The following is a 57671-nucleotide window of genomic DNA, read 5'->3' as shown; positions in this document are numbered from 1 at the left end:
CAGAATTTCGTCGTCGGCCTGCTTCCAGCCCACCATCGTGGCCAGCAGCCGGCCCTTGGCGGTGCAGAAACCGGCCAGCCGGGCGTGGCTGGCGTCCAGCAGCGAAAAGTCCTGGGTCAGCTGGCCATGCAGGAAGCTGGCGGCGTCGGCGCCTTGGGCGCTGATGACGCCCCAGTCGGCCAGGCGAAGTTGTGCGGTGGGTTGGGGGGCTTGCGACATGGCGGAATTATCATCGCCACCCCTTAAATGGAACCTGATCAGGGGCATGAAGTGGCTGTGGCGGGCGTTGCTCGCGTTGTTGTTGATCGCGGCCCTTGCCGCGGGTGCGGCGTGGCAGTGGCTGCGCAGCCCGTTGAGCCTGGCGGCACCGTCCGTCGAGCTGTCCGTCGAACCCGGCACCAACCCGGCCGATGTCGCGCGGCAATGGGTGGGCGCGGGCGTGCAGACCGATGCGCGCTTGCTTTACCAGTGGTTCAAGTGGTCCGGCCAGGCCAAGCAGATCCGCGCCGGCAGCTATGAAGTGCATGCCGGCGTCACGCCGCGCGAGCTGCTCGACAAGATGGTGCGCGGCGACCAGGTGCTGGAGCAGCTGCGCCTCATCGAAGGTTGGAACTGGCGGCAGGTCAGGGCGGCGCTGGCCGCCGCGCCGGCTTTGAAGGTAAAGACCGCAGCGATGAGCGATGCCGAAATCATGGCGGCGCTCGGCGCCCCGGGCGTGGCGCCGGAGGGACGTTTCTTCCCCGACACCTATGCGTACAGCCGAGGTGTCAGCGACCTGACCGTGCTCAAGCGCGCGCACGAGGCAATGATCAAGCGGCTGGCTGCTGCCTGGGCCAAGCGGGCTGCCGACCTGCCGCTGAAGTCGCCCGACGAGGCGCTGATCCTGGCCTCGATCGTCGAGAAGGAGACCGGCACGCCGGCCGACCGCAGCCGCGTCGCGGCCGTGTTCGTCAACCGGCTGCGCGTGGGCATGCCGTTGCAGACCGACCCGACCGTCATCTACGGTCTCGGCGAGTCGTTCGACGGCAACCTGCGCAAGCGCGACTTGCTGGCCGACACGCCGTTCAACTCCTACACCCGCGGCGGCCTGCCGCCGACGCCGATCGCGATGCCGGGCGCCGCGTCGCTGCAGGCGGCGTTGAACCCGGCGCCGGTCAAGTCGCTGTACTTCGTGTCGCGCGGCGATGGCAGCAGCGAATTCAGCGACGACCTCACCGCGCACAATCGCGCGGTCAACAAATACCAGCGCGGCGGCAAGTGACGGGGCGATTCATTTCATTCGAGGGCATCGATGGTGCCGGCAAGTCCACGCACATCCAGGCGGTGGCCGACTGGTTCCGCGCGCGCGGGGACGACGTTCAGCTCAGCCGCGAGCCGGGCGGCACGCCGCTCGCTGAATCGTTGCGCAGCCTGGTGTTGAACGAGCCCATGGGCTCGCTGACGGAGCTGCTGCTGATGTTCGCCGGCCGGCGCGACCACGTGGAGACTGTCATCCGTCCGGCTCTGGCCGCCGGCCGGACGCTGCTGTGCGATCGTTTCACCGATGCCAGCTTCGCCTACCAGGGCGGCGGCCGCGGCCTGCCGCTGCCGGTGCTGGAGACGCTGGCTGACTGGGTGCAGGAAGACACCGAGCCGGAGCTGACGCTGTGGTTCGACCTGCCGTCCGCACAGGCCGCCGCGCGCCGCGCCGGTGCCCGCGAAGCGGACCGCATCGAGCAGCAGGACCTGGACTTCTTCGACCGCGTGCGCGGCGCCTATGCCGCCCGCGCCGCGCAGGCGCCGCAGCGCATCGTGCGCATCGATGCCAGCGGCTCCGTGGACGAGGTGGGCGCGCAGGTGCTGGCCGTGCTGCGCCAGCGTTACTCGTCATGAACGCCGACCTGCCCTGGCTGCAACAGCCGCTGGCCGACGCGCTGGTCCGCGCCCGCTCCCATGCACTGCTGGTGCAGGGGCCGGCCGGCGTCGGCCAGCTGGAGCTGGCCGTCAAGCTCGCGCAAAGCTGGCTGTGCGAGGACCGCGCCGAGGGGCAGCCCGCCTGTGGTCACTGCGCCAGCTGCAAGCTCTTCGCCAGCGGCACGCACCCTGACTTCCAGCTGCTGCTGCCAGAGGCGCTCGACGCGGCGGCGCGCGAGTCGCTTGGCCTGCCGTTCGAGGAGCCCGACGCGCCCAAGGCCGGCAAGGCCAAGCCAAGCCGGGAGATCAAGGTCGAGGCCGTGCGCAACCTGCTGGCCTTCGCCCAGGCCACGTCGGCCCGCGGCCGGGCCAAGGTCGTCGTCATCTTCCCGGCCGAGGCGCTCAACGGCGTGGCGGCTAATGCGCTGCTGAAGACGCTGGAGGAGCCGTCCGGCCTCTTGCGTTTCGTGCTGGCCAGTCACGACGGGGCGAGCCTGCTGCCGACCATCCGCAGCCGCTGCCAGCCGCTGCCGCTGGCGCTGCCCGAGCGCGAGGCTGCGCTGCAGTGGCTCGCGACCCAGGGCGTCAAGGAGCCCGAAGGCCTGCTGGACGCCACCGGCGGCCGGCCGCAGCAGGCGCTTTCCTGGGCCGAGGCCGGGTTGACCGATGCGGCCTGGCAGGCGCTGCCCAAGCGCGTCGCCCGCGGCGAGGTGCAGGCGCTGGCCGACTGGGCGCCGCCGCGCGCCATTGATGCGCTGCAGCGCCTGTGCCACGATCTCGTCCGTCGCGCGCATGGCCAGCCAGGGCAGTTCTTCGCGACCGCCTCCCTGCCTTCGCCCAAGCGGCCCGCGCCGCTGCTGGCCTGGGACGCCGAGCTGCGCCGGGCGGCCCGGCACGCGGACCATCCGCTGAACGCCAGCTTATGGATCGAGTCGCTGGTGGCGCAGGCGCAGGCAGCCGTCACGGCCTCGCTGCGCGCCGCGTGAACGACAGGCCGCCGGGCTGACTACACTTGGCTCTATGAGCGACGCCAACTCCAAGCAGGGCCCGGCTTCCCTGCAGTTCCAGCCCAGCCAACTCGGCGGCTCCTTGCCGCTGCCCACGGTGGGCGGGCAGGGCGCCAGTTCGAGCGCCCGGCCCAGCGTCATCCAGCTCGTGTTCCGCGAGAAGTCGGCGCTCTATGCTGCCTACATTCCGGCCTTCACGGACGGCGGCCTGTTCGTGCCGACCACGCGCGATTACAAGCTCGGCGAGGACATCTACCTGCTGTTGGCGTTGCCCGAGGACAACCAGCGCTATCCCGTGGCCGGCAAGGTGGCCTGGCTGACACCGGCCAACGCGTCTGGCGGCCGCACGCAGGGCGTGGGCGTGCGCTTCCCGGGTGACGAGAAGACGCGCCTGATCCGCCTGCGCATCGAGGAAATCCTCGGCACCGCGATCTCGTCCAGCAAGCCGACGCAGACGCTCTGACCTGCAGCCGGCAGCCGCGCCGGTGCCTTCCGACCGATGTTCATCGATTCCCATTGCCACCTCAGCTTCCCTGAGCTGAAGGCTCGCCTTCCCGACATCCTGTCCGACATGCGTCACGCGCAGGTGGTGCAGGCCATCTGCATCTGCACACAGATGGAGGAGTTCGACGCCGTGCATGCGTTGGCGCTCGAGCATCCGCAGCTGTGGGCCACCGTTGGCGTGCATCCCGACACCGAGGACATGCGCGAGCCCGATGTGGCCGAGCTGGTGCGTCTGGCGGCCCAGCCCCGGGTCGTGGCCATCGGCGAGACCGGGTTGGACTACTACCGCCTCAATGGCCGCAGCATCGACGACATGGAGTGGCAGCGCGAGCGCTTCCGCACGCACATCCGCGCAGCTCGGCAGGCCGGCAAGCCGCTCGTCGTGCACACCCGGTCCAGCGCGGCGGACACGCTGCGGGTGCTGGACGAGGAGGGCGGCGAGCAGGCCGGCGGCGTGTTCCACTGCTTCACCGAGAAGGCGGAAGTCGCGCTCGCCGCCGTCGAACGTGGCTACTACATCTCGTTTTCTGGCATTGTCAGCTTCAAGAACGCGCAGGATCTGCGTGACCTGGCCAAGCTGCTGCCGCTGGACCGCGTGCTCATCGAGACCGACAGCCCCTATTTGGCGCCCGTGCCGTTCCGCGGCAAGACCAACACGCCGGCCTATGTGCCGCATGTCGCACAGGCCGTGGCCGATGCGGTGGGCGTGCCGGTGGCCGAGCTGGCTGCCGTGACCAGTGCCAACACGCGGCGGCTGTTCCGGCTGCCCGAGGCCCCATGAAGGCCGGGCTGGCTGCCCTGGGGCTGGCTCTGGCGACGGCCGTTGCTGGCGCGTCGCCCATCGACGACCTGACGTTCGCTGCGGAGATGAACGATCCACGTGGCGTGCAGGCGCTGCTGGCGCAGGGCGTGGACCCCAACCTAGCGGATTCGCGCGGGCGGACGCCGCTGTTCACGGCCGTCCGGGAGAACTCGCTGAAGGCGCTCGCTCCGCTGCTGGCCTCGCCGCGGCTGCAGGTCGACAACGCGAATGCGTCGGGCGAGACGCCGCTGATGATCGCCGCGGTGCGCGGCTCGCTGCCGGCCGTGAAGGCGTTGGTGGCGCGCGGCGCGGCTGTCAACCGCACCGGCTGGACGCCGCTGCACTACGCCTGTAGCGGCCCCGACAACGGCGTGGCCGCCTACCTCCTCGCCCAAGGGGCCGAGTTGAATGCGAGGTCCGAGAATGGCACGACACCGCTGATGATGGCCGCCCGGTATGGCAACAGTGAGCTTGTGCCGCTGCTGCTGAAGGCGGGAGCCGAGCCGCGCGCGGCCAACGAGCAGGAGCTCACGGCCGCCGATTTCGCGCAGCGTGGCGGCCGCGAGGGCGTCGCCGCGGAGCTGCGCCGGGCGATGGCCGAACGGCAGGGCGCAGGGACTGCCAAGTAGTGCACGCCGCGCGGGGCATGTAGGGCAAAGTCTTACAAGGCCTACCGCGCTGAGCCGACTGGCCCGGACCGGCTTGGCTGCCTACAGTGGACTCACCGTCAAACACGAGGTCCACCATGCTGCCCACCACCGCCCACCTGGCCGATCCCTTCGCGATGCTGCTGGCGCCCGATGAGGTGATGAGCGCCATCGAGCGTTCAGACCGCCTGGCGCGGCTGCAGCGGCGCGTGTACCGTCCGCTGGACCGCCCCTGGATCCCGCTGAAGGCCAGCGCTGATTTCGATAGCGAGATCGACGCCGAGCCGGACCTCGACATTCCCGACCTCGCCGACGACGCCGCCTGAAGCGAAAAAGCCCGCTCCTTTCGAAGCGGGCTTTTTGTTTCGAGGCTCGCAGGCGTCTTAGACGCGCTTGCGGTACTCGTGAGTGCGGGTGTCGATTTCGATCTTGTCGCCGTTCTCGACGAACAGCGGCACCGAGATCTCGAAGCCGGTGCCCTTCAGGCGGGCGGGCTTCAGGACCTTGCCCGAGGTGTCGCCCTTGACGGCCGGCTCGGTCTCGATCTCGCGGACGACGCTGGTGGGCAGTTCCACGGAGATGGCCTTGCCGTCGTAGAAGGTCACTTCCACGGCCATGCCGTCTTCGAGATAGGAGATGGCGTCGCCCATGTTCTCTGCCTCGACCTCGTACTGGTTGTACTCGGTGTCCATGAACACGTACATCGGGTCGGCGAAGTAGGAGTAGGTGCACTCCTTCTTGTCGAGGATGATCTGGTCCATCTTGTCGTCGGCCTTGAAGACCAGCTCGGCGCCCGCGCCGTTCAGCAGGTTCTTCATCTTGATGCGCACGGTCGCAGCACCACGGCCACCACGGCTGTATTCGGTCTTCAGAACGACCATCGGGTCCTTGCCCTGCATGATCACGTTGCCGGCGCGGATTTCTTGAGCGAGTTTCATGGGGAGTCTCTCGGGATTGGGTCAGGCGCTGCGCACCAGACTCCAGAGGATGGCATCCCGGTTGGCGCGGCAAAGCCCGACATTCTAGCTGGAAAGCCCTAAGAAGCCTTGCAATTGCGTCAGCAAGTCCGGCTGCGCCACCAACTGCTCACGCCATTTCCGCGCGTGGGATGAGGCGTCCTCAAGGCCCGTCAGCGAATGGGGCAGCGCGCCCAGTCCGTTCCAGCCGCGCCAGACATGCCGCCAAGCCGTGGGGAGCGCCGCGCGGTCCATGAAGGCTTCCAGCTTGACGTGGTGGGCGTTGTCCTCGGGCTGCGGGTAGATGTGCCACACGAACGGCTTGCCGGCCCACTGTGCGCGGACGAACGAGTCCTCGCCGCGGACGAAGTTCAGGTCGCAGGCCCATAGCAGCCGGTCGTAGTCGTCCTGCGTGAGATAGGGCAGGGCGATGCAGCGCAGCTGCGGTCGATCCGTGACGAGTGCCTGCAGCGGCCCTGGGCACGCCAGCACCAGTGTCGGGCGTTCGGCCAGCGCCGCGAGCAACGCGGGCAGCGCCGGGTTGGCGTAGGCGAACAGGCTCACGACGCGCTCGCCGTCGCGCGGCGCCCAGTCGTGGCCGGTGAGCCAGGCGCGGCCGTCGAAGGCGGCAATGCGCGCCGGCAGGCCCGGCTCGCGCAGCAGCCCGCCGGTGCGCGGCGTGAAGCCCGGGTAGAAGAAATGCTTGGACAGCCCGACGCCGGGCCCGCTGAATTGCGGCGAGGCCAGACCGTGGCTGCGCTCGACGTAGTCCTCGGCGCTCAGGTATTCGAGGTTGATCCATCGCGGCGCCGGCTGTCTAGCCGCCATGCGGGCGATGAAGGCGGGCGGCAGCTCGCAGCCGAAAGCTTCGATGACAACGTCGCCCGGCCGGGTGTCGACGTCGCCTGCCGGCCAGCCGCGCAGGTCGATGCCCGGATGCGGCCCGGCCGCCATCCACGCGAGTGCGGTGGCATCGTCCACCCACAGCCTTACCTGCTCGCCACGCGCGGCCAGATCTCGCGCCAGGCGCCAGCAGACGCCCAGGTCGCCATGGTTGTCGATGACGCGGCAGAAGAGGTCCCAGAGCATCGCGCCATTGTCCCCGGCACTCCCGGGCCAAAATCCGGTGGATGCCCACCGCCTCTCCTTCTGACACGGCCGTCACCGAACGCGAACTGCGCGACAAGCTGCTCGGCGAAGTCAACGCACTGCCGGCGCTGCCGGGCGTCTACCGCTACTTCGACGCCAAGGGCGAGGTGCTCTACGTCGGAAAGGCCAAGGACCTCAAGAGGCGCGTCAGCAGCTACTTCCAAAAGAGCCACAGCGACCCGCGCATCGGCGTCATGGTGTCGCGCATCGCGCGGCTGGAGACGACCGTCGTGCGCACCGAGGCCGAGGCGCTGCTGTTGGAGAACAACCTCATCAAGGCGCTCAACCCGCGGTTCAACATCCTGTTCCGCGACGACAAGAGCTACCCCTACCTGAAGATCACGTCGCACGCCTGGCCGCGCATGGCTTACTACCGCGGCGCGGTGGACAAGCGGCATCAGTACTTCGGACCGTTCCCGAGCGCCTGGGCGGTCAAGGAGTCCATCCAGCTGATGCAGAAAGTCTTCAAGCTGCGCACCTGCGAGGACAGCGTCTTCAACAACCGCAGCCGGCCCTGCCTGCTGCACCAGATCAAGCGCTGCTCCGCACCCTGCGTGCCGCTGGGCCAGACGCCCGAGTACGCGCGCGACGTGCACAGCGCCGAGCGCTTTCTGCGCGGCGAGACCGACGAGGTGATGGCGTCGTTGCAGACCCAGATGATGGCCTTCGCCGAGGCCCAGCGCTACGAGCTGGCCGCCGAGGTGCGCAACCAGATCCAGGCGCTGTCCAAGGTGCTGCAGCAGCAGGTCATCGAGGAAAGCAGCGCGACCGGCCGAGACCGTGACGTGGACATCCTGGCCGTGAAGGTGCAGGGCGGCAAGGCCTGCGTGAACCTCGCCATGGTCCGTGGCGGGCGGCACCTCGGCGACCGCGCGTTCTTCCCTAAGCATGTCGACGACGCAACGGCGCTGCAGCTCGACGACGAGGAGCGCCTGTCGCCCGAGCGCCAGGTGCTGGAGGCCTTCATCGCGCAGCATTACCTCGCGTCGCCGGTGCCGGGGCTCATCGTCGTCAGCGATGCGGTGGATCCGGAGCTCGCCGAGGCGCTGGGCGCGCAGGCCGGCAGCCGCGTGACGGTGCAGGCACAGCCGCGCGGCCAGCGGCGCGTGTGGCAGGAGATGTGTGTCAAGGGGGCCGAGCTGGCACTGGCGCGGCTGCTGGCCGAGGAGGGCTCGCAGCAGGCGCGTACAAGAGCGCTGGTCGATGCGCTGGACCTTTCCGTCGCCGAGATCGACAACTTCCGCGTCGAGTGCTTCGACATCAGCCACACCGCCGGCGAGGCGACGATGGCCAGTTGCGTCGTCTTCGAGAACCACCAGATGCAGAGTAGCCAGTACCGGCGCTACAACATCGAGGGCGTCATCGGCGGCGACGATTACGCGGCCATGCGTCAGGTGCTGACCCGCCGCTATAGCAAACTCGCCGAGGCGGCGCAGCTCGGCACCGGCCGCCTGCCCGATCTCGTGCTGGTGGACGGCGGGCGAGGCCAGGTCAGCATGGCGCGTGAGGTGTTCGAGGAGCTGGGGCTCGACCTCAGTCTCATTGCCGGCGTGGAAAAAGGCGAGGGCCGCAAGGTCGGGCTGGAAGAGCTGGTGTTTGCCGACGGCCGCGAGAAGGTCTACCTGGGCCGCGACTCGGCTGCGCTGATGCTGGTCGCCCAGATCCGCGACGAGGCCCACCGCTTCGCCATCACTGGCATGCGCGCCAAACGTGCGGCGACGCGCACGGGCGGTTCGCGGCTGGAGGACGTGCCGGGCGTGGGTCCCAAGAAACGCTCGCAGCTGCTGCAGCGCTTTGGCGGCGTGCGCGGCGTGGCCGGTGCAAGCGTTGACGAATTGGCGAGCGTCAAAGGCATTTCGCGCGAACTCGCCGAGGATATCTATCGCGCGCTGCACTGAAGTGCAGAACGCGCGAACTCGCCGAAGATCGCGCCCTGCGCAGAGCAACGACGAACCCCAAGGAGCCGCATGTCCCTCATCGACCGCGCCAAGCGTGCCGCTCACTGGCTGATCGGACCCGTGCTCGCCGCTTGCGGCGGGCCACGGGCGCCGGCGCCGGTGCCAGCTCCCGCACCGCCACAGTCGCCCGTGGTGGCGGCCGCACCCGCGCCAGCTGCCGCTGCGATGGCGCCCAAGCCGGCCGGCATGCCTTCGCCCAAGGCAGTGCGCACGCATGACGAGCTGCGCCGTCAGGCGGCCGAGCGCCTTGTGCAGGCCAACCCGGAGCGCAGCTACACCACGCCCGCGCCACCGCACCTGCTGACCGTCATCGTCGTGGACGTAGAGGTGAAGGCTGACGGCAGCGTGCGCAAGATCAACGTCATCCGGCCGCCGAAGTACGGCCCCGAGACGCTACAGATGGCCATCGACGCCATCCACCGCGCTGCGCCCTTCGGCGACGTGCGCCGCATGCCCGAGCCGTGGAAGTTCACGGAGACCTTCCTGTTCGACGAGAACCGCCGCTTCAAGCCGCGCAGCCTCGACTGACTGCCGCCCCGGCACAATGCCCCTATGTTCCTGACGCTCCCGACTCTGCTGACCTGGGCCCGCATCGTGGCCATCCCGCTGATCGTCGGGGTGTTCTACTTGGATCTGACCCGCGCGCACCAGAACCTGTTCGCGACGACGCTGTTCATCGTCGTCGCGTTGACCGACTGGCTGGACGGCTACCTGGCGCGTCGCCTGAACCAGACGTCGTCGTTCGGCGCCTTCCTCGATCCGGTCGCCGACAAGTTCCTGGTGTGCTCGTCGCTCCTCGTGCTGCTGAAGCTGGGCCGCGTCGAGGACTTCGTGGCGCTGGTCATCATCGGCCGCGAGATCGCGATTTCTGCGCTGCGCGAGTGGATGGCGCAGATCGGGGCGTCGCGCAGCGTCGCGGTGCACATGGTCGGCAAGCTCAAGACCACCGTGCAGATGATCGCCATTCCGTTCCTGCTCTACGACGGTCGTTTGTTCGACGTCGTCCCGACCCGCGTCTGCGGCACGTGGCTGATCTATGCGGCCGTCGTGCTGACCATCTGGTCCATGGTCTATTACCTCCAGAAGGCCTTGCCGGAGATCCGCGCCAAGGCCCGATGACCGCGTTCGAGGGGGCCGAGTTGTATCGGGACTTTTCCCGGCCCGCCGGCTGACGAACGCGCGTCTAGAATCCGCTTCCCCGCGCGAGCCCTGGCCGTTCAACTGGCCCCATACAAGCTCCTGCCATACGCGGGAGTCCGCTGAATTCGTCCAACCTGGGGGCACGAGTGAACAAGTCTGAACTGATCGAGCACATCGCCAAGCAGGCCGACATTTCGAAGGCCGCTGCCGGCCGCGCGCTCGAAGCCGTCATCGGCGGCGTCAAGACGACGCTGAAGAAGAATGGCACCGTTTCCCTGGTAGGCTTCGGTACGTTCAGCGTGACGAAGCGGGCCGCTCGGACGGGTCGCAACCCGCGCACGAACGAAGCGATCAAGATCAAGTCCGCAAAGGTGCCGAAGTTCAAGCCCGGCAAAGCCCTCAAGGACGCCGTGAACTGATTTCTTCCCCGGTCACCGGGCGCTTAGCTCAGTTGGTAGAGCACCTCCCTTACACGGAGATTGTCGGCGGTTCGAGCCCGTCAGCGCCCACCACCCGACCCCTGCATGGCAGGCCGTCGAGCCGCATCTAGAATGCGGCTCCCCTCGAAGGCGAACCACGGTTCGCCTTCGTTGCGTTTGATCCTTCAAGGTTCTCCGAGATGTTCGATTTCGTCCGCCAGCACAACCGCCTGTTCCAGTTCATCCTGCTGCTGCTGATCCTGCCGTCCTTCGCCTTTGTCGGCATGCAGGGCTACACGAGCATGATGGGCGGCGCCAATGCCGGCGTGGCCAGCGTCGATGGCCGAAAGATCACCCAGGCGGAATGGGACGTCGCCCAGCGCGAGCAGGCGGACAACATCCGCCGCCAGAGCCCCGGCATCGACGCCAAGCTGCTGGACACGCCCGAGGTCAAGCACCGCGCGCTGGAGACGCTGGTGACGCAGCGAACGCTGCAGGCCGCCGCGGACCACCAGCACTTCACGCCCAGCGTCGAGGCGACGAGCGCCCGGTTCTGGGCTGACCCGCAGTTCGCCTTCCTGCGCAACCCGGACGGCACCGTCAACAAGGGCCTGCTGGCCGCGCAGGGCCTGACGCCGTCGGGTTTCCTGGAGCGGCTGCGTCAGGACTACGGCCTGCGCCAGGTCGTCTCACCGGTTGAGACCTCCACCGTCGCCGGTGCGGCCAACGCCAAGTTGGCCTTTGACTCGCTGCTGCAGCAGCGCGAGGTGCAGTTCCAGCGCTTCGACGTGAAGGACTTCGCCGCCAAGCTCAATCCCGGCGACGCCGACATCGAGGCCTTCTACAAGGAGCCCGCCAACGCGGCGAAGTTCCAGTTGCCCGAGTCTGCGCAGATCCAGTACCTCGTGCTCGACGTCGAGGCGTTGAAGAAGGACGTGACCTTCACCGACAAGGACCTGCACGACTACTACGAGCAGAACGCGTCGCGCTACGGCGTGCCGGAAGAGCGCCGCGCCAGTCACATCCTCATCAAGGTGGACCGTAGCGCGCCGGCCGAGGAGCGCGCCAAGGCGAAAGCCAAGGCCGAAGACCTGCTGGCCCAGGTGCGCAAGAACCCTGCTTCCTTTGCCGAGCTGGCAAAGAAGAACTCGCAGGACGAGGGCTCGGCGGCCAATGGCGGCGACCTTGACTTCTTCGGCCGCGGCGCCATGGTCAAGGAGTTCGATGCGGCCGTCTATGCGATGAAGCAGGGCGAGATCAGCAACCTTGTGGAGACGGACTATGGCTACCACATCATCCAGCTGACCGGCGCCCGCGGCGGCGAGAAGAAGCCCTTCGACGCCGTGCGCGCCGAGGTCGAGAACGAGGTGCGCAAGCAGCTCGCGCAGCGTCGCTATACCGAAGCTGCCGAGCAGTTCGGTAACCTCGTCTACGAGCAGTCTGACAGCCTCCAGCCGGCTGCAGACAAGCTCAAGCTGCAGGTTCAGACTGCGACCGTCACCCGTCAGGCCCAGCCTGGTGCCGTGGGTCCGCTGGCTTCCGCCAAGCTGCTGGATGCCGTTTTCGGCGCCGAGGTGCTGCGCAACAAGCGCAACACTGAAGCCGTCGAGACCGGCCCCAGCCAGCTCGTGTCGGCGCGTGTCGTCCAGTACAACCCGGCACGCGTGCCGCCGCTGGCCGACGTGAAGGACAAGGTGCGCGAGCAACTCGTCCGCAAGCTCGCGACGGCGGAAACCAAGAAGGCCGGCGAGGCCCGCCTGGCCACGCTGAAGGCCAACGCGGCCGACACGGCCGGCCTGGACGCCGCCGTCACGGTGTCTCGCGCCAAGCCGGCCAACCTGACCCGTGCCCAGTTGGAGGCCGTGCTGGGTGCCGACGCCGCCAAGCTGCCGACGGCTGTCGGCGTGCCGGCCGACGACGGCAGCTACGTCGTCGTGCGCATCAACCAGCTGCAACCCCGCGACGCCGCCGTCATCGACGACAAGCGCGCCAGCCAGCAATACGCCTCCGTCTGGGCTCGCGCCGAGAGCGAGGCCTACCTGGGGGCATTGAAGTCTCAGTACAAAGCGGTCATCAAAGTGGCTGCACCTGCATCTGCCGCAAGCGCACCCTGATTTCTGCGCTATACTAGTTGGCTCTGCGGTGGCTGTAGCTCAGTTGGTAGAGTCCAGGATTGTGATTCCTGTTGTCGTGGGTTCGAGTCCCATCAGCCACCCCAAAAAGTGCTAGTAAAAACAAGGACCTTCGGGTCCTTGTTTCGTTTCAGGGGCACGCCACCGGCCTTGCGCCGTCTCGCCGAGCGGCCCACGCTGCTGAACCGGCCGGCCGGCCGGCCTGCCTGCGGCTGAGGGCTGCTGTGTTGGACCACCTGCGCACACGCTGCTCAATTGACTTGGCACCGCCTGCGGATTGGCGGCGCGAGGCACGGATCAGCTGTCGCTGCGAGCACTGCCTGGCGCTGGGCCGCTTCCTGCAAAGTGCCAACCAGGAGGTCTGGCGCTTCAAGGCTCGCGAGGCCGATCGCCGTCACGTCGAGGAATCAATCCGTCGGGTCCACCACGACGTCGACTGCAGCATCGAGCGCAAGGGCAGTCCTCACGTGCTGGTATGCACCAAGAATCAGGCGAGCTACGAGCGCAGGGTCGCGCAGCGACGGGCGGACCTCGACGATCTGACGCGACTCGGAGCTTAGGCTCGCTCGGCTGGGCGGCACGTCGGGGCGAGACGCCATGGTCCTCGCACCACCGCTGCGTGACCGCCTCCATGGCCTGGCGTTCGAAGGCGAACCAGACCTCGCGTTGCGCCTGGTGCGCAGTCAGCACGTCCCTGAATCGACGGAAGGGCTTGTGCTGTTGCACCGACTGCCCGAGCTCCCGGGCCAGGCGGTTTCGACGCTTCCCATGGCGCTGCCGTTCATCAACGATGGTGGAAAGAGCATGCCAATGCGCCAGAGAGAGGACTGGTTATTTCCCAGCGCGGCGGGGATCGACGTGTGCGCTTCGAGCCACTGGGTGGCGGTGCTGTCGCATAGAACAGATGCACCGGTGCGGGGGCTCGGCACGATGACCGACGACCTCAACGGCCTGGCCGACTCGCTGATAGCGTGCGGCATGGAGGCTCACTTGGTGAGCCAGCGAGGGCGCAGGATGTCGGCATGACCAACCGCTCCTCCAATGAGATCGCGCCGCGGTGCGCTACCCCAGTGGGCGATGGCTTGCTGGCGCGTGTGCCGGGCCAGTGCATCGCGCAAGCCGGCCGATCCCTGCCGGATCCTGCCTGCACGCTCCATGATGAGATGCAGGTTGACGTGGAAACGCCGCGACTTGGCCGTGTGCGTCTGACTTTCAAGAAGCAGCGCTACAGCCGGCCGCTGGGCAAGATCCCGTACGTCGCCTGGCTCTGCCGACACGCAGAACCTGTCGACGGCGCCTAGCCCCCTGCGCCGAGCGTTTGACCTTCGCCAACGCGCGCCGTCAACTCACTCGTCGAGCAAGAGCCTGGCCGCGGCCACCTCTGCGATCGCCAGCGCGGCCGTCAGCCCGGGTGACTCGATACCCAGCAGTTGCACGAGGCCCGGTGCGGGCGCGTCGATGACGAAATCCGCGGCGGGCTCGCCCGGGCCGCTGAGCTTGGGCCGGATGCCGCTGTAGGCCGGCTGCAGCACACCGGGCGGCAGCGCGGGCCAGTAGTGGCGCACCTCGGCTTCAAATGCGGCGCCGAGCGCCGGGTTGACGGTGTATTGAAGTGCAGCGGGATCGGCGTCGGGCAACCATTGCACGTCGGGCCCGAAGCGCGCTTGGCCTCCCAGGTCCAGCGTCAGGTGCACGCCCAGGCCGCCGTCCACCGGCAGCGGATAGATCAGGCGTGAGAACGGCGCCCGTCCGGCCAGCGAGAAGTAGTGGCCCCGCGCATACCGCAGGGCTGGCGTCGGCACGCCAAGCGACTGGGCCACGCGACCCGCGAACAGGCCCGTCGCATTGACGACATACCGCGCGCCGAGCTCGAAGCCCTCGCTGCCGATGCGCAGCCGCCAGCCGCAGCCGTCGCGCGTGCCGCCCGTCACGGGGCTAGCGAGGGCCAGCGTGGCGCCGCCGGCCTCGGCATCGGCCAGCAGCGACGTCATCAGCGCGTGGCTGTCGACGATGCCGCTTGATGGCGACAACAGCGCAGCCTGGACATGCAACGCCGGTTCGAACGCCAGCGCTTCGGCGCGGTCCAGCAGCCGCAGGTCGTCGACACCGTTGGCCGCCCCGTCGGCGGCCAGCGCTTCCAGCCGCTGCAGGTCTTCATGCCGTGTGGCGACAACCAGCTTGCCACAGCGTCGGTGTGCGATTCCTCGCGCCTCGCAGTAGCGGTACAGCAGCGCCCGTCCCCGCACGCACAACTGCGCCTTGAGGCTGCCTGACGGGTAGTACAGGCCGGCGTGCACGACCTCGCTGTTGCGAGACGAGATGCCGGTGCCGATGGCTGATGCGGCCTCGATGAGGATGACTTCGCGCCCGCGCTGAGCCAGTTCGCGGGCGACGGCAAGGCCGATGACGCCTGCACCAATGACGGCAATGTCTGTCTGATCCACGTTGCGAGCCTACGGCCTTGCGTCCAGATCGATCTCGAAGTTGGTGCGTGCCGCATTGGTGTTTACCCGCGGCGGCCGCAGCGCTCCACATCCTTGTCGGTCGACCTTCCCCTAGCTTAGGGGGCAGCTGTCGCGTTGATGAGTGACGACTCGAACGCGTGCATTTGTCGCGCCCGAGGAAGATTCCGTCTTGGCATCTTGCCCGGTGATGGTGCGCGCGTGCGTACGCGCGCCCCGGACGGCTGCCAACCAACGGAGATGGCCATGGCCAAGCGCAAGAACTGGTGGCAGAAGCTTCACAACGGGCTCAAGGGCAAGAGCGATGCCCAGGCGCCGGCGGCGCCATCCAAGCCTGCGGAGCCGCGCGAGAAGCTCGTCTTCGAGCACCTGGAGCCGCGCCTGCTGCTGTCCGACACGCCCATCCCCGTGCCCGCCGCGTTCGGCGCGACGGTGACCGTCAATGCGGTCCACTCCGACGACATCACCGTCAAGCTGGACTACCACGGCGGCTCGCCGCAGATCGTCGTCTGGGACAACGTGGCCAACCTGTCGCTCGGCCAGGCGGCGTTGAACCAGGACGTCAAGGTCAGCATCTCCGGCCTGCCGCTGATCAGTGACAAGGTGAAGGTGGACCTGAGCTACGACGACGGTGCCGCGGGCACTGCAGCGCTGCCGGCCCACGCCGTCATGGTGGAACTCGACGGCGGCAAGGACGTGCCGCTGGTGACCGACGACACGTTGACCTTCGTCCAGGGCAACGGCCCCGATCTCTACAACCCGACCGTCTTCTTCCTGAAGAGCACCGACGACATCGTCTTCGCAAGCAGTTTCACGTCTTCCGGCAAGCTCAATGTCGATTCGGAAGAGGCTGTCACCGCCAGCGGTGTGGCGCTGCAGGCCAGCGACATCTACTTCGGCGTCAACAAGGCCACGACGGACGGCGTGACGCTGCTGGATGGCTTCAACCTGCTGGGCAGCGCTAGCGGTGCGATCAACCTGACCAATACCACGGTGACGGCGGGCGACATCGGCCTGATCGTCAACACCAGCGTCAGCGTCAACACCAACGATTCCAGCTACGCAAGCAATCTGATCAAGGTCGCTTTCGTGCAGACGAGTTCTGACGCACAGATCAACCTCGCCGGCACCACCCACCTCAACGCCACGGCCGGCAAGATCACGCTGGCGTCCAACTCCACCGTCACGGCCAAGGCCACGACGCAGCCGGACGCTAACAGCACGGCCAGCGACAAGGACGCGTCGATCGCGTCCGTCATCGCCAGCAGCGCGGCTGGTGTGACGGTGGGCGGCAGCACGGCGCTCACGGCGACCGGCGCCGTCGTGCTGACGGCCACCAACACGGCCAACGTGGAGGCCGTCGCCGACGGCACGGCCGGCGCCAATGCCAACGGCGCCAAGGGCGGCACGGTTGCCGTCACGCAGCTGGGCGGCGACACCAAGGTCGACGTGACCGACACCGCGGCGCTGTCCGGCAGCGCCGTGAACGCCACCGCGACGACGACGCGGACCGTCCACACGTCCGCCAAGTCCACCGCCGGCGGCGCCACCCAGCCCAGCGGTGGCGGCGCGCAGACGCAAGGCCAGCAGCAGCTCGCCAGCAACAACGCGCAGACCGGCGACGGCCAGCTGAACTTCGCCGCCGCCGTGGCCGTCACGCATGTGGGCGGCGACACGACCGCGCGCCTGGCTGGCGGCAACGTCGCCAGCGCTGGTGCCGTCACCGTCTCGGCGACGTCATCCACCGCCACGGCCGCGGGTGCGGCCGCGTCTACCGAGGCCGACGGCAGCGCCGCCAACGGCAGCCCGGGCGTCGGCGTGGCCGCCGCACTGAGTTTTGCCGACGGCACCACGCGCGCGTCGCTGGGCGACGGCGTCGCGATCACGGCGCCCAGCGCCACCTTCTCGGCCAGCACGACGACGGATGCCAAGTTCGGCGCCATCGCCACGTCCGGCGCCGGCAGCACCAGCGGCGTCGGCGTGGCCGGCTCGCTGGCCCTGCACGTAGGCGTGCTCAAGACCGAGGCCGTGCAGGAGGACGGCAGCACCGCGTCGTCGACCGGCAGCGTCACCTTCAACGCCACCAGCAACACCCACCACCAGGCCCGCGCGCTACCCAAGACGAACGGCGCCACGGGTGAGAGCGTGGGCGTCGGTGCGTCCGTCGCAATCAATGTTGTCGACGAGACGACGCGCGCCCAGGTCGATGCGAACGCCAAGTTCACCGGCACCAGCCTCGCGCAGAACGTCAACGTCACGGGCGACGTCAACACCGAGGCCAAGGGCGGCGCCACCGGCGGCACGGCCGTGGCGCCGGTCGTCGCCGTCACCGTGGTCAACACCGATGCCAAGGTCGGCACGCTGGCCAGCAGCGACGTCACGTTGACCGGTGGCCTGGCGAGCGACGCCAAGAGCGCGCTGAACGTGCTGGCCCAGGGCAATGGCGACGCCGCCGGCAAGACGAACGCCGCGGTCGGCGCGTCTGTCGTCGTCACGCATGTCGCGCCGCTGGTCGAGCTGGCGCTGGACGGCAAGCTGCAGGCAGGTGCCGCCGTGTTGATGACCGGCCGCAACACCGGCACCACGCGCAGCGAGGCCAAGGCCGCCGCGCGCGGTGCCCAGGACAATGGCAAGAACGCCAGTCAGCAGGGTGCCAGCGCCCAGGGCGCAGGCAACACCGCGGCCACCAACAACGGTGCCCGCGGCGCCGCGGGCGGCACGCCCAGCGCCAACACCAGCGACGGCCCTGTCACCGTGGCCGCGGCCATCGCCATCCACCATCTGGGCGCCAACAGCAGCGCCCACATCGGTGACGGCGCCAACATCTCGTCCACCGGCCTCGTCTCCCTGAAGAACGAGACCGATCTCGACGCCGCCGCCGACGCTAGCGGCGTGGCCAGCAAGGGCAGCACCAACGTCGGCGCTGCCGTGGCCATCAACGTGGCCGAGGTGGGCAGCCACGCCCGCTTGGGCAGTGCGACCGTCAGCAGCCAGGGCCTCGCGCTGGGCGCCGGCACCGTCGCCGGCCAGCGTAACGACGCGAGCACGAGCGCCACCTCAGGCGCAGCCACCGGCAACACCAGCGTCGCCGGGTCGTTGGCCATTGGCGTGGGCATCAGCAAGTTCGACGCGACGCTGGCGCCCACTGCCAACGTCAACGCCCATGCCGGCGCCGTCACGCTGGACGCCAACGCCACCACCGGTGACACCGTCAAGGCGCTTCCCGACGGCGGCGGCGCTGTGGCCGAGAACACCGGTGTTGGTGCGTCCGTTGCCATCAACGTGGCCGACCACGTCAGCCGTGCCGAGATTGAGGACGGTGCCAAGCTGTCGCCTGCCGGTGCTGTCACCGTCAGCGCCAAGACCGACTCGGCCATCGCGACCGGCGCCGAAGGCGGTGCCAAAGGCGGCACGGCCGTCGCGCCGGTCGTGGCCGTCACGGTGGCCAACCAGGACGCCCATGCCCGCATCGGCACCGGCACGCTGATCGACGCCAGTGGCGACATCGGCGTCAACGCCGCGCTCGCCAGCGCCAACAACACCAAGGCCGAAGGCAAGGCTGAGGGCAGCAAGGATGCGGCCGTCGGCGCGGCCATCGCCGTCAACATCGAGAACGACAAGAGCCTGGCCACGACCGCGCGCAGCGTCAAGAGCACGGGAGCCATCGGTGTGTCGGCCATCAGCAGCGCCAGCAGCGCGGCGGCAGCCAAGGCCAGCGCCGTCGGGGGCAAGGAGGACGACAGCAACTCCACCGCCGACGACAAGGCCGTTGATGACCAGAACAACGCTGTCCGCAACAGCGGCAACTCGGCCGCCAATGCGGCCGGCGCGCGCAACTCGTCCACGTCTCAGGCTACGCCCAGCGCCCAGGGAACGGGCGGTGGGACGGTCAGCGTGGCCGCGGCCGTGGCCGTCAACGTGGCCCAGGCCACGAGCCGCGCCACCGCCGGTGGCGGCACGCTGACGGCCGGCGGCGCCGTCAGCCTCGACAGCAAGACGGACACCGACGCCAGCGCCACAGCCGACGGCAGCACCCGCGCCAAGGACGCGAGCAACCCCAACGACACCGGCGTGGGCGTCGGCGTGGCCGTCAACGTCGGCATCAACACCAACGAGGCCAAGCTGGCGGGCGATGCCGTCGTTGCCAGCCAGGGCTTCAACGTGCGCGCCGGCATGACGAACGCCGGTACCCACACCAACGCGGCCAGTGCCAAGAGCGGCGCCGGTGGCGCCAAGACCGGCATCGCCGGTGCGCTGGCCGTCAATGTGGCTGTGGACCGCTCGACGGCCGAAGTCGTCACCGGCGCCAGCGTCAACGCCGGAGCAGGCGCCAGCACCATCAGCGCGGACAGCAAGCACGCCGACTCGGCCAGCGCGACGCCGACCGACTCGGGCGTGCAGGCCGATGCGAAGAACACCGGCGTTGGTGCGTCCGTCGCCGTCAACGTGCCCGACGTCATCGCCCGCGGCGAAATCGACGACGGCGCCATCGTTTCCAGCAGCGGCGCGCTGACCGTCAGTGGCAGCTTGGAGAACGCCATCACGACGACGGCCGAGGGCGGCGCCAAGGGCGGCACAGCGGTCGCTCCCGTCGTCGCCGTCACCGTGGCCAACCAGGACGCTGTCGCCCGTATCGGTACGTCGCCGTCCACGACGGCCTCCGGCGGCAACCTCAGCGTCGCCAGCAGCCTCAAGTCCACCAACGCGACCAAGGCGGAAGGCAAGGCCGAGGGCAGCAAGGACGCTGCCGTCGGCGCGGCCGTAGCCGTCAACGTGGAGCTGGACCACAGCACCGCCAGCCTCAACCGCAGCATCAACACCACGGGTACGGTCGGCGTCACGGCGGCCAGCCAGACCGCCAGTACCGCCAGCGCCAAGGCCAGCGCCGTGGGCGGCAAGGAGGACGACAGCAGCTCGTCCAGCGACGACAAGGCCGTCGACGACCAGAACAATGCGGCCCGCGGCACCGGTGACGCGGCGGCTGCCTCTGGCGGCGCCCGCAACTCGTCCACCTCGCAAGCCACGCCGTCCGCGCAGGGTACCGGTGGCGGCACCGTCAGCGTCGCCGCGGCGGCGGCCGTGAACATCGCCTCGAGCACCGCTGCGGCCAGCCTCGGCGGCGGCACGGTCACGGCCAGCGGCGCGGTCAATGTGGGCAGCACCAGCGACGCCGACGCGCAGGCCACCGCGGACGGCTCCACGCGCGCGAAGGACGCCAGCAACCCCAACGACACCGGCGTCGGTGTCGGCGTGGCCGTCAATGTCGGCCTCAACACCAACACCGCCACGGTGGGCACGAGCAGCACGGTCAAGAGCCAGGGCCTCAACGTCACGGCTGGTATGGCGTCGGGCGCTGACGGCAAGCACACGACGGCCGCCACCGCCAAGAGCGGCGCAGGCGGCGCCAAGACCGGCATTGCCGGCGCGCTGGCGGTCAACGTCGCGGTGGACCGCACGACGGCCGAAGTTGCCACCGGTGCCTCGGTCAATGCCGGCACCGGCGCCAGCAGTGTCACGGCCAGGACCGTGCATGCCGACACCGCCAGTGCCACCCCCACCGACTCGGGTGTGCAGGCCGACGCCAAGGATACCGGCGTCGGGGCGTCCGTCGCCGTCAACGTGCCCGACCTGATCGCCCGTGCGGAGGTCAAGGACGGTGCGGCGTTGAGCAGCACCGGCGCGCTCGATGTCAGCGCGACGACCGAGAACACCATCACGACCACCGCCCAGGGCGGCGCCAAGGGCGGCACCGCCGTCGCGCCGGTCGTGGCCGTCACTGTGGCCAACCAGGATGCCATCGCCCGCATCGGCACCGGCGCCGCGACCACGGCCGCCGGCGCCGTCACGGTTGCCAGCAGCCTGAAGTCCAGCAATACGACCAAGGCTGAGGGCAAGGCCGAAGGCAGCAAGGACGCCGCCGTCGGCGCGGCAGTGGCCGTCAACGTCGAGCAGGACCACAGCCGCGCCAGCGTGAACCGCAGCCTGGGCGGCACCACCAGTGTCGGCATCACCGCCGCAAGCGACACCGACTCCACTGCCAGCGCCAAGGCCAGCGCCGTGGGCGGCAAGGAGGACGACAGCAGCACGTCCAGCGACGACAAGGCCGTGGACGACCAGAACACGGCCGTCCGCGGTCTGGGCGACTCGGCCGCGGGCAGCGGCGGCGCCCGCAACTCGTCCACGTCCACGGCCACGCCGTCGGCGCAGGGCACCGGCGGCGGCACCGTCAGCGTGGCCGCCGCGGTGGCGGTCAACATCGCCGACACGACGGCCAGCGCCACGGTCTCCGGTGGCACCATCGCCTCCAGCGGTGCCGTCAGCGTCGGCAGCACGGTCGACGGCGATGCTAAAGCGATCGCCGACGGCAGCACCCGCGCCAAGGATGCGAGCAACCCCAACGACACTGGCGTTGGCGTGGGTGTGGCCGTCAACGTGGGGCTCAGCACCAACGAAGCCCGAGTGCTGGCAGGCAGCACGATCAACAGCCAGGGCCTCAACATCACGGCCGGCATGGCCGCGGCTTCAGGCGATGGCGCCACGCACACGACTGCCGCCGAAGCCAAGAGCGGCGCCGGTGGCGCCAAGACCGGCGTGGCAGGCGCGCTTGCGGTTAACGTCGCGGTGGACCGCACGACGGCCGAGCTGGCCGGCACCGCCAATGCCGGTGCGGGCGTCAGCCGCATCACGGCCAAGAGCACGCACGACGATTCAGCCAAGGCCACGCCCACGGACTCCGGCGTGCAGGCCGATGCCAAGGACACTGGCGTCGGTGCGTCCATCGCCGTCAACGTGGCCGATGGCATCACTCGGGCCGAGGTGCTCGACGGCGCCGCGCTCTCCAGCGCCGGTGCGCTGACGATCTCGTCCGCGCTGCAGAACAACCTCACGACGAATGCCGAGGGCGGCGCCAAGGGTGGCACGGCCGTTGCCCCGGTCGTGTCCGTCACCGTGGCCAACCAGGACTCGATCGCTCGTATCGGCACGTCCGCGGGCACGCTCGCGTCCAGCGGCGACCTCGCCATCACGGCCGACCTGCGCTCCACCAACAACACCACCGCCAAAGGCAAGGCGGAGGGCAGCAAGGACGCCGCTGTCGGCGCATCCGTCGCGGTCAACGTGGAGCTGGACCGCGCCAATGCCGAGCTGGCCCGCTCGGTGACGAGCACCGGCGCGATCAGCGTGGCAGGCACCAGCCAGGTGGCGACCACGGGCAAGGCCGAGGCCAGCGCCGTGGGCGGCGACAAGGACAGCAGCAGCGACAAAGACGGCGTCAACAAGAAGACAGGTGCCGGGCGCGGCCTGGGTGACAGCGTCGCCGGCGCGGGCGGCGCCCGCAACTCCAGCAGCAGCGCGGCCACGCCGTCGGCCGGCGTCGCCAGCACCGATTCCACCAGCGGCGACAGCGGAAAGAGCGAGACCGTCAGCGTCGCCGCTGCCGTGGCCGTCAACGTGACCGACACGACCAGCCGCGCGCTGATCAGTGCCGGCACGATCTCGACGCCGACGAAGAACGTGTCGGTTCAGTCCAGCGCCAATACTGACGTGCAGGCGCTGGCCGATGGCAGCGCCACGACGAACGACGGAGGTGACGCGGTGGGCGCGGCCGTCGCCGTCAACTACGCGGCCGTCACGAATGAGGCGCGTGTCGCGTCTGGCGTCAGCATCACGGCCGATGGCCTGCAGCTGGGCGCGACGATGACCAATGTGAGCGGCGACACGACGCACACGACGCTCGCTAGCGCCAAGAGCGGCGCGGGCGGTGGCGATGTCGGCGTGGCCGGCGCAGTGGCCATCAATATCGTCAACGAAGACACCCAGGCGCAGCTCAGCGGCAACGCTACGCTGGCTGGTGCCGACTCCGGTGGCTCGCTGCAGGCCATCACGCAGTCCACCGCCAGCGACACCGCAATCGCCACGCCCGAGAAGGAAGGCGGCCAGGCCGAGGGCAAGGACACCGGCGTCGGCGCGTCCGTCGCCGTCAGCGTCGTCGACCGCAACCTTGACGCGACGCTGGTCGATGGCGCGCAGGTCGCCGGCAACGTGTCGTCCATGACCGTGTCGTCCACGGCGCAGGACACGATCACCACGCAGGCCGAGAACGGTGCCAAGGGTAAGACCGGCGTCGGCGTGTCTGCCGCAGTCACGGTGGACACCAACAACACCCATGCCTATGCCGGCGCCGCCTCGGGCACGCTGGCCGTGGGAGGCGACATGGCCGTGCGCGCCTTCCGGCTCGATCAGGTCAATGGCTCGGCCAAGGCCGATGCGGCCGGGGCGGACACGGCCGTGGGCGCGTCAGTCGTCGTCACGGTGGTGGATGGCGACGTGAGCGCCGGGCTGGCGCGCAATGTCTCGGCGGGCGGGGCGGCCGATGTGTCCTCGGGCAACACCGTGCTGGCTACCGGCACAGCCAAGGCCAGCGCGTCCGGCAACAGCGCGGGCGGCCGCAGCTCCGACAAGGAAGCCAACAACCAGCTCAACAACAACCCGAACAAAGACAAGTCGCGCGACCTGCCCAAGAGCAACGACCAGGTTGACTCCGCCAACACCAAGACCAGCGGCGAGACCGGCGGCAGCAAGAGCGAAGGCACCGGCGTGGCCGCGGCTATCGTCGTTCAGGTGCTTGTCAGCGACAACACGGCGAGCATCGCAGACGGTGTGAAGCTCACGTCGGGCGGCGCGATGACCGTGGATGCGCAGGCGGACTACAACGTCATCACCCAGGCGATGGGCGATGCCATCGACCTGCAGAAGAAGACCAATGTCGGCGCGGCCGTCGGCGTGGGCGTGACGGACGCCAGCAACACGGCGCAGGTCGGCGCCAATGCTGACCTGCGCGGTGCCTCGGTGCAGATCCGTGCCGACCGGCCGGGCGACAGCGGCGGCCATGAGTTCCGCACGCTTGGTGTTGCCGCTGCGGGCGGCAAGGACACGTCGGTGGCCGGCAGCGTGGCGATCAACGTCGTCACGCTCGACACTGCCGCCACGGTGGGCGCGGGCGCGCAGATCCGCGCCAACGCCGGCAAGCTCGACGTCGTTGCCGACCAGAGCACGCTCGTCCAAGCCGTCGCCGGCGCCGCGGCGCTGAGCACGGGGGGCACCGGCGTCGGTGCTTCTGTGGGCCTGAACATCATCGTCGAGCGCACCAATGCGACCGTGGGCGCGAACGCCCAGCTCGCCGCGCGCGACGCGACCACCATCACGGCCAACGCCCAGGTCGTTCCCGCCACTCTGGACCTGCCCGACCCGCTGCCCGACCTTGCGCTGAGCAACCTCGCCATCTCCGGCGGCATCTCCACCGATGGCGGCGCGGGCGCCGGCTCGGCGGCCGTGAACATCTACACGCTCGACACCATCGCTCGGCTCGAAAACGGCGTGAAGGTCAACGACGCCGCGATGGGCGTGACCGCCGGGGCGGCGCAGGACGTCACCGTCGGCGCCAAGAGCCGCACGGACATCGAAGGCGGCGCTGGCGCGGGCGGCATCTCCATTGGCAATGCCGGCGTGGGCATCGGCTTGGACGTGACCGTGCTGCTCGAGAACACGAAGGCCACGCTGGGCTCTGGCGTGGCCCTAACTGCCGGCCGCGACCTCGCGGTGCGTGCCAGCAGCGACCAGGACATCACCAGCGTTGCCGCCACCGCCGGCGTGTCCACCGACGGCACCGGCGTAGGCGGCAGCGTCACGGTGTACATCGTCACCAACGACACGGAGGCCACGACGGCCGGCGGCGCCGGCTCGGCGCTGCAGGCCGGCGGCGCGATGGCCGTGACGGCCGACGCGCCGTTCGACATCAACCAGGTGGCCGGCGCGCTGGCTTACGGCAACTCGGCAGGCGTCGGCATCTCCAGCACGGTACTGGTCCACAACGACACGGTCCAAGCGCTCGTGGGCCCCAGCACGTCCATCGCTGCCGGTTCTGTCGGTGGCGTCGACGTAGCCGCCACGTCGCACGAGAACCTCGTGACCATTGCCGTGGGCGGTGGCGCGTCCAGCAGCGCCGCGGTGGCCGGTTCGGTCGTTGTCAACGTGCTGAACGAGACGACCAGGGCCCGCATTGACGACAGCTCCACGTTCAGCGTCGGCACGGCGTCCATTTCGACACAGGCAGATCTGAAGGTGAGGGCGGACGATGAGACCCGCATCGTCTCGGTCGCGGGGTCCGTGGCTGCGTCCAGCAGTGTGGGGGTGGGCCTGGGTGCCGTCGTCAACACGATGAACAAGACGACCGAGGCCCGGATGGGGTCGGGCGTCACGGGCCTGGCGGATGGCGACCTCTACGTCACGTCCAAGTCCGACGAAGACATCTCGTCCGTGGCCGCCGGTGTGGCCGCAAGCTCCAGCGTGGGCGTGGCGGCGGACGCCAACGTGCAGGTGCTCAACACCACCACGCGCGCCATCCTCGGGGACGACCCGACCGACGCCAAGGCCAGCGCGGGCGCGGGTGATGTGCATGCGCAGGGCAGCATCGTTGTCGCGGCGGACGAACACACCGAGGCCGACCTGATCACCGGGTCGGTAGCAGCCTCCGGCTCGGCCGGCGTCGGCGCGGCGGCGGGCGTCGTCACGGCGACGAAGAACACCGTGGCCCTCGTGGGTGACGGTGCCAAGGTGACGGCCGACGGCCTGCGCACCGGTCTCACCGTCGAGGATGGCGGCATCGGCGTGGGCTATGCACCGTCGTCGCCGATGAACGCCGGCGGCCTGCCGAATGCGGCCAAGGGTCAGCAGGGCAATGCCGCGGCGTTCGAGGTCGGCACGCCGACCTTTAACTCCAAGGACGGTAAGGGCAACAGCAGCAGCGACCAGAGCTTCACCGGCGACCGCGTCGCCACCCCCAGCACGCGCAGCGGCTTCCAGGGTCTGGCCGTGACGGCGACGAACCGCGACGACATCGAGACCTTCGCCGTGTCGCTGGGCGCCGGCACGGCAGGCATCGGCATCGGCTCGGCGACCAACGTGGTCAGCACGACGACGTCGGCCGGCATCGGAGCGGGCGCCAACGTCAATGCCGACACGAGCGCGGCCGGTGCGGGCCAGAGCGTGCTTGTCGGCGCGGGCGACGACTTCTCGCACGTGGCCCTGGCCGGCGCGCTCGGCTTTGGCACGGTCGGCGTGGCGCCGGGTGTGGACGTGACGGTGCTGACTCACGACACCAACGCCAGCATCGGTGGCAATGCCAGCGTCAAGGCCAAGGACGATGTCGTCGTGCAGGCTGGCAACCAGGACCACCTGCTGCTGATCTCCGCCGGCATTGCGGCCGGCACGGTCGGCGTGGGCGGCGCAGTGAACGTGCTGGTGCTCAACAACCACACGACAGCCACCGTCGGCGCCGCCGCGGCGGTCCAGGCCGGTGGCGATGTTGGCGTGCTGGCCAAGGACGGCACCGACACGACGATGATCGCCGGCGCCATCGGCGCGGGCACCGTGGGCGTCGGTGCGTCCGTCGGCGTCATGAGCATCACGAAGCACACCGATGCCGGCGTGCTGACCGGCGCGTCGGTCGACGCGCTGGGCGCCGGCACCGGCCTGCTGGGCATGCGCGACGGCACTGTCGGACAGAGCGGCATGGGCACGGCCGAACGCCATGGCGTCGTCGTGCAGGCCGACAGCAGCGAGGACTTCTTCCACCTCGATGTGGCAGCAGGTGCCGGCTATGTGGGCGTGGGCGGCGGCGTGGGGGTGTCGCTGCTGGACTCCGACACCACGGCCATCATCGGCGCCAACACCAAGATCAACCGCAACAACGACAACGCCGGCGCAAACGCCAATCAGGGCGTCTACGTCACGGCGGCCAACCGCGCGGGCGGCACGCACTTCACCGGCGCGGTGGCGGGCGGCTTCGTCGGCGTTGGCGGTGCGGTGCAGGTGGGCAGCCTGCGCAACGACACGGCGGCGCGCATCCTCGGCAATGCCGACGTGGCGGCCGCGGGTGACGTGGCCGTCAACGGCCTATCGCGCATCGATCTCGACTCGCTGACGATCTCCGGCGCCGGCGGCTTCGTCGGCGCGGCGGGCGCGGTGACGGTGTGGTCTGTCGGCACGCCGCTGGAGCGCAGCTACCAGAACAGCGACGGCGCGACCGCCGACGGCCTCAGCAAGACGAAGGGCGACAACACGCAGGGCTCGGGGGACAGCGACGCTGCCAAGCAGGCGTCGCTGGCCAAGGGCCAGGTCGGCAGCGTGCTGGGTGGTTTCCAGGGCGGCACGGCGGGCAGCGGGCAGCAGCGCGTGCATGACCGCGCCGGCGCGGCCGGCACGCTGGTCAGCGGCTCGGGGCCGAGCCAGGCTGAGTGGCTGGCCGCCATCAATGCGGCCAACCCCGCCCAGGGCACCGAGGCGACGATCGCCGGCGGCAGCACCGTCACGGCCGGCAAGGCCATCACCGTGAATGCGCAGCAATGGGCGGATGTCGACTTCCTCGTCGGCGCGGTGGGCGCCGGCGCGGGTGGCGTGGGCGCCGGCATCGGCGTGTTCTCCACCGCCTTCAACACCAACGCGAATGCCGGCGGCACGTACACCGCTGGTGGCAAGTTCACCGTGTCATCGCGGCTGGACAGCACCGTCGACGCGACTGCCTTCGCCGGCGGCGCCGGCTTCGTGGGCCTCGGCGCGGCCGTGTCCGTGCTGAGCGACCACAGCTACAACCAGGCCGGCCTGGGCGACAACGCCCGCGTGAAGGCCGCGTCCAGCGTGGACGTCACGGCCGTTTCCAATCGCACCATCCACCTCGACACGGCGCAGGGCACGGCGGGCGCCGTGGCGGCCGGCGCATCGTTCACGCGCCTGACGAGCGATGGCCAGGTCAGCGCCGACGTGAACTCCGGCGCCCGCATCGGCCAGAACGCCGGCCAGACGGTCGGTGCACTGCACGTCAGCGCCACGGCCGACTTCGACACCTACGCCCACACGCTGGCCTTCTCGGTCGGCGCAGTGGCCATCAGCGCCAACTTCGCGTTCGCGGACGTGAAGCCCACGCTGCGCGCCTCGGTCGGTGACGCCTCCCTCATCAAGACCACCGGCGAAGCCACGGTTGAGGCACTGTCCACCGGCAAGGCCGACGCCAACGTGCTGACCGTCACCGGCGGTGCCGGCGCGACCGGCGTGAGCCTGTCGTCCGCCACGTTCTCGCCCACGGTGCAGGCGCTTTTCGGCGCCACGGCAGTGCTCAATGCCGGTGGCCTGATCCGCGTGCAGGCCCGCAACAACCACGACGGCAGCAAGGCGCTGTCCAACAAGGGCGCGTGGGCCACGTCCACGGCCCCGGGCTTCGGCGGCTTCAGCGGCAACGGCGCGGTGCCGACTGCGGAGGCCAATGGCAACGTCAAGGCCAGCGTCGGCTCCGGCTCGCTCGTCAGCGCGGGCGGCCGTGTGGACGTGCTTGCCTACAACAATAACGAGGCCCAGGCCGAGGCGCTGACGGTGGCCATCGGCGGAGCGACCGTGGGCGTCAGCATCGGCAATGCCCGCGCCAATGGCGATACCGCGGCCGAACTGCTCGGCGGCGTCGGGTCATCGACTGACCTGACCGTGCGCGCCCAGGCCCGCAACCTGGCGGACTCCGAATCCGGCGCGTCCAGCGGCGGCGTCGTTGGTGTCAATGGCGCCACCAGCACTGCGCGGGCCAACGGCAATGTGCAGACCACCGTGGGCGTGGCGGCGCAGGACGCGACGCTGAACGCCAGCGGCAGCATCGTCATCGAATCCCGTTCCAGCAATGACGCGACGGCCAACACCAAGGGCCTGTCGCTGGGCATTGCCGGCGCGGCCGGCATCATGGCCGCCAGCGCCGAGGCCTCGCCCGACGTGCGCTCTACCGTCACCGGCAACACCTCGCTTGTCTCGGGCGGCGGCGTGCGCATCGGTGCTTACCACAACCGGGGCGGCGAGGACGTGCGCGCTACGGCCGACGCGGCCACCGCCGGCCTGGGCCTCGCGGCGTCGGGCGCCATCGTCAACGCCAAAAGCCAGGGCGGCGCCCAGGCGCTGGTGGGCAACAACACCGCCATTGCCGGTGGCAGCGGGGCCGTGGTCGTCGAGGGTCTGTCCAGCAACACGGCCGTCGCCACCGGCGACGCGATCTCGGCTTCGATCGGCGTCGGCGCCGGTGCGGTGGTGGCCAACGCCACCACCGGCGGCACCACGGGCGCCGTTAGCGGCGCCGATGTGACCGGCACGAGCTATGCCGTGCTGGCCCATGCCGATCAGAACGCCGATGGCCATGCCCAGGCCGCCGCAGGCGGTGTGTTCGCCGGCGCTTCCGGCGCGGTGGGCACCAGCACCGTCACGCCGACGGTGAATGCGGGTATCGGTGACGGCGCTCAGGTCAGCGTCAGCGGGCCGGTCTCCGTGGTCGCCGAAACGAACGCGGACTCCGACGGCACGGCGCAAGGCATTGCGGTTTCGGGGCTCGGCGCGCTCGGCCTCAGCAGCGCCAGCGCCAACCTCAGTCCGACGATGACGAACCGCATCGGTACGGGCGCCAGCCTCAGTGCCACCGGCGCGGGTTCGGACGTGACCATCGCCACGCGCGTCAACGACGGCACGAACAAGGCCGGCGGCGCCACCGCACTGGCCACCGCCGGCTCCGGCGGTGCGCTGGTGGCCGGCAGCGGCACGGCCGCGACCGCTGAAACCCACTACAACGTGCTGCAGAGCTCCGGCACCGGCGTTACGCTGAACGCGGGGCGCGACCTCAATGTCGGCCTGCAGCTGGGCAACCATGTCGACTCCACCGCCAACAGCGACACGATCGGCGGCCTGGCCATCGGTGGCGCCGTGGCGAGCAGCACCGTCGATGGCAGTGCGGTCAGCAACTTCACGAGCGCCAGCGGCATCATCGGGCGCAACCTGAACGCCCTCGGCACGTCGGACCAGCTCGCCACCAGCACCTCACGTGCCGCGGGCGGCGGCCTGGCGTCGGGCCAGTTCAACAAGACGACCGCCAGCTTCACGCCCACCATGGGCGTTGACCTGGGCAGCGGCACGATGACCGTGGGCGGCAACGCCACCGTGCAGATGCTGTCCACGGCTGACACGACGGCCAGCACCATCGGCCGTGCGCTGAGCGTGACCGGAAGCATCGGCTCGTCCTTCGCCGAGGCCACGATGAGCCCGGGCGTATTTGCCCGCACCGGCAACCAGCAGCTCTCGGCCAGCGGCACGGTGCTTGTGGAGGCCCGTCACAACCATGACGGCGCGGCGCCCACCGGGCTCGACACCACCGCCACGGCACTCGCCTCGGCCGGCGGCGGCCTCGTCGGCGGCACGGGCGCCTCGGCATCGGCGAGCGCGGCGGCGAATGTCGACGCCACGGTGGGCGCGGGCAGCAAGCTCACCGCCGGCGGCACGGTCAAGGTGCTGGCCGATGCGGCCAACCTGGCGACCACCACCACGTCCGGCCTGGGCGCCGGCGGGCTCATCGGCGTCGGCAAGTCCAGCAGCGAGGCGCTCGTCGGCGGCGGCACCACGGCCGACCTGCGTGGCGGCGTGGGCGGCGGGACGTCCATCTCCGTCGTCGCGCAGGGCAAGAACAACGCGCTCGCCACGGCCAGCGCATCCGGCGCCGCCGGGCTGGCCGGCGTCAGCGGCGGCAGCGCCACGGCCCGCTCCAACAGCGGCGTGACGGCCGGCCTGGGAGATGACGGCGTTGCCAGCGCCAGCACGACGACGGGCGCGGTCCTTGTCGACGCGATCTCCAGCGCCGACGCCGACGCCCAGGGCCGTGCGTTCTCGTTCGGCTTCGCCGGCGCGGCCGGCCTCATGAATGCCACCAGCGAGGTCAGCCCCAACGTCAAGGCCGAAGTGCGTGGCACCACCGGCGTCAGCGGTAACGGCATTACCGTGCGGGCGCGTCACAACCAGCAGGGCGAGAACAGCACGGCCATGGCCGACGCGGCTGGCGCCGGCGCTGGCGTGGCCGTCGGCGGTGCCAGCGCCGACGCGACGGCCGCCGCCAACACGCAGGCGCTGACCGGCAACGGCACCAGCTTCAATGCTGGTGGCGGCAGCGTGCTGGTGCAGGCCAATGCAGTCAACAACGTCGTCGGCACCGGCAAGTCGGCCGATGCCAGCCTGGGCATCTCGGTGGGCGTCGTGTCGGCATCCGCCCGCTCGGGTGGCATCACCGAAGCCACCAGCGGCGCCGACGTGCAGTCGGCCAGCACGCTGAACGTGCTGTCGAACGCGACGCAGATCGGCAACGCCACGGCGCGGGGTGCCACTGGCGGCCTGCTGGCGGCGGGTACGGGGACGTCAGTGACGACGACCGTCAACCCCGACGTACGCGCGGGCCTGGGCGACGGCGCCGTCATCGACGTGGCCGGCGGCATCAACGTCGGCGGCACGGCCACGACCGATGCCGACGGCACCGCCACCGGCGTGGCCATCTCGGCCGGCGCGTCGCTGGGCCTGTCCAAGGCCGATGTGACGCTGGCGCCGACGATGACGATGCGCGTCGGCAACGGCGTCAGCGCCACGACTCACTCGGCAAACACGGGCGACATCAACTTCTCGCTGACGCACAACGGCGGCAGCACCACCGCGGGCGGCGCCACCGCGACGGCTTTTGCCGGTGCCGGCGGCCTTGTCGCCGGCGGCGGCGCCGAGGCGAACTCGACGCTGAACTACGGCCTCAACGCGACGACGGGCACGGGCGTCACGCTGAACTCGGCACGTAGCGTGGCGTTCACGACCACGACCGGCGCGCATGTCGAGTCCGACGGTGATGCCCGCGGCTTCGGCCTCGTGGGCGCCGGTGGCGGCGCGGTGTCCAACACCAGCGTCGGCGGCACGGTGAACCAGACGCTGGGCGCCGTCAGCGGCACGCAGGGCATCGACTTCAAGGTCGAGACCGTGGCTAACCACGTCGTCGACGCGACCTCGTACGCCTCGGCGCTGGGCCTGCTGGGCAGCGGCCAGGTCAACTCTGCCAATGCCACCTTCTCGCCCACGCTGACCGCCAACCTGGGCGGCGGCGGCTCGATCAACGTAGGCCGCGACCTGATCGTCAACGCCTTGTCCACCGCCGACACCACGGCCACCGCCCGCGGGTCGGCCACGACCGGCGGCATCGGTTTTGGCGGCTCGTTCGCGACCGCGACGATGAGCCCCAGCATCAATGCGTTGACCGCCAACGAGACGGCCAGCGTCGGGCGGAACATCAGCATCCGGGCCAGCCACAACCATGACGGCGCCGGGTCCACCGGCGGCGACACCGTGGCGCTGGCGCGCAGCTCGTCGGGTTCGTTGCTGCTCAGCGCGGCTGGTGCGGCGGCGACGGCCAACGCCAATGCCGCGACGACGGCGCGCAGCGGCGCCGGCAGCGTGCTGACGGCGGGCGGCTCGCTCGCCATACACGCCGACGCGGCCAACGTCAGCCACACCGAGACGTCCGGCCTGTCGATCAGCCTGGTCGTGTCGGCCGGCAAGTCGGTCGCCGTGTCCAATGCCAATGGCTCGACCGCGGCCGAGATTGCCGGCGGTTCGGGCGGCAGCAGCGGCGTCGACGTGCGCGCGCTCGGCCACAACTACGCTGACGCCCAGGCCAACGCCTCGGGCGGCGGCCTCGTGGCCGGCGTCAACAGCGGCGACGCGACCGCCCGCTCCAACGGCAGCGTGACGGCGGGCGCCGGCAATGCCACCACGCCCAGCACCGTCAACAGCTCGGGCTCGATCAACATCCTGGCGCTGTCCGAAGCCGATGCCAACGCGCAGGCCCGCGGCCTGTCGGTCGGCCTGGGCCTGGCCATCGGCGTCATGAATGCCAACGCGCAGGTGACGCCCACGGTGACCAACCTCGTGCAGGGGACGACGACGCTGAGCGGTCAGGGCGTCAACATCCTGGCGCAGCACAACCAGGGCGCTCAGAACGCCCGCGCCAAGGCGGACAGCGCCGGCTTCGGCGGCGTCGCCGGGTCGGGCGCGAACGCCACTGCCACCTCGGGTGCCGCCACCAGCATCACCACCGGGGTCAACGCGGCGCTGAACGGCAACGGCGGCATCGTCCGCGTGCAGGCGCTGGCCAACAACAACGTCACCGCAGACGGCACGGCAGCCGGTGTCGGCGCGGCCGCCTTCGGCGCGATGTCGGCCAGCGCCACCTCTGCCGGATCGACCGGCGCCACCAGTGCCGCCAAGGTCAACGGTGCTGGCCTTGTCATCGAGGCGACGGCTCACCAGACGTCCAATGCCAACAGCTCGGCGGCGGCCGGCGGCCTCGTCGCCGCGGGCTCGGGCGCCACGGCCAATAGCGCCGTCACGCCTACCGTCTCGGCCGGTATCGGCGCCGGCGCGGTCATCGACGTCGACGGCAGCGTGGACGTCGGCGCCAATGCGTTCACGACAGCCACCGGCATTGCCGACGGCGTGCAGTTCGCCGGGGGCGTCGGCGCGGGCGGATCGATCGCCAACGTGGACATCAACCCGACGATGGCGGTGAACGTGGGCAACAACGCCCGCGTCACGACCCACGGCGCCAAGGGCGACGTGCGCCTGGCGCTGAACCTGAACCAGGGCGACCCGGACGCCGGCAAGGCCACGGCGCGCGCCGCGGCCAGCGCCGGCTCCGGCGTGATCTCGCTGGCGGGCAGCAACGCCGCCGCCGATGCGGTGACGAACCTGAGTAACACCACCGGCTCGGGCGTTGTGTTCAACACGTCCGGCGGCGTGCGCTTCGATACCCAGGCCGGCCTGACGGTCGATGCCCTCGGCGACAGCCTGAATGCGGCCATCGGCGGTGCCGGCGGCGTGGCCAAGTCCAACGCCACCATTGGTGGCACGACGAACGCCACCACCGGAGCCATATCCGGCACGGTGGGCGGCGACCTTGTTGTCAGCACGACAAGCAACTACGTGTCGAAGTCGTTGTCGAACGCCACGGCGCTGAGCCTGCTCGGCGCGGGTGGCGTGAACAGCGCCAACGCGGAAGTCACGCCGACGATCAACGTCGGCATCGGCTCGGGCGGCTCCATCACGGCCGGCCGTGACGTCATCATCAACAACATCTCCACCGGCGATGCGGATGCCAAGACCAAGGGCACCAGCGTGTCGTCCGGTACGTTCACGGGTTCCGAAGCGACGGCACGGGTCCGGCCTGACATGGACACCACCGTGGGTGCGGCCGACGTCCAGGCCGGCCGCAACTTCACGGTGCTGGCCAGCCACAACCACAACGGCGCGGGTGCCAGCGGACAGGATGCGCACGCCTATGCCAACGCGTCCGGTGGGGGCTTCCTGTTCAGCGGCATCGGCGCCAGCAGCGTCGCGCAGTCGTCGGCCGACATGACCACCACGCTGGGTGGCGCGGGCAGCGACCTGGGCTCAGGCAGTGGCGATTTCACGGTCACGACGCGTTCCGGCAACATCGCCGGCGCCGAGGGCTATGGCCTGTCCGTCGGCGGCCTTCTGGGCAAGGGCAATGTGCGGGCCGATGGCATCGCCGGCGGCGCGCTGACCAACGCCCAGAACAACACCTACACCAGCGACGGTCAGAGCACGACGATCGCCGCCGGCACGGGCATCTCGGCCGGCGGCAACGTCGCCATCGACAACATCAGCGACCAGGGCGCCACGGCCGATACCACCGCGCCGGCCGGCGGCCTCGTGGGCGTGGCGGCCAACGACTCCAACGCCATCGTCGCCCGCAACCTCAGCACCTCGATGCTGGGCAGCGGTATCACCGCCGGCGGCAACATCCTGATCGGCGGCGCCACCAGCGGCGGCGCACGCGCCACGTCCGACGCCGACTCCTTCGGCCTCGTCTCCGTCGGCAAGGCGCTGGCCAATGCGACGGTCACGCCGACCGTGGCCACGTCGGTGGGCGGTGTGCTGGATGCCGGTGGCCGCATCACCATTCGTGCGCAGCACGACGGCTCGCAGGGTGCCGAAGCCACCGGTGAAGCGGGCGGCGCCAGCGGCTTCGCGAGCATCAATGGCGCGGAGACGCATGCGACCACGGCCGCCAACATCAGTGCTGCGATCCGGGACGGCGCCTCCGTCAATGCCGACGGCGGCACGGAAGTGCTGTCCGCGGTGTCGGACAAGGCCAGCTCGCGCGCCGATGGCGAGGCTTACTCCTTTGGCGTGGCGGTGGGCTCCACCGATGCCACGGCCGACGCCAACTCCAGCAGCCGAGCCTCGGTCGGCAATGCGCAGATCACCGGCGCCAGCCTGACGATCGATGCCTCCGGTGGCGGCCGCGGTGCCGCCACGGCACTGGCGACGACCGGCGGCCTTCTCGTGGCCGGCAGCGGCGCCGCGCCGGTCGTGACCGTCACGCCGGTGATCAAGGCCGAGCTGGGCGAGAACGCGAACGTCGATGTGGGCGGCAATGTCGCGTTGCGCGCCCACGGCAATGCCGAGGGTGACGGTGTGGCCGATGGCAGCACCTTCGCGGGTCTGGGCTCCAGTGCCACCGCCAAGGCGACCATCAACGTCACCCCGACCGTGCAGGCCACCGTCCAGTCCGGCGCGCATGTCAAGGCCGGCGGCAGCGTCGAGCTGTTGGCCACACAGGGCCAGGCGGTCAGCACCGGCGACACGACGTTCGGCGCCGGCAGCGTCAACACGACCACCAACGTCGTCACCCTCAACGGTGAACACGGCCTCAAGACCGGCGACACGGTCACCTACAGCATCGGCGTGGATGGGAATGCGCCCGTCGGCGGGCTGGTGGATGGCCGCAACTACCAGGTCATCGTGCAGTCGCCCACCGCCGTCAAGCTCGGCTCGGTGTTCGGCGCGTCCACCGTGGACGCCACGCGCGACGAGATCAAGTTCAACGTCGAGCACGGCTTCAGCAATGGCCAGCGCGTGATCTACCACAGCGCCGGCAATCCGCCTATCAGCGGCCTCGTCGACGGCCAGGCCTATTTCGTGCGCGTCATCGATGCGCAGACGATCAAGCTCGCCAACAGCGCCTCGGCGGCGCTGGCCGCTCCGCGTTCCTTCGTCAGCAGCGACGTCAACGCATCGACCGACCGCATCACGCTCGGCGGCCATGGCTTCGTCGACGGCCAGGCCGTCACCTATCGCACGGCCGGTGCGGAGCAGTTCGAGGGCTCGGCTGTCGAAGCCGATGGCGCTGACGTCATCACGATCAACAACCACGGCTTCAACACCGGCGACCAGGTCAAGTACAGCCTGCGCGACCTCGTCATCGAGACCCCCAACAAGCCGCCGGCGGCGATCACCGGCCTGGCGGCGGATGGAACGTACTACGTCATCCGTGTCGACGCCAACCACATCAAGCTCGCCGCGAACCCGACGAACGCCAGCAACGGCACCGCCATCGACATCAGCAACACCGCGGAGTCGGCGGCCAGTGGCCACATCCTGACCCGCGTCGGCGCGGCGCCGCTGTCCGGCCTGACGAGCGGCAATACCTACTACGTCAAGGTCGTCGACGCCGACACCTTCCAGCTGTCGGCCACGCCGGGCGGCGCGGCCATCGACATCGGCGCGGGCGGCGGCAAGCACACGATCGGCGTGGAGGGCATCGAGCTGTCCGGCGCCAGCACGACCGGCCAGCACCAGCTCGAGGTCGACATCACCGGCACGGGTACCGGCACCGGCCACCAGTTGCTGGGGGCGGGTGGCGCGCTGCAGCTCGTCAGCAGCGTGGCGGGCAACGGCGTCTCCAGCGCTGAGACAAAGGGCGCCTCCGGCGCGCTGTTCGGCACCAAGACCGGCTCCGACGCCGAGGTGAACATCCTGACGAACGTGCGCGCCAACGTGGGCGACAAGGCGACCGTGCAGGCGGGCGGCGACATCACGCAGACGGCGTTCTCCGCCGCCAACGGGGCGGGCACGGCCGGTGCGGTCGGCGGTGCGTTCATCGCTGTCGGCAATTCGGAGGCCAACGTCAACGCGACGCAGACGGTGCAAGCCAATGCCGGCAATGGCGCCAAGCTGACGGCAGGCGGCTCCATCAGCCTGCAGTCCACCAGCACGCAAAACGGCACCATCAGCGCCAACTCGAAGGGCGGCGGCTTCATCAATTCGTCGCAGGTCTCTGGAAAGGTCCAGCTCAACCACAGCACCACCGCTGGCGTGGGCGAAGGCGGCAGCCTTGTGGCGGCGCGCAATGTGGACGTTAAGGCCGAGTCCAAGTTCGACGGCGACGTCTACGGCAAGGCGTCCAGCGGCGGCCTGGGGGCCGACTCCGATGCCGACATGACCTGGCAGGTCGGCAGCGCCGGCAACTTCCAGCAGACAGCGGTGAACGTCGGCAACAACGCGACGGTCAAGGCAGGCGACGACATCACGCTCGACGCGTCCATGACGCGCGCCAAGACCAGCGTGACGGCCGATGCCTATTCCGCCGCTGCTGGCGCCAACCCGGATTCGCACGCCTACACGCGCATGTACTCCGATGCGGTGGTCAACGTCCGCTCGGGCGCGCTCGTCAGCTCGCTGGAAAACATCTATCTCCATGCGTTGCATACGGGCATGAATGCCTATTCGCGCTCCGAGGGCGAGGCGGATGCGGCCGGCGGCGACACCGACGTCGACCTGATCATCGAGCACCGCCTCAATACGCTTGTCAACGCCGAAGCCGGCGCGACCTTCGAGACGCACGCGCTCGACGTGCGCGCCGAACGCGGCTCCTACTCCACCGGATACCGGCTCGTGCAGGACGGCGCCTGGGTCGACACGGGCGACGCCAACCTTGGTACGCCGCACAGCTACAACCAGCACATCGACTTCAATGCCGATGCGCGGTTGTCCTCAGGCCCCAACCCACTGCTCCTCGTCGATGCCGCCGGCAACATCGTCACGGCCGAGAACGTGTCGTTCAGCAACACGCTGAGCACCATCACGGTGAACGACATTCTCAACAAGAGCATCGGCACGGCCTACTTCCGCGCCAACGGCGTGTTCGACCCGCTTCACGCCGACATCCAGCAAGGCCGCATCACCGGCACGCAGTCGACCTTCACGTTCATCCACACCTTCGGCCGGATCACGCTGACCAACGAGTCGCCCAAGGACCTGCGGATCAACAACATCGCGCCTGTGGACCAATCCGAGACGCCGCGCGTCACGCTCGATGTCGACAATGTCAGCGGCACGCCGACCGACTCCACGCCGTTCCAGTTCAACATCAAGCACAGCTACGGCCCGACCGAGCTGCTGATCCGCAACACCAACACCAGCGCCGGGTCGGACATCCAGCTCAACGGTGTCATCGACAACCCGCTGGGCTCCACGCTGATTGCCGCCGTGGGCGGCAGCATCGTGCCGTTCAGCGCCGGCGCGCTGGTGCGCACCAACACGGCTTCGCTGAGTGCCGGCGGCACCATCGGCCTGGCCAACCAGCGCCTGGAGCTGGAGCTGGTCCAGAGCCTCGGCCGCGACGCCACGCTCAGCAGCAGCTCCGGCGGCAGCACCTTCCTCGGCATGCGCGGCCTGCAGCGCGACCCCAGCGCCCTTGACTTCACGCTGAGCCTGGGCAACCTGTCCGCCGGCGGCGAGCTGAACCTGCTGCTGCGGGAGGCCAAACGGCAGGTCAACGTCAACGGCGTGCCGCCCGCCTATCAGGTCAAGGTCCGCGTGATTTCCGCGAGCATCGGCACCGACCTCGGCATCACCAGCTGGGTCCGGCATTTCCGGCCCGATCAGTCGGGCGGTGCGATCGTCGACTTCCCCGTCGGCTTCTTCGGCACGGGCAATCAAGCGCTCAATTCCACGACCTCTATCGGCAAGCTCGATGCAGGCACCCACCTGTCGGTCGTCGCCGAGACACCGGCGCAGCGCATGGACCTTCTCCAGCGCAACAGCTGGATCGGCAACGGCAACGTCACCGTGCGCACGAACGGCAACGTCACGCTGCCGAGCACGGTGCAGGCCATCACGGGCAACCTGTCGGTCCAGAGCCTGAACAACTCCGTCTATGCCGACCACCTCGTGGCCGGCGGCGCCGGCACCGTCACTGCCGCACTCGACATCTCCAACGTGCTGGCGAACTACGCCCGCACCTGGATCAACCTCTACACCAACAACCTGCTGACCGCCGGTGGCGCGGCCCAGCTCAACGCCGGCCGCAACATCTTCTTGCCGCGCATCGTGCAGGGCGGCAGCGATGTGGGCGTCACCGCCGGCCAGCAGGTGCTGGCGCCGGCGTCGATCTGGTCACAGAACGCCGACGTGCGCATCACGAGCACGTCCGGCTCAGTACAGGTGGACCATGTCGTCGCCGGCAGCGACGTTGTCATCACCGCCACGCAGGGCACGATCTCCAACGTCACAGGCGGCCAGACGGGCAATCGCCTGGACCTGTACCCGGACAACCTCATCACCGCGGGCGACAGCATCACGCTGCTGGCTGGTGGCGACATCACGCTGCCGCGCCTCGTGCTCGCGCAGAACGGCGCGATCAGCGTCACGTCCACCGGCGGCAGCGTGCTGCTGGACCGCGTGGAGGCTGCCAACAACGACGTGACCATCTCGGCCGCCAAGGGCGCCATCCAGGAGATCGGTACCGATGCCGCGGCCGATGTGCTGGGCATCAACCTCAAGTTGACCGCGGGTGGCCCCGGCATCGGGAGCGCCGCCAATGCACTGGAAATCGACTCCTCGCGCCCCAGCCACGGCAACGTCTGGGCGTTGGCCGATGGCTCCATCTATATGGTGGAGACCGCGGGCGACCTCAACCTCGACCGCGTGCGCTCGACGAGCGCCGATGTCGAGCTGACCGTGCTCGCCGGCGACCTGCTGGACGACCTGGCAGACCTGGCCTCGGACATCGACGCCAACAACATCACGCTGGCGGTCAGCGGAAGCATCGGCAACTACTACAACGATGTCGAGATCGACAGCCGCTTCAGCGCGGCTGGCGGTTTCGTCAATGCCAGCGGCACGACCGGCGTGCAGCTGACCGAGGTCGTACAGGCGCTGTACGTCGGCACGATCCTGAGCAGTGCGGGCCACGTGCGGCTCACGACGCGCGACAGCCAGGCCAGCGGCGAAAGCATCATCGTCGGCGAGGGCCGCACGGTGCAGGCCGGCAAGAGCATCACGCTGAACGCGGGTGACGACTTGCGCATCAGCGGCACCGTCAGCGCCGCGGAGCGGCTGTTCTTCAGCGTGGATTACCACAGCGCCGATGCCGAAGGCGGTGTCGCGCAGGTCGGCGGCAACGCGAGCGGCGACCGCCCGGAGCTCCATGGCGACGACCAGGGCGACGTGCTGGACGTGTCTGCACAGTCCCAGGGGTGGACGGTGGATGGCCGCGGTGGTGATGACACCCTCATCGGTGGCAGCGGCGCCGACGACCTCTATGGCGGCGATGGCGTCGACAACATCGCCGGCAACGCGGGCGACGACTTCATCGATGCCGGCACCGGAGCCGGTGGCACGCTCAGCGGCGGCGCGGGCAACGACCGCATCTTCGGCAGCGACGATGGTGGCGACGGCGCGCAGGGCGACAACATCCTGGGCGGCGACGGCAACGACCAGATCTGGGGCCTCGGCGGCTCGGATTTCATCGATGCCGGCGCGGGCGACGATTTCGTCGATGGCGGCTCGGGCGATGACACGATCTACGGCGGCGCCGGCAAGGACACGCTCTATGGCGGCCGTGGCGACGACATCATCTACGGCCACGCGCCGACCGAGCTGGCCGACCAGCCCATCGACGACGACGCCACCGACCGCATCTTCGGCGAGCAGGGTGACGACGAACTGCACGGCAATGGCGGTGACGATGTCATCGACGGCGGCTTCGGCCGGGATGCCATCTACGGTGACGCCGGCAACGACGAACTCCGCCAGGGCTATGGCCAGGGCGGCGTCATCGACGGCGGCCAGGGCGACGACCTGCTCGTCGGCTCCGACGACGGCGACGACACGCTGCTGGGCGGCGCGGGCGACGACCGTCTGCAAGGCCTGGCCGGTAACGACCACCTGGACGGCGGCGCCGGTGCCGACACGCTGGAAGGTGGGGCGGGGGACGACCTGCTCGAAGGCGGCGCAGGTGTGGACCTGATGGTGGGCGGCGCGGGCAACGATGTGCTGTACGGCCACTCCGTCAGCGGTGCCGGCGACGACAAGGCCGCCGACTACCTCTATGGTGACTTCGGCACCAACGGCAACGAGGCCGGCTCCGGCCGAGACAAGCTCTTCGGCCAGGGCGGCAATGACCTGCTCTATGGCGAAGGCGGCGACGACCTGATCCAGGGCACGGCGGGTATGGCCGTGACCGAGACGGGCGGCGGCAGCAGCAACCTCATCGATTTCGGAGGCGGCGGCGACGACGCCGGCTTCAATGGCGCCGTGACCGCCACGCCGGCACCGGCCATCGTGCCGGTGGACGACACCAGCCCGCGCGCTGCGGGCCAGCTGCCCGATGGCGTGGCGGGCGCCGGCCGCTGGGCCGACCTCAACGGGAGCGCCATCGACGCCACGCGCGGCCTGTCTGGCGACGCCGGCCTGTCGCAGCAGCCTGCAGTGGCGACCGGCCCGGCCGGCGAGCGGTTCGTGGCCTGGAGCGACAGCCGCAACGGCAACTTCGAGATCTATGTCGCCCAGCATGACGGCACCCGGTGGGTGACGCTGGGTACGAGCGCCTCGCAGGGCGGCGTGTCGGCCAGCGCGGCCGCGGCCTCCGCCAAGCCGACCCTGATGGTCGACGGCACCGGCGCGCCCATCGTGGCGTGGACCGAGACGCTCGCCGACGGCAGCCACGACATCGTCGTCAAACGTTGGGACGGCAGCGGCTGGGTCAGCCTGCCCGATGCCACCAGCAACGGCCATGCGGTGCAGGCCAAGCTGGTCGCGACGGCAAGCGGCCCGGTCATCGTCTATACGGACGACACCGCGGGCAACCTGCGGCTGTACGCCAAGATCTACACCGGCGGCAGCTGGGTGGCGCTGGGCAGCCAGTCGGCTCCCACCGGCACAGGGCTTGCCGTCGGCACCGAACTGCGCGACTTCTCGGTGGCGGCCAGCGGCGGCAAGGTGGCCGTTGCGTACTCGGCGGTGCAGCCGGGCACGTCGCTGCGCCAGGTCTATGTCACCGAGTTCACGCCGGCCGCCGGCGGTTCGGTCGCCACGGGCTCGTGGGCCGGCCTTGCGGGCTCCGACAGCGGCACCGGCGTGTCCGGCGGCGCGGCCGTGAAGACGGCGCTCGGCCTCGACACGACCTACCACGCCCAGCCGAGCGTCGCCTACTTCGGCGGCAGCCTCTTCATCGCCTGGCAGGCCTGGGCCGACCAGGGCGCCACCGTCGTCACCGCGCAGCTCGGCAGCAGCGGCGTGACGGTGCGCGACGTCATCCGCGACTTCAGCCGACCCGGCCTGCCGCAGCTCGCGGCAGGCGGCACGTCGCTGCGCCTCGTCTGGGTGAACACGCCGCTGCTCGATGCGGGCAGCAGCCTGTACGAGCGCCAATGGAACGCCACCAGCCAGCACTTCGAGGAAGTGTTGCCCGGTCAGGCCAGCGGCATCGGCGCCGGGAGCGGCATCAGCGAGACGGGCGGCGAGCCGCAACAGCTGGCCCTCGCCGTGGACGGCAGCGGCCGCGCCGTGCTGGCGTGGGCAGACGCCAGTGCCGGGGCGTCGGCCGCATCGCCGGAAATCCTCGTCCGCGCCGACGCGGCGCCGGTGGGGCGCGTGTTCACGGCCAGTGGTGCGACCACGGTGCAGAGCCTGCTCGACAGCCAGGCGCTGGGTGCGGGCGACGTGATCATCGTGCAGGGCAGCCAGGCCGGCTTCACGGTGTCGGCCGCCGATGCGGGCGTGACGATCTGGGGCGCGCCTGGCAGCAGCATCACGAGTGCCGTGACGATCAACGGCTTCGGCGTGACGCTGCAGAACATCAAGCTGCAGTCGACGCTCACCATCGCCGGTGACAACGCCGGCGTCAGCGACAGCAGCGTGACCGGCCTGGTGAGCCTGACGGCGGGGCAGGGCGCCCGGCTGTTCGGCAATGCGTTCACGGGCGGCGTGAGCCTCGCCGCCGGCGTGGCCGGTGCCAGCCTGCGCTTCAACACCATTTCCGGGGCCGTCGGCGTGCTGCTGGACAGTGCGACGGGTGTGCAGCTCCGCGACAACACCGTCACCGGTTCCACGGCGGCGCTGCGCGTCGTCGCCGGCTCGGCGGCCTCGGGCCGCATTGCGGGCAACACCTTCATCGCCACGGGCACGGCCACCGGCCTCGACCTGCTGGCGACGTTCGGCGGCCCCATCGAGAACAACGCCGTCAAGGGCGGGGCGCTGGGCGTCAACTACGCCGCCGGCAACCAACTGGCGGGCAACACCGTCACGGGCGCCACGGTCGGCGTCAAGACGGGCCTGGCCGGCTCGGCAGCGCTCGGCTGGGTAGGCGCGTCCGTCGACCGGCCGAACACCTTCGAGGCCAACAGCACCGGCGTGCAGCTGCTGCCGGGTGGCTTCATGCAGGGACAGATCGTGCGGGGCAACACGGTGGGCGTCACCGGCGCCGGGCAGCTGGGCGGCGAGACGCTGGACCACGCCAACCTCATCGAGGCCAATGCCACCGGCGTGAACGCTTTCACCGGGACGATCCAGTTCAACCGCTTCTCGGCCAACACCGTTGCCGTCAACGCGACGAGCGAGCAGCGAATCCTGCACAACCTGTTCTATCGCAACACGGCGGTGGGCGTGCAGATCACCGGGCGCAACGACGTGCGGGTGTTCAACAACACGTTCTACGCCGTCACCGGCGACAACCTGCGCTCCGAGGGCAACAGCACCGAAGTCGAGGTGCAGAACAACCTGATGTGGGCCATGGGCGGCTACGACCTCTTTGTGGCCAACGACAGCCGCTACGGCTTCTACTCCGACTACAACAACCTGTTCGCCTCCGGCACCGGCAAGGTCGGCTTCTGGACGAAGGACTTCAAGGACATCCTCGACTGGCAGGCCGACATCGCCCGCTTCGACCTGCACTCCATCGGCGCGACGGTCGTGAACCCGACGTGGGCGCAGCCAGAGTTCGTCAGTGTCATCGGAGACGACTTCCGCCTGCGCGACCCGGTGGCGCTGCAGCGCTTCAGCTCGCCCGGCGTCGACATGGGCAATGCGCTGATGGACAACGGACGCAACCCGGCGGACGTCAACCTCATCGCCAACCCCGGCTTCGAGAACGGGCTGACGGGGTGGGAGGTCAATGCCGGCTCGCAGGCGTTCGTGACGCCGAGCGGCAATGCGCCGCTGGCCTACGAGGGCAGCAACTTCTACTTCGCCGGTGGCGTGGCGGGCGGTTTCGCGCGTCAGACGTTCACGCTGGCGCAGCTGGGCCTCACGGCGGCCCAGGCCGACAGCCAGGACTTCGAGCTGCTGTTCGGCGGCCGCATCCGCATGGGCGTCGAGAGCCCCGTGGACAGCGGCGAGGTGCAGCTCATCTTCCGCAACGCGGCGGGTGACGCGCTGGCCACGGCCGTGGCCAAGGCCAGCGGCACCACCAATCGTTGGGAGCTTGTGGGCCAGCGCGCCGACGTGCCGTTCGGCACGCGCTCGGTGGAGTTCGTCTTCAAGACCAACCGCCTGGCCGGCGGCAACGCCGACGGCTATTTCGACCAGGCCTTCCTCTACAAGGTCAGCGAGAACCAGGGTGCCGACCTCGGCGCCTACGGCAACGCTGCCACCGATCTGCCGGTCAGCGGCGTGCCGCGCATCGACCTGCGCTCGCCCGACCTGTACGTCGACTGGGAGAAGTTCAAGCCGATGAACATCACCTGGGAGACGTTCGGCAACACCGACGACTCGCCGGTGCGCATCGACGTCTACCAGGACACGGCCGACGGCCCGAAGTGGGTCGCCAACGTCGTCAGCGCCACGCCAGACTCCGGCCAGTTCACGTGGATCCCCGGCAACAGCGGCATCGACTTCAACACGCACGGCCTGCGCATCCAGATCAGCCTCGTGACGAATTCGGCCGTGCTGGACCGCAGCCAGGAAACCTTCACGGTGCCGGAAGACGGCCTGACCTACTACGTCAATGACGGCTCGATCGCCGGCGACGAGTACGCCACTGCGGCGGGCGACAACCGCAACACCGGCAAGAGTGCCGGCGCGCCCAAGCCCAACGTCACCAACCTGTTCCGCACCTACGACCTGCAGGCCGGCGCGACGCTGTACGTCGACACCGGCAACTATGCGTTCCTGGAATCGCTGACGCTGTCCGGCTCGGTCTCGCGCGGCTTCGGGATCGACGAGGGCTTCGTTTTGACCGGCCCCACGCAGGCCGGCCACACCGCCTCGCTGTTCCCCATCGTGCCGAACGAGCGCACCTGGGCACTGCTGGACCTGTCCGACACCGACTTCGTCAGCCTCAGTCACCTGCAGCTGCGAGACGCCAACCGCGGCCTGCTCATCACCGGCGGCGCCGACGCGATGGATCTCGACGCCATCGAAGCGTTCGGGCATGTCAACGAGGGCATCTACGCCGCGCAGATCAACGCGCCGCTGCAAAGCTGGACGGGCCTCAACGTCCACGACAACACGCAGACCGGGCTCTACGTGTCGGGCGCGCTGGGCGGCATCGACCAGCTCAGCGCCAGCCGCAACCGCGGCCAGGGCGGCCTGTACGCCGAGGGCAGCCTCGGCTTCCTGACCAACTCCACGCTGACCAGCAACATCGGCAATGGCGCCTACCTGTACTACCCCGGCGCGGTGCGTGTGCAGGGCAACCTGTTCCAGGGCAACAGCGGCACCGGCCTCGTCTACAACGTGGGCGGCAGCGCGCAGGCCCTCGTGGGCGGTGCACTGGGCTCCGGTCTCGGCAACCGCTTCCTGAACAACGGCAGCGGCGGCGCCAGCTTCGGGGGCAACGCGCTGGTGCAGGGCAACGTCGCCAGCGGCAACCTGGGCAACGGCAGCTACGGCATCGGCATGAGCGGTGGCGAGGCGCGCGAGAACGTCGTCTACGGCAACGCCAACGGCCTGGCGATGTCCGGTGGTCTCGTGACCAACAACCGCATCTACGCCAACAATCCGGCCACTGGCAACACCTACGGCACGGGCCTGTGGCTGAGCAATGCCACCGCCACCGGCAACACGGTCTACAGCAACCTGCTGGGCGTCTACAGCCAGGGCAACAGTGTGCTGCGCAGCAATCTCATCTACGGCAACGTGAACGTGGGTGTGCAGCTGCAGGGCAGCAGCCCGCAGTTCATCGGCAACACGGTCTACCAGACCACCGGCGATGCCGTGCAGCTGTACGGCTCGGCCAGCAATGCCAAGTTCCTGAACAACATCCTGTGGGCCGGCACCGGCGGTGTGGCGCTGAACATCGACGGCAACTCTCAGAACGGCTTCACGTCCAACTACAACATCGTTCAGGGCGCCGTCGGCACCTGGCAGGGCACGCAGCGCGCCACGCTTACCGCCTGGCGACAGGCCAACTTCCAGGATCTGGACAGCCAGGCCACCGATCCGCTGTTCGTCAACATCACCGGCGCCGATGGCAACCTCGGCTACGCCAGCACGGCCAGTGACGGCCGCGACGACGACTTCCACCTCCGGAGCACGCAGGGCAGCTTCCACGGCGCGTCGCTCGCGCCGGTGCTGGGCAGCGACGGCCTGCCGGTGCTGCTGACCGGCACGCTGGTGCGGGATGCGCAGGACAGCACAGGCATCGACCGCGGTGCGGCCGACCAGCCGTTTGACCAGGAACCCGCGCCGCGCGGCGGCTATGCCAACATCGGCTCCGACAGCAACACCAAGTACGCGTCGCTGAGCCCGGCGGTCTATGTCCGCGTGATGTCGCCCAACGGCGGCGAAACCGTGGCCGAGGGCGAGACCTTCACGGTGCGCTGGCGCTCTGACGGCTTTGCCGGCAACGTCAACATCGACATCAGCCTGGACGGCAGCAACTGGTTCTCGGTGGCGGCCGACGAGGCCAACGACGGCGCCTACAGCTGGACGCCCGGCTCTGGCCAGTTCCCGGGCGGCGACTACGTGCTGCGAGTCAGCTCCGCCAGCCAGCCGGCCATCAAGGACACGTCCGACGCCAAGTTCAATCTGGCCAGTACGGTCAGCATCTTCTACGTCAACGACGGCTCCACCGCCGGCGACGAGTACACGACCGCCGTCGGCGACGACGCCAACGATGGCCGCAGTGCGTCCAAGCCCAAGGCCTCGCTGCAGGCGCTGCTCAACGCCTACGACTTCAAGCCGGGCGACGTCATCCTCATTGACAGCGGCGTCTACAACCTGTCCACCAACCTGGTGGTCGACGCGCAGGACAGCGGCGTCGTCATCCGCGGCGCGGTCAACCACGCCTCGGTGCTGAACCGCGGCAACACCAACAGCGGCCAGTACGCCTTCGTGCTAGGTTCCGGCGCCACCGACGTGACGCTGGACCGCGTGACGCTGACCGGCGGCCAGTGGGGCTTCGTCGTCAGCGACAACACGGGGGCCCATCGCTTCACGCTCAGCAACAGCGAGATCACTGGCAACAGCTCCGGGGGTGTCTACGTCGGCCAGAACATCGACGACGGCAAGGTGCTGAACAACCTCGTCCACGACAACGCCAACACCACCGGCATCCAGGGCCAGTACGCCACCCGCCTGCTGATCAGCGGCAACTACATCTACAACCAGTACACCGGCATCTACACGTACTCGTCAGGCGACGAGGTGGACGATGGCGCCACCATCGTCAACAACCAGGTGCACGACGTCACCACTGGCATCCAGCAGAGCTACGAAGGCTGGATCCGCAACAACACCGTGTGGGCCGCAGGTACCGGCATTTCCGCCGGCAGCTCGTACGGTGTCAGCGGCAACACGGTGTGGGGCAGTACCACCGGCATCGACGCCAGCTCCGTGGCCGTCACCAACAACACGTTGTACGGCAACGGCACCGGCCTGAGCGTCAGCAGCCTCACGGCCAGCGGCAACCGGGTGTACGACAACACGCTGGGCATCAACGCGGCAGGCAGCACGCTGGTGACGAACAACCTCGTCTGGGACAACACCGGCACGGGCGTGCGTATCAACGGAGGCCACAACGGTACTGAGCTGCAGGGCCTGGTCAACAACACCATCGTGCAGACCGGCGGCACCGCGGTGCTCGTCGAAAACGCCAGCAACGCGCGGGTCGTCAACAACATCCTCGATCTGCGCTCCGGCGCGCTCGGCATCTCGGTGAGCCCCAACAGCGAGAACGGCTTCCAGAGCGACTACAACCTGTTCGCACAGCAGAGCGGTACGGTGCTCACGCGCTGGGAAGGCCGCGATTTTGCGAGCCGCCCGGACTGGGTCTACGAGACGGGCTACGACACCCACAGCCGCGTCGCCGCGCCGACCTATGTCGACGCTGACGGTGCCGACAACACCTCCGGCTGGGCCACGACGCCCATCGGCGCCGCGCGCATCCTGGACGACGGCGACGCGGGCGTCACCTTCACCGGCAGCTGGACGACCGTCTCCACTGGCACGCCGGGCTACGGCGCCGACCGCCGCGAGGCCAATGGCTTCCAGACCGGCAACGGCAGCAACACGGCCACCTACACCTTCACCGGTCTGCGGCCCGGCACCTATGTGGTGGCCAGCACGTGGGCCAGCACCTCCGGCAACAGCGGCAGCACGCTCTACGCGTTCTACGACGGGGCGGCCAGCGCTTCCAACCTTCTGCGCAACATGCGCACGGGCCAGAACTCCCTGCCGGCCGACTACGCGGCGGATGGCGCCAACTGGCGCGACCTCACCACGATCGTCATCACCGGCGACACGTTGACGGTGCGCGTCAGCGACGCCGGCGCCTACGGCAAGATCGTGGCCGATGCGCTGCGCGTCCAGCGCATCGTCGGTGACCGCGGCGCCGATGACGACTTCCACCTGGCGGCGGGCTCTGCCGGCGTGGATGGCGGTGACCCCACGTCCGTCTACAGCCGCGAGCCGCTGAACAACGGTACCCGCATCGACCAGGGCGCCTACGGCAACACGGCGGGGGCCACGCAGAGCCCCGCGCCGATGATCCAGGTCACCGGGCCGACGGGCTACGCCAAGCTGACGGTGGGCACGCCGGTTGACGTCGAATGGCATTCGGCCGGCCTGCTGCCGACTGAGCCGGTGCTGGCGATCAACACCGGCAACGACGGCCCGGTGGCCGGCGGTGCTCTCGGCAACTGGCAGCGCAACAGCTACCAGACGCAGAGCTACACCTATTCCAGCTTCACGGGCGCGGTCGACACCTCCGGCGTGGCCAGCCCCGCGCCAGATGCCGTCTACCGCAGCCAGGTGTTCGCCAACGGCACGGTGGGGCAGGGTTTGAGCTGGGCGCTGCCGGTGACCGACGGCGAGTACGTCGTGCGTCTGCACTTCGCCGAGCAGTACACCTATACCAATCCAGGCAACCGCCAGTTCGACATCAAGCTCAACGGCACGACGGTGCAGAGCAACTTCGACATCCGAGCAGCCGCGGGTGCCAACTTCAAGGCAGTCGTCAAGGAGTTCACCGTCACCGCCAGCGGCGGCACGGGCATCAACCTGGATCTCATCACGAAGACCAGCGGCTGGGGCGCCGAGATCAGCGGCATCGAGGTGCAGCGCGTCGTGCCGACCGGCGACGCGGCCACCAAGGTCAACCTGCAGGTCAGCCTGGACAACGGGCTGTCGTGGAACACCATCGCCACCGGTCTGCCGATGGACCGCTTCGGCAATGGCCGCACCTCGTGGACGCCCGAGTTCTCGACCGCGGGCAACACGGCGCTCATCCGCGCGATCGCCGTGCGTGGCGACGGCAGCACGGCCGCCACCGACACCTCCGACGAGCCCTTCCTCATCGCCAACGGCGGTCACGTCTACTACGTCAACGACGGCTCGACGACCAACGACGAGTACACGACCGCCGTGGGCGACAACGCCAACAGCGGCAAGGACGCGGCGCATCCGATGGCCAGCCTGTCGGCCCTGCTGCGCGCTTACGACGTGGGCCCGGGCGACACCATCTTCGTCGACGCCGGCCGCTACAACTTCATCACCAACCTCAACCTCTCGGCCAAGGACTCGGGCGTGAGCATCGTCGGCGCGCTGCACAGCGTCACCGAGCTCAACCGTGGCAACACCAACGGCGGCCAGTACGTCGTCAGCATTTCGGGCGCGACCGACGTCAGGCTCGAGAACCTCAAGCTAAGCGGTGGCCAGTGGGGCGTCGTGCTGAACGACAACACCGGCTCGCATCGCGTGTTGATCAGGAACCTCGAAGTCACCGGAAACTCGACCGGCGGCATCTATGTCGGCAGCAACAACGATGACGTCGTCGTCGCCGGCAACACGGTGCATGACAACGCCAACTCGACCGGCATCCAGGGCTCCTACACCACCCGGCTGCAGATCACCGACAACCTCGTCTATAACCAGTACACGGGCATCTACACCTACTCGTCTGGCGACGAGGCTAACGACGGCGCCGTCATCTCCGGCAACCGCGTGCACGACACCACGACCGGCATCCAGCTCACGTACGAAGGCGTGGCGCGTAACAACACCGTGTGGGAATCGGGCACCGGCCTGAACCTCACCAACGCCCGCGGCGAGAGCAATGCGTTGAGCCTGGGCACCTACGGCATCACCGGCTCCGGCTCGGATGTCGTCGGCAACCGCGTTTTCGGCAACGCGACCGGCATCGAGATGTCGAGCAGCACGATCTGGGAAAACCGCGTCTACAACAACACGCTGGGCCTGCGCGACACCGGCAGCGACCTTGTGCGCAACAACGTCTTCTGGGGCAACACGGCTACCGCGCGAATTGCCAACGGCCGCTCCGGCGACGAGCGCAACGGCTTCTACAACAACACCATCCGCCAGTCCGGCGGCCGTGCGATCGAGGTGGAAGCCAACGCGACCAACGTCCGCCTGCGCAACAACATCTTCGACATGACGGGCGGCGTGGCCGTCTACGTGCCGGGCAACGCCGAACGCGGCTTCGACAGCGACTACAACCTCTTCAGCGGCACTGACGCGACCTCCATCCTTGGCACCAACTGGGAGGGGGTGGACTTCAACAACCTCGTCACCTGGCGGTTCGAGACGGGCAACGACATCCACAGCCGCGTGGCGGCGGTGCAGTTCGTCGATGCCGACGGTGCCGACAACAGCGCCGGCTGGTCGGTCGCGCCCGTGGGTGACGCCATCGTGCTGGACGACGGCGACATCGGCGTCAGCTTCACCGGCGGCTTCACGACGGTTGCCACCAACGGCGGCTTCGGCGGGGACCGACGCGAAGTCGGCGGCAATTTCTACGGCACCGGCGCCAACTACGCCACCTACACCTTCACGGACCTCACGCCGGGCACGTACCAGATCGCTGCGACTTGGAACGTCACCAGCGGCTATGCCAACAACACGCCGTACGAAATCTATGACGGCATCGTCGACCCGGACAAGCTGGTCAGCTATCAGCGCACGGCGCAGAACAGCCTGCCGGCGGACTTCACCGCCAGCGGCGTATCGTGGCGCAACATTTCTACCGTCGTCATCACCGGCAACACGCTGACCGTGCGCGTCAGCGACGCCGGCGCCTACGGAAAGTTCACGGCCGATGCCATCCGGCTGCAGCGGGTGCAGGGCGACACCGCCGGCGACGACGACTTCCGCCTGCCGGTTGGCGCGGCCGGTGTGGATGCCGGCGACCCGAGCTTCATCTACGTCAACGAACCGTTCAACAACGGCGCCCGCATCGACATGGGCGCTTACGGCAACACCGCCAATTCGACCCAGAGCAGCGCGCCGATGATCCAGGTCAGCGGCCCTGACGGCTACGCCAAGCTGGAGGTCGGCACGGCCATCGATGTGAGCTGGCACACCGCCGGCCTCGTCGGCACCGAGCCGGCCCTGCTGATCAACGCCGGCAACGACGGGCCGGTGGCCGACCCGCTGCTGGGCATCTGGCAGCGCAACACCTTCCAGACCCAGGGCTACACCTATTCCAGCTTCACAGGTGCGGTGGACACCAGCGGCGTCACCAACCCGGCGCCGGATGCCGTCTACCGCAGCGAGCTCTTTGCCAACGGCACGGTGGGGCAGGGCCTGAGCTGGGCCCTCCCGGTGTCCGATGGCCAGTACATCGTGCGCCTGCACTTCGCCGAGCAGTACGTCTACACCAACCCCGGCAACCGCCAGTTCGACATCAAGCTCAACGGCAATACGGTCCAGAGCAACTTCGACATCCGCGCCGCCGCGGGGGCCAACTTCAAGGCCGTCGTGCGCCAGTTCGACGTCGTCGCCAGCGGCGGCAAGGGCATCAACCTCGATCTCATCACCAAGACCGCCGGCTGGGGCGCCGAGATCAGTGGCATCGAAGTCCTGCGCGTCGTGCCGGCCGCCGACCCGCAGGCCACGGTCGACCTGCAGACCAGCCTCGACAACGGCGGCAGCTGGCAGACGCTCGCCACAGGCCTCACGATGGACCGCTTCGGCAACGGCCGCTACAGCTGGACGCCCGAGCAGACCACCGACGGCAACACCGCGCTCATCCGCGCCGTGCTGCGCCGTGGCGACGGCACCGTCGCCGCGCAGGACGTGTCCGACGAGCCCTTCCTCATCGCCAACGACGGCACCGACTTCTACGTCAACGACGGCAGCCTCACCGGTGACGAGAGCACGACGGCCATCGGCAACAACCTCAACAGCGGCAAGGACGCGGCCCACCCGATGGCCAGCCTCACCGCGTTGCTGCGAGCCTACAACCTGAACCCGGGCGACGTCGTCCACATCGACACCGGCAACTACCGCATCTTCACCAACGCCGTGCTCGATGAGAGCGACTCGGGGGTGCGTATCAGCGGTGCCAGTGGCGTCGGCCATCAGTCCGTCATCAGCCGCGGCAACACCAGCACGGCGGCCTACACCGTCGAGTTCAACGGTGCCGACAACGTCACCATCGATCACCTGGGCCTGACCGGTGCGGGCTACAACGTCGTCTTCGACGCCAACGCGGACAGCGACAACAACACGCTGCGCGCCAACGAGATCAGCAGCGCCACCCAGGACGGCGTCTGGCTCGGCGCCAGCAACGACACCAACCTGTTCGCCGACAACGTGCTGCGCAACAACGCCGGCCGCGGCATCTACCTCGAGAACGCGACGGGCAACCGCGTCGAGAACAACGACATCCGCAACAACGCGACCGGCTTGTACTTCTACAGCGGCACCAACAACCTCGCCCTCGGCAACAAGGTCCACGACAACAGTAGCGTCGGCATGTCGGCGGACTACGGGACCGCCAACACCTTCCGCAACAACGAGGTTTACAACCAGGCCGGCGACGGCATCCACTACTACTCCGGCAGCACGGTGCTCGAGGGCAACCTCATCCACCACAACGGCACCGGCATCAACGGCACCTACTACATCACCATCCGCGGCAACGCCATCTACGCCAACACCACCGGCATGCAGGTGTACGACGCGCTGGTGGAAGGCAACCGGATCTACAGCAACTCGGTCGGCGTCATCGACACCGGCTACAGCCGCCTCGTCAACAACGTCATCTACGCCAACACCAACCAGGGCGTGCGCGTGCAGGGCGGCCACACACCGGATGCTGGCGACGGTCTCTATAACAACACCATCCTGCAGACGGTGGGAGAGGGGGTCCGCCTGACGGGCAGCGCCTCCAACGTGGTGCTGGTCAACAACATCCTGCGGGTCGATGCCGGCTACGGCATCAGCGTGGACAGCAACAGCCAGGCCGGCCTCGTCAGCAACTACAACCTGCTGTACCGCGGCCCGGCCGCCAACGCCTTCATCGGCCTGTGGAACGGCGCGACGCAGGCCACGCTGGCAGCATGGCAGACGGCCTCGGCCAAGGACGCCAACTCCGTCACTGGCAATCCGAACTTCCTCGACATCGACGGCGCCGACAACATCCTCGGCGAGCAGGGCCTGTCCACCGGCAACGGCGCCGACGACAACTTCGAGCTCGACGCCTTCTCGCCGGCCATCGATGCGGCCAACGCCTTCTTCGCGCCGCCCAAGGACATCGAGGGCCGCGACCGTCGCAACGACCCTGACGTTGCCAACCGCGGCGCGGGCTGGGATCTTTTCGTGCCGGCCGACCAGGGCGCCAGCCTGTTCACCGCCGGCGGCACGGCCAAGGGCTTCCGCACCGGGGACTACGCCTTCGACCAGGACCTGGGCTTCAGCTTCAGCTTCTACGGCAAGACCTACACGAAGATGACCGTCAGCGCGAATGGCTTTGTCCAGTTCGCCGGCCCGGACTCCCCCTACAGCGCCAACGCCAACAGCACCGAGGCCTTGCTGCGCAATGTCCGCATTGCGCCTTTGTGGGACAACCTCGAGACCTACAGCAGCGGTAAGGACATCTACGTCAGCCAGACGGCCACCAGCATCACCGTGCGCTGGGCCGCCAAGCTGGAGGGCACCACGACCGACGTGAACGTGGCCCTGACGCTGAATGCAGACGGCACGATCCGCTTCGACTACGGTGCCGGCAACACTGGCCTCACGCCGACCGTGGGCCTGTCCGCCGGCAACGGCTTCACCTACGTGCTGGCCAGCTACGACGGCCAGGCCAACCTCGCCAGTGCCAACTCGCTGGTGTGGACGCCCACGCCGGGCCTTGTCTACTACGACATCGGCGCCTATGAGTTCCAGGGGGCGTCCGGGGACACGACCGGGCCGAAGGTGGTCAACATCTCGCAGCTGCCAGCCAACGGCGGCACGACGGCGCTGGCCTTCTCGTCAGTGCAGGTCGACTTCAGCGAGGCGCTCAACGGCGTCTCTGCACGCAGCCCGGCCAACTACGAGCTGCGCGCGGCCGGTGCCGACGGCCAGTTCGACACGGGTGACGACGTCATCGTCAAGCTCAGCCCGTTCTACAGCTTCCCCGAGACCAGCCTGACGCTGAACTTCGGCAACGTGCTGGCCGAAGGCAAGTACCGCCTGACGCTGTCCGGCACCAAGGCCATCTTCGACACGGCTGGCAACGCGCTGGATGGCGATGGCAATGGCGCGCCGGGCGGCGACTACGTCCGCACCTTCACCATCGACCGCAGCACCAACCACGCGCCGGTGGCCGCCGCCGCCACCGTGTCCGTGGCCGAGAACGGAAGCGTCGAGATCACGCTGGTCGGCACCGATGCCGATGGCGACACGCTGACCTACACCATCCCGACCGATGTGCAGCACGGCACTCTGTCGGCCATCGACCCGGTCACGCACAAGCTGACCTACACGCCTGACGCCGACTACAACGGCCCGGACAGCTTCGTCTTCAAGGTGGACGACGGCAAGACCGGCGTCTCCTCGGCGACTGTGACCCTCCACATCACGCCCACGAACACCGCGCCGGTCGCGCAAAACCAGTCAGGCTCCGTCAACGAGGGTGGCAGCCTCAACCTGCTGCTGTCCGCGGCCGACAACGAGACCGCGCGTGCCAACCTGAGCTTCGAGCTGGTTACCGGCCCGGCCCACGGCACGTTGACGCAAGGCGCCGGCGGCGCCTGGGTCTACACGCCGAACGCCGGCTACATCGGCGCCGACAGCTTCACCTGGCGGGCCAAGGATCGGGGCGACCCAGATGGCGCCCTGGGCAATGCGGCGACGTCCAACACCGCGACGTTCAGCCTCACGGTCCTCAACGTCAACGACGCGCCGGTCATCGCGCCGGTGGCAGACCAGACGGTCAACGAAGGCAGTCTCATCCAGGTCCAGCTCAGTGCGACCGACCCGGACGGCCCGTCCAAGACCTGGATGCTGCTCAGCGGACCGTCCGGCGCCACGCTGGACGCCGCCACCGGCCTGTTCAAGTGGACGCCCACGGACGGCCCGGGCAACGTGGACATCCTGGTGCGCGTCAGCGACGGCGGCACACCCAACCGCAGCGCCGACCTCGCGTTCAAGATCCTGGTCAAGGACGTCGATCCCAAGCTCGCCTTTACCGCTCCCAACACTGTGGGCGGCGTGGGCAATGGTGTCGCCGGCCAGGCCTACACCTTCACCTACACGGTGACCGACCCGGGCACCGACACCATCACCTCGTTACTGGTCGACTGGGGTGACGGCAACACCGAGACCATCAGCGGCAACCCGGGCAGCCTGACGCACACCTTCGCCAACGTCGATGGCAGTTACACCGTCAAGGTCTCGCCAATCGACGAGGACGGCACCCACGCGCCAAGCACGCTGGCCCTGCACATGGAGTTCAACGACCCGCCAGTGGCCAACGGCCAGGCGGTGCAGGTCGACGAAGACACGCCAAAGGTCATCACGCTGACGGGGACCGACCCCGAGGGGGCCGCGCTGACCTATGCGCTCGTCAGCGGTCCGGCCCACGGCACGCTCGGCGCCGTGAACCCGACCACCGGCGCGGTGACCTACACGCCGGGTGCCGACTACAACGGCATCGACAGCTTCGTGTTCAAGGTGACCGACCCGGGTGGCAAGTCCAGCATCGCCACCATCAACCTCGTCGTCAACCCGGTCAACGACAAGCCTGCCATCGCGGCCATCGGCCAGCAGACCCTCAACGAGGGCCAGACACTCAGCGTCACTGCGTCGGCCAGCGATGTTGACGGCCCCGGACCCATCACCTGGTCGCTGGTCAACGGCCCGTCGGGTGCCGCGATTGACGTCAGCTCCGGCCTCATCACCTGGAAGGCCACCGACGGCGAGGCGACCTATGCCTTCACCGTCCAGGCCAGCGATGGTGCCGGCGGCCTGTCCACGTCCAGCTTCAATGTTGTCGTCCACGACGTTGCGCCAACGCTGACAGCCACGGGCAGCGCCAACGCCGACACCGGCAAGCCCTACACGCTGAACTTCTCCGCTGTCGACCCCGGCCAGGACACGATCAGCGGCTGGACCATCGTCTGGGGTGACGGCAACACCAGCAACATCGCCGGCACCGCGACCAGCGCGACGCACGTCTACACCGCGGCCGGCAGCTTCACGATCAAGACTTCGGCCACCAACGAGGACGGCACGTTCACCGGCGCGGTGGTCGCGGTCAACGTCGTGCAGAGCAACCATGTGCCCGCGGCGCAGGACGACAGCTACACCGTCCATGCCGGCAAGTCGCTCACCATCAATGCGCCGGGCTTACTTGGCAACGACACCGATGCCGATGGTGACACGCTCACCGTCACGGGCATCGAAACGACGGGCCTCAAGGGTACGGCCACGGTCGATGGCAGCGGCAAACTGGTCTTCACGCCGGCCGCCGGATTCGTCGGCAACACGCAGTTCAGTTACACCGTGAGTGACGGCAACGGTGGAACGGCCACGGCGCTCGTCAAGATCGCCGTGACCAATGCCGCCCCGGTGGCCGCTGCCGACAGCTACACCATCCATGCTGGGCAGACGCTGACGATCAACGCCCCGGGTGTGCTCGCCAACGACACCGATGCCGATGGCGATGCACTGAGCGTGACGACCATCGACCAGACCGGGCTGCAAGGCACGGCAGCCATCAGCGCGGACGGCAAGCTGGTCTTCACGCCGAAGGCGGGCTTCACCGGCAACACGCAGTTCAGCTACACCGTGGCCGACGGCAACGGTGGAACGGCCACGGCGCTCGTCAAGATCGCCGTGACCAATGCCGCCCCGGTGGCCGCTGCCGACAGCTACACCATCCATGCCGGCCAGACGCTGACGATCAACGCCCCGGG

At 69.1% G+C, this 57671-nt stretch carries 20 protein-coding genes and 2 tRNA genes (1 of these 22 cut by a window edge); 18 read left to right on the top strand and 4 right to left on the bottom strand.

What is annotated here, in order from left to right; all coding sequences use genetic code 11:
• A protein-coding gene (gene ygfZ / locus LXT13_RS12505; protein ID WP_233372258.1) for a CAF17-like 4Fe-4S cluster assembly/insertion protein YgfZ crosses the window boundary here: on the bottom strand, positions 1–219 show its 5' end (the start). It extends 678 nt beyond the left edge of the window; only the first 219 of its 897 coding nucleotides appear in the window; it begins with the start codon at positions 217–219; the stop codon falls past the left edge of the window.
• Between the two features lie 46 nt (positions 220–265).
• Here ygfZ and mltG point away from each other — a divergent pair, with 46 nt between their 5' ends.
• From mltG to LXT13_RS12470, 7 genes are all read left to right on the top strand, one after another.
• A complete protein-coding gene (mltG, locus tag LXT13_RS12500) occupies positions 266–1261 on the top strand; it encodes an endolytic transglycosylase MltG (protein ID WP_233372257.1) in 996 nt (331 codons plus the stop codon).
• Positions 1258–1872 (top strand): dTMP kinase, encoded by a 615-nt coding sequence (tmk, locus tag LXT13_RS12495; protein ID WP_233372256.1) that lies wholly within the window; start codon positions 1258–1260, stop codon positions 1870–1872. Before mltG ends, tmk begins: the two co-directional genes overlap by 4 nt.
• Complete coding sequence (holB, locus tag LXT13_RS12490) at positions 1869–2879, top strand: DNA polymerase III subunit delta' (protein WP_233372255.1); 1011 nt, start codon at positions 1869–1871, stop codon at positions 2877–2879. Before tmk ends, holB begins: the two co-directional genes overlap by 4 nt.
• Before the next feature lie 34 nt (positions 2880–2913).
• The gene (locus LXT13_RS12485; protein ID WP_233372254.1) at positions 2914–3363 is read left to right on the top strand and encodes a PilZ domain-containing protein; all 450 of its coding nucleotides are present in this window, start codon (positions 2914–2916) and stop codon (positions 3361–3363) included.
• Positions 3364–3399: 36 nt separating this feature from the next.
• Positions 3400–4185 carry a TatD family hydrolase gene (locus tag LXT13_RS12480; protein WP_233372253.1) on the top strand — a complete coding sequence of 262 codons (786 nt, stop codon included), beginning with the start codon at positions 3400–3402 and terminating at the stop codon, positions 4183–4185.
• Complete coding sequence (locus tag LXT13_RS12475) at positions 4182–4835, top strand: ankyrin repeat domain-containing protein (protein ID WP_233372252.1); 654 nt, start codon at positions 4182–4184, stop codon at positions 4833–4835. Before LXT13_RS12480 ends, LXT13_RS12475 begins: the two co-directional genes overlap by 4 nt.
• Positions 4836–4951: 116 nt before the next feature.
• On the top strand, positions 4952–5179 hold the full coding sequence (locus tag LXT13_RS12470; RefSeq protein ID WP_233372251.1) for a hypothetical protein: 228 nt from the start codon (positions 4952–4954) through the stop codon (positions 5177–5179).
• A 57-nt stretch (positions 5180–5236) separates the two neighbouring features.
• Here the strand turns inward: LXT13_RS12470 and efp are convergent, their stop codons facing one another.
• Both efp and earP read right to left on the bottom strand, forming a co-directional pair.
• On the bottom strand, positions 5237–5791 hold the full coding sequence (efp, locus tag LXT13_RS12465; protein ID WP_233372250.1) for an elongation factor P: 555 nt from the start codon (positions 5789–5791) through the stop codon (positions 5237–5239).
• Between the two features lie 84 nt (positions 5792–5875).
• The gene (earP, locus tag LXT13_RS12460; RefSeq protein WP_233372249.1) at positions 5876–6898 is read right to left on the bottom strand and encodes an elongation factor P maturation arginine rhamnosyltransferase EarP; all 1023 of its coding nucleotides are present in this window, start codon (positions 6896–6898) and stop codon (positions 5876–5878) included.
• A 41-nt stretch (positions 6899–6939) separates the two neighbouring features.
• Between earP and uvrC the strand changes: the two genes are divergently transcribed.
• The 10 genes from uvrC (at position 6940) to LXT13_RS12410 (ending at position 13908) form a co-directional block, all read left to right on the top strand.
• Positions 6940–8856 carry an excinuclease ABC subunit UvrC gene (gene uvrC, locus LXT13_RS12455; protein ID WP_233372248.1) on the top strand — a complete coding sequence of 639 codons (1917 nt, stop codon included), beginning with the start codon at positions 6940–6942 and terminating at the stop codon, positions 8854–8856.
• Between the two features lie 69 nt (positions 8857–8925).
• Positions 8926–9444, top strand: coding sequence for a hypothetical protein (locus LXT13_RS12450; RefSeq protein ID WP_233372247.1), 519 nt, complete (start codon positions 8926–8928; stop codon positions 9442–9444).
• A gap of 24 nt (positions 9445–9468) precedes the next feature.
• Positions 9469–10035 (top strand): CDP-diacylglycerol--glycerol-3-phosphate 3-phosphatidyltransferase, encoded by a 567-nt coding sequence (gene pgsA, locus LXT13_RS12445; RefSeq protein WP_233372246.1) that lies wholly within the window; start codon positions 9469–9471, stop codon positions 10033–10035.
• 167 nt (positions 10036–10202) lie between these two features.
• Positions 10203–10475 carry an HU family DNA-binding protein gene (locus LXT13_RS12440; RefSeq protein WP_233372245.1) on the top strand — a complete coding sequence of 91 codons (273 nt, stop codon included), beginning with the start codon at positions 10203–10205 and terminating at the stop codon, positions 10473–10475.
• Positions 10476–10492: 17 nt separating this feature from the next.
• Positions 10493–10568: transfer RNA gene (locus tag LXT13_RS12435), tRNA-Val, on the top strand.
• Between the two features lie 107 nt (positions 10569–10675).
• Positions 10676–12589: a peptidylprolyl isomerase gene (locus tag LXT13_RS12430; RefSeq protein WP_233372244.1), complete on the top strand. Its 1914-nt coding sequence runs from the start codon at positions 10676–10678 to the stop codon at positions 12587–12589.
• 28 nt (positions 12590–12617) lie between these two features.
• Positions 12618–12693 (top strand) — tRNA-His (locus LXT13_RS12425).
• Between the two features lie 141 nt (positions 12694–12834).
• Positions 12835–13167, top strand: a complete 333-nt coding sequence (locus LXT13_RS12420; RefSeq protein ID WP_233372243.1) for a hypothetical protein — start codon at positions 12835–12837, stop codon at positions 13165–13167.
• A 37-nt stretch (positions 13168–13204) separates the two neighbouring features.
• Positions 13205–13633: a hypothetical protein gene (locus LXT13_RS28965; protein ID WP_419964666.1), complete on the top strand. Its 429-nt coding sequence runs from the start codon at positions 13205–13207 to the stop codon at positions 13631–13633.
• Positions 13630–13908, top strand: a complete 279-nt coding sequence (locus LXT13_RS12410) for a hypothetical protein (RefSeq protein WP_233372242.1) — start codon at positions 13630–13632, stop codon at positions 13906–13908. Before LXT13_RS28965 ends, LXT13_RS12410 begins: the two co-directional genes overlap by 4 nt.
• A gap of 45 nt (positions 13909–13953) precedes the next feature.
• On the opposite strand, the gene LXT13_RS12405 is transcribed toward LXT13_RS12410, so the two are convergent.
• Positions 13954–15051: an NAD(P)/FAD-dependent oxidoreductase gene (locus LXT13_RS12405; RefSeq protein ID WP_233372241.1), complete on the bottom strand. Its 1098-nt coding sequence runs from the start codon at positions 15049–15051 to the stop codon at positions 13954–13956.
• A 264-nt stretch (positions 15052–15315) separates the two neighbouring features.
• Here LXT13_RS12405 and LXT13_RS12400 point away from each other — a divergent pair.
• Positions 15316–57671 (top strand): Ig-like domain-containing protein (locus LXT13_RS12400; RefSeq protein ID WP_233372240.1); only part of this gene is annotated, 42356 nt, incomplete at its 3' end.

The organism is Pelomonas cellulosilytica (assembly GCF_021353265.1).
Taxonomy (GTDB): Bacteria; Pseudomonadota; Gammaproteobacteria; order Burkholderiales; family Burkholderiaceae_C; genus Pelomonas; species Pelomonas cellulosilytica.
The sequence above is the reverse complement of the archived record's forward strand: the minus strand, read 5'-3'. Positions and strand labels throughout refer to the sequence as shown.

Excerpts from the sequence above, each read along its gene's own strand:
- mltG (WP_233372257.1), top strand. The coding sequence starts at position 266 with ATGAAGTGGCTGTGGCGGGCGTTGCTCGCGTTGTTGTTGATCGCGGCC.
- holB (WP_233372255.1), top strand. The coding sequence starts at position 1,869 with ATGAACGCCGACCTGCCCTGGCTGCAACAGCCGCTGGCCGACGCGCTG.
- LXT13_RS12485 (WP_233372254.1), top strand. The coding sequence starts at position 2,914 with ATGAGCGACGCCAACTCCAAGCAGGGCCCGGCTTCCCTGCAGTTCCAG.
- LXT13_RS12480 (WP_233372253.1), top strand. The coding sequence starts at position 3,400 with ATGTTCATCGATTCCCATTGCCACCTCAGCTTCCCTGAGCTGAAGGCT.
- LXT13_RS12475 (WP_233372252.1), top strand. The coding sequence starts at position 4,182 with ATGAAGGCCGGGCTGGCTGCCCTGGGGCTGGCTCTGGCGACGGCCGTT.
- LXT13_RS12470 (WP_233372251.1), top strand. The coding sequence starts at position 4,952 with ATGCTGCCCACCACCGCCCACCTGGCCGATCCCTTCGCGATGCTGCTG.
- efp (WP_233372250.1), bottom strand. The coding sequence starts at position 5,791 with ATGAAACTCGCTCAAGAAATCCGCGCCGGCAACGTGATCATGCAGGGC.
- earP (WP_233372249.1), bottom strand. The coding sequence starts at position 6,898 with ATGCTCTGGGACCTCTTCTGCCGCGTCATCGACAACCATGGCGACCTG.
- uvrC (WP_233372248.1), top strand. The coding sequence starts at position 6,940 with ATGCCCACCGCCTCTCCTTCTGACACGGCCGTCACCGAACGCGAACTG.
- LXT13_RS12450 (WP_233372247.1), top strand. The coding sequence starts at position 8,926 with ATGTCCCTCATCGACCGCGCCAAGCGTGCCGCTCACTGGCTGATCGGA.
- pgsA (WP_233372246.1), top strand. The coding sequence starts at position 9,469 with ATGTTCCTGACGCTCCCGACTCTGCTGACCTGGGCCCGCATCGTGGCC.
- LXT13_RS12430 (WP_233372244.1), top strand. The coding sequence starts at position 10,676 with ATGTTCGATTTCGTCCGCCAGCACAACCGCCTGTTCCAGTTCATCCTG.
- LXT13_RS28965 (WP_419964666.1), top strand. The coding sequence starts at position 13,205 with ATGGTCCTCGCACCACCGCTGCGTGACCGCCTCCATGGCCTGGCGTTC.
- LXT13_RS12410 (WP_233372242.1), top strand. The coding sequence starts at position 13,630 with ATGACCAACCGCTCCTCCAATGAGATCGCGCCGCGGTGCGCTACCCCA.